The organism is Streptomyces seoulensis (assembly GCF_004328625.1).
In the GTDB taxonomy this organism is placed as follows: domain Bacteria; phylum Actinomycetota; class Actinomycetes; order Streptomycetales; family Streptomycetaceae; genus Streptomyces; species Streptomyces seoulensis.
The window spans coordinates 1,465,858-1,522,811 of the sequence record NZ_CP032229.1; the positions used below are offsets into that span (position 1 = coordinate 1,465,858).

The 56,954-nt window shown below is 72.8% G+C and carries 53 protein-coding genes (2 of these 53 only partly in view); 22 read left to right on the top strand and 31 right to left on the bottom strand.

From position 1 onward, the window contains the following. On the top strand, positions 1 to 131 hold the final stretch of the coding sequence (locus D0Z67_RS06895) for a GNAT family N-acetyltransferase (protein ID WP_051887961.1). The gene continues 364 nt to the left of window position 1, outside the view; only the last 131 of its 495 coding nucleotides appear in the window; its start codon lies off the left edge, out of view; the stop codon is at positions 129 to 131. A gap of 24 nt (positions 132 to 155) precedes the next feature. Here the strand turns inward: D0Z67_RS06895 and pepN are convergent, their stop codons facing one another. After that, a complete protein-coding gene (gene pepN, locus D0Z67_RS06900; protein ID WP_031182884.1) occupies positions 156 to 2,636 on the bottom strand; it encodes an aminopeptidase N in 2,481 nt (826 codons plus the stop codon). A gap of 100 nt (positions 2,637 to 2,736) precedes the next feature. Beyond that, the gene (locus tag D0Z67_RS06905) at positions 2,737 to 3,075 is read right to left on the bottom strand and encodes a chorismate mutase (RefSeq protein WP_031182885.1); all 339 of its coding nucleotides are present in this window, start codon (positions 3,073 to 3,075) and stop codon (positions 2,737 to 2,739) included. A 95-nt stretch (positions 3,076 to 3,170) separates the two neighbouring features. Here D0Z67_RS06905 and D0Z67_RS06910 point away from each other — a divergent pair, with 95 nt between their 5' ends. Next, a complete protein-coding gene (locus D0Z67_RS06910; RefSeq protein ID WP_031182886.1) occupies positions 3,171 to 4,064 on the top strand; it encodes a hypothetical protein in 894 nt (297 codons plus the stop codon). A gap of 14 nt (positions 4,065 to 4,078) precedes the next feature. On the opposite strand, the gene D0Z67_RS06915 is transcribed toward D0Z67_RS06910, so the two are convergent. Beyond that, positions 4,079 to 5,281, bottom strand: coding sequence for an esterase/lipase family protein (locus D0Z67_RS06915; protein ID WP_031182887.1), 1,203 nt, complete (start codon positions 5,279 to 5,281; stop codon positions 4,079 to 4,081). Positions 5,282 to 5,525: 244 nt separating this feature from the next. On the opposite strand from D0Z67_RS06915, the gene D0Z67_RS06920 reads away from it, so the two are divergent. Next, positions 5,526 to 6,443, top strand: a complete 918-nt coding sequence (locus tag D0Z67_RS06920) for a rhomboid family intramembrane serine protease (RefSeq protein WP_031182888.1) — start codon at positions 5,526 to 5,528, stop codon at positions 6,441 to 6,443. A gap of 100 nt (positions 6,444 to 6,543) precedes the next feature. Here the strand turns inward: D0Z67_RS06920 and D0Z67_RS06925 are convergent, their stop codons facing one another. The 3 genes from D0Z67_RS06925 to D0Z67_RS06935 form a co-directional block, all read right to left on the bottom strand. Then, the gene (locus D0Z67_RS06925) at positions 6,544 to 8,007 is read right to left on the bottom strand and encodes a glutamate synthase subunit beta (protein WP_031182889.1); all 1,464 of its coding nucleotides are present in this window, start codon (positions 8,005 to 8,007) and stop codon (positions 6,544 to 6,546) included. Then, positions 8,000 to 12,604, bottom strand: a complete 4,605-nt coding sequence (gltB, locus tag D0Z67_RS06930; protein ID WP_199812227.1) for a glutamate synthase large subunit — start codon at positions 12,602 to 12,604, stop codon at positions 8,000 to 8,002. The genes D0Z67_RS06925 and gltB overlap by 8 nt, the downstream gene beginning before the upstream one ends. 610 nt (positions 12,605 to 13,214) lie before the next feature. Then, positions 13,215 to 13,946, bottom strand: a complete 732-nt coding sequence (locus D0Z67_RS06935; RefSeq protein ID WP_131589621.1) for a VIT1/CCC1 transporter family protein — start codon at positions 13,944 to 13,946, stop codon at positions 13,215 to 13,217. Positions 13,947 to 14,227: 281 nt separating this feature from the next. Between D0Z67_RS06935 and D0Z67_RS06940 the strand changes: the two genes are divergently transcribed. From D0Z67_RS06940 to D0Z67_RS06970, 7 genes are read left to right on the top strand one after another with little or no spacing between them, the layout of a single operon-like run. Then, positions 14,228 to 15,379, top strand: a complete 1,152-nt coding sequence (locus D0Z67_RS06940) for an ADP-ribosylglycohydrolase family protein (RefSeq protein WP_051887964.1) — start codon at positions 14,228 to 14,230, stop codon at positions 15,377 to 15,379. Then, positions 15,376 to 16,488, top strand: coding sequence for an ADP-ribosylglycohydrolase family protein (locus D0Z67_RS06945; protein WP_031182893.1), 1,113 nt, complete (start codon positions 15,376 to 15,378; stop codon positions 16,486 to 16,488). Before D0Z67_RS06940 ends, D0Z67_RS06945 begins: the two co-directional genes overlap by 4 nt. A gap of 7 nt (positions 16,489 to 16,495) precedes the next feature. Further along, the gene (locus D0Z67_RS06950) at positions 16,496 to 17,680 is read left to right on the top strand and encodes an ADP-ribosylglycohydrolase family protein (protein ID WP_031182894.1); all 1,185 of its coding nucleotides are present in this window, start codon (positions 16,496 to 16,498) and stop codon (positions 17,678 to 17,680) included. Then, on the top strand, positions 17,668 to 19,032 hold the full coding sequence (locus tag D0Z67_RS06955; protein ID WP_031182895.1) for an ADP-ribosylglycohydrolase family protein: 1,365 nt from the start codon (positions 17,668 to 17,670) through the stop codon (positions 19,030 to 19,032). The genes D0Z67_RS06950 and D0Z67_RS06955 overlap by 13 nt, the downstream gene beginning before the upstream one ends. After that, positions 19,029 to 19,922, top strand: coding sequence for a ribokinase (gene rbsK / locus D0Z67_RS06960; RefSeq protein ID WP_031182896.1), 894 nt, complete (start codon positions 19,029 to 19,031; stop codon positions 19,920 to 19,922). The genes D0Z67_RS06955 and rbsK overlap by 4 nt, the downstream gene beginning before the upstream one ends. Beyond that, the gene (locus D0Z67_RS06965) at positions 19,919 to 21,133 is read left to right on the top strand and encodes a CaiB/BaiF CoA transferase family protein (RefSeq protein ID WP_199812228.1); all 1,215 of its coding nucleotides are present in this window, start codon (positions 19,919 to 19,921) and stop codon (positions 21,131 to 21,133) included. Before rbsK ends, D0Z67_RS06965 begins: the two co-directional genes overlap by 4 nt. Next, positions 21,130 to 21,936 (top strand): HpcH/HpaI aldolase/citrate lyase family protein, encoded by an 807-nt coding sequence (locus D0Z67_RS06970; RefSeq protein ID WP_031182898.1) that lies wholly within the window; start codon positions 21,130 to 21,132, stop codon positions 21,934 to 21,936. Before D0Z67_RS06965 ends, D0Z67_RS06970 begins: the two co-directional genes overlap by 4 nt. A 62-nt stretch (positions 21,937 to 21,998) precedes the next feature. Here the strand turns inward: D0Z67_RS06970 and lgt are convergent, their stop codons facing one another. The 11 genes from lgt to hisI all read right to left on the bottom strand — a co-directional run bounded on the left by lgt (position 21,999) and on the right by hisI (position 30,862). Further along, positions 21,999 to 23,024, bottom strand: a complete 1,026-nt coding sequence (lgt, locus tag D0Z67_RS06975) for a prolipoprotein diacylglyceryl transferase (protein WP_037775678.1) — start codon at positions 23,022 to 23,024, stop codon at positions 21,999 to 22,001. An 85-nt stretch (positions 23,025 to 23,109) separates the two neighbouring features. Further along, positions 23,110 to 23,886: a DsbA family protein gene (locus D0Z67_RS06980; protein ID WP_031182900.1), complete on the bottom strand. Its 777-nt coding sequence runs from the start codon at positions 23,884 to 23,886 to the stop codon at positions 23,110 to 23,112. Positions 23,887 to 23,977: 91 nt separating this feature from the next. After that, entirely contained in the window at positions 23,978 to 24,796 is an 819-nt protein-coding gene (trpA, locus tag D0Z67_RS06985) for a tryptophan synthase subunit alpha (RefSeq protein WP_031182901.1), read from the bottom strand. After that, positions 24,793 to 26,079, bottom strand: coding sequence for a tryptophan synthase subunit beta (trpB, locus tag D0Z67_RS06990; RefSeq protein ID WP_031182902.1), 1,287 nt, complete (start codon positions 26,077 to 26,079; stop codon positions 24,793 to 24,795). The genes trpA and trpB overlap by 4 nt, the downstream gene beginning before the upstream one ends. A gap of 59 nt (positions 26,080 to 26,138) precedes the next feature. Beyond that, on the bottom strand, positions 26,139 to 26,363 hold the full coding sequence (gene trpM / locus D0Z67_RS30545) for a tryptophan biosynthesis modulator TrpM (RefSeq protein WP_078873533.1): 225 nt from the start codon (positions 26,361 to 26,363) through the stop codon (positions 26,139 to 26,141). 22 nt (positions 26,364 to 26,385) lie between these two features. Further along, positions 26,386 to 27,195, bottom strand: a complete 810-nt coding sequence (trpC, locus tag D0Z67_RS07000) for an indole-3-glycerol phosphate synthase TrpC (RefSeq protein WP_031182903.1) — start codon at positions 27,193 to 27,195, stop codon at positions 26,386 to 26,388. 132 nt (positions 27,196 to 27,327) lie between these two features. Then, positions 27,328 to 27,786 (bottom strand): DUF2752 domain-containing protein, encoded by a 459-nt coding sequence (locus D0Z67_RS07005; RefSeq protein WP_031182904.1) that lies wholly within the window; start codon positions 27,784 to 27,786, stop codon positions 27,328 to 27,330. Positions 27,787 to 27,880: 94 nt separating this feature from the next. Then, positions 27,881 to 28,138, bottom strand: coding sequence for an HGxxPAAW family protein (locus D0Z67_RS07010; RefSeq protein ID WP_031182905.1), 258 nt, complete (start codon positions 28,136 to 28,138; stop codon positions 27,881 to 27,883). A gap of 168 nt (positions 28,139 to 28,306) precedes the next feature. Then, positions 28,307 to 28,945, bottom strand: coding sequence for a TIGR02234 family membrane protein (locus D0Z67_RS07015; RefSeq protein WP_031182906.1), 639 nt, complete (start codon positions 28,943 to 28,945; stop codon positions 28,307 to 28,309). 49 nt (positions 28,946 to 28,994) lie between these two features. Next, on the bottom strand, positions 28,995 to 30,476 hold the full coding sequence (locus D0Z67_RS07020; protein WP_031182907.1) for an anthranilate synthase component I: 1,482 nt from the start codon (positions 30,474 to 30,476) through the stop codon (positions 28,995 to 28,997). 5 nt (positions 30,477 to 30,481) lie between these two features. Beyond that, complete coding sequence (gene hisI / locus D0Z67_RS07025) at positions 30,482 to 30,862, bottom strand: phosphoribosyl-AMP cyclohydrolase (protein WP_031182908.1); 381 nt, start codon at positions 30,860 to 30,862, stop codon at positions 30,482 to 30,484. Positions 30,863 to 30,944: 82 nt separating this feature from the next. Here hisI and D0Z67_RS07030 point away from each other — a divergent pair, with 82 nt between their 5' ends. Then, a complete protein-coding gene (locus D0Z67_RS07030; protein WP_031182909.1) occupies positions 30,945 to 31,580 on the top strand; it encodes a TIGR03085 family metal-binding protein in 636 nt (211 codons plus the stop codon). Positions 31,581 to 31,617: 37 nt separating this feature from the next. Then, positions 31,618 to 32,016 carry a VOC family protein gene (locus D0Z67_RS07035; RefSeq protein ID WP_031182910.1) on the top strand — a complete coding sequence of 133 codons (399 nt, stop codon included), beginning with the start codon at positions 31,618 to 31,620 and terminating at the stop codon, positions 32,014 to 32,016. Positions 32,017 to 32,021: 5 nt separating this feature from the next. On the opposite strand, the gene D0Z67_RS07040 is transcribed toward D0Z67_RS07035, so the two are convergent. Genes D0Z67_RS07040 through hisD form a run of 9 tightly spaced genes read right to left on the bottom strand, consistent with a single transcriptional unit; the run spans position 32,022 to position 39,012 of the window. Further along, positions 32,022 to 33,290, bottom strand: a complete 1,269-nt coding sequence (locus D0Z67_RS07040; RefSeq protein ID WP_031182911.1) for an MFS transporter — start codon at positions 33,288 to 33,290, stop codon at positions 32,022 to 32,024. 1 nt (position 33,291) lies between these two features. Beyond that, entirely contained in the window at positions 33,292 to 34,050 is a 759-nt protein-coding gene (hisF, locus tag D0Z67_RS07045) for an imidazole glycerol phosphate synthase subunit HisF (protein ID WP_031182912.1), read from the bottom strand. Continuing rightward, positions 34,047 to 34,442, bottom strand: coding sequence for a RidA family protein (locus D0Z67_RS07050; RefSeq protein WP_031182913.1), 396 nt, complete (start codon positions 34,440 to 34,442; stop codon positions 34,047 to 34,049). Before D0Z67_RS07050 ends, hisF begins: the two co-directional genes overlap by 4 nt. After that, entirely contained in the window at positions 34,439 to 35,164 is a 726-nt protein-coding gene (gene priA / locus D0Z67_RS07055; protein WP_031182914.1) for a bifunctional 1-(5-phosphoribosyl)-5-((5-phosphoribosylamino)methylideneamino)imidazole-4-carboxamide isomerase/phosphoribosylanthranilate isomerase PriA, read from the bottom strand. The genes D0Z67_RS07050 and priA overlap by 4 nt, the downstream gene beginning before the upstream one ends. Before the next feature lie 4 nt (positions 35,165 to 35,168). Continuing rightward, positions 35,169 to 35,816 (bottom strand): imidazole glycerol phosphate synthase subunit HisH, encoded by a 648-nt coding sequence (gene hisH, locus D0Z67_RS07060; RefSeq protein WP_031182915.1) that lies wholly within the window; start codon positions 35,814 to 35,816, stop codon positions 35,169 to 35,171. Further along, positions 35,807 to 35,971: a hypothetical protein gene (locus D0Z67_RS29630; protein ID WP_031182916.1), complete on the bottom strand. Its 165-nt coding sequence runs from the start codon at positions 35,969 to 35,971 to the stop codon at positions 35,807 to 35,809. The genes hisH and D0Z67_RS29630 overlap by 10 nt, the downstream gene beginning before the upstream one ends. Positions 35,972 to 35,975: 4 nt before the next feature. Further along, positions 35,976 to 36,569 carry an imidazoleglycerol-phosphate dehydratase HisB gene (gene hisB, locus D0Z67_RS07065; protein WP_026248532.1) on the bottom strand — a complete coding sequence of 198 codons (594 nt, stop codon included), beginning with the start codon at positions 36,567 to 36,569 and terminating at the stop codon, positions 35,976 to 35,978. Then, positions 36,566 to 37,690 carry a histidinol-phosphate transaminase gene (locus D0Z67_RS07070; RefSeq protein WP_031182917.1) on the bottom strand — a complete coding sequence of 375 codons (1,125 nt, stop codon included), beginning with the start codon at positions 37,688 to 37,690 and terminating at the stop codon, positions 36,566 to 36,568. Before D0Z67_RS07070 ends, hisB begins: the two co-directional genes overlap by 4 nt. Further along, positions 37,687 to 39,012, bottom strand: coding sequence for a histidinol dehydrogenase (gene hisD / locus D0Z67_RS07075; RefSeq protein WP_031182918.1), 1,326 nt, complete (start codon positions 39,010 to 39,012; stop codon positions 37,687 to 37,689). Before hisD ends, D0Z67_RS07070 begins: the two co-directional genes overlap by 4 nt. Positions 39,013 to 39,244: 232 nt before the next feature. Here hisD and D0Z67_RS07080 point away from each other — a divergent pair, with 232 nt between their 5' ends. The 4 genes from D0Z67_RS07080 to ybaK all read left to right on the top strand — a co-directional run bounded on the left by D0Z67_RS07080 (position 39,245) and on the right by ybaK (position 43,332). Continuing rightward, complete coding sequence (locus tag D0Z67_RS07080) at positions 39,245 to 40,828, top strand: hypothetical protein (RefSeq protein WP_031182919.1); 1,584 nt, start codon at positions 39,245 to 39,247, stop codon at positions 40,826 to 40,828. Between the two features lie 130 nt (positions 40,829 to 40,958). Continuing rightward, entirely contained in the window at positions 40,959 to 41,975 is a 1,017-nt protein-coding gene (locus tag D0Z67_RS07085) for a hypothetical protein (RefSeq protein ID WP_051887965.1), read from the top strand. Positions 41,976 to 42,065: 90 nt separating this feature from the next. Beyond that, entirely contained in the window at positions 42,066 to 42,806 is a 741-nt protein-coding gene (locus D0Z67_RS07090; protein ID WP_031182921.1) for an LON peptidase substrate-binding domain-containing protein, read from the top strand. A gap of 25 nt (positions 42,807 to 42,831) precedes the next feature. Beyond that, the gene (gene ybaK / locus D0Z67_RS07095) at positions 42,832 to 43,332 is read left to right on the top strand and encodes a Cys-tRNA(Pro) deacylase (RefSeq protein WP_031182922.1); all 501 of its coding nucleotides are present in this window, start codon (positions 42,832 to 42,834) and stop codon (positions 43,330 to 43,332) included. Positions 43,333 to 43,345: 13 nt separating this feature from the next. Here ybaK and D0Z67_RS07100 read toward each other — a convergent pair whose 3' ends face one another. The 4 genes from D0Z67_RS07100 to D0Z67_RS07115 all read right to left on the bottom strand — a co-directional run bounded on the left by D0Z67_RS07100 (position 43,346) and on the right by D0Z67_RS07115 (position 47,272). Next, positions 43,346 to 44,023: a hypothetical protein gene (locus tag D0Z67_RS07100; protein WP_051887967.1), complete on the bottom strand. Its 678-nt coding sequence runs from the start codon at positions 44,021 to 44,023 to the stop codon at positions 43,346 to 43,348. 34 nt (positions 44,024 to 44,057) lie between these two features. Next, a complete protein-coding gene (locus tag D0Z67_RS07105; protein WP_031182924.1) occupies positions 44,058 to 44,879 on the bottom strand; it encodes an ABC transporter permease in 822 nt (273 codons plus the stop codon). Positions 44,880 to 44,955: 76 nt separating this feature from the next. Then, positions 44,956 to 45,969 carry an ABC transporter ATP-binding protein gene (locus tag D0Z67_RS07110; protein ID WP_051887969.1) on the bottom strand — a complete coding sequence of 338 codons (1,014 nt, stop codon included), beginning with the start codon at positions 45,967 to 45,969 and terminating at the stop codon, positions 44,956 to 44,958. A gap of 79 nt (positions 45,970 to 46,048) precedes the next feature. After that, a complete protein-coding gene (locus tag D0Z67_RS07115) occupies positions 46,049 to 47,272 on the bottom strand; it encodes an NYN domain-containing protein (protein WP_031182926.1) in 1,224 nt (407 codons plus the stop codon). 225 nt (positions 47,273 to 47,497) lie between these two features. Here D0Z67_RS07115 and D0Z67_RS29635 point away from each other — a divergent pair, with 225 nt between their 5' ends. Further along, complete coding sequence (locus tag D0Z67_RS29635) at positions 47,498 to 47,671, top strand: hypothetical protein (protein ID WP_165507340.1); 174 nt, start codon at positions 47,498 to 47,500, stop codon at positions 47,669 to 47,671. A gap of 109 nt (positions 47,672 to 47,780) precedes the next feature. Here D0Z67_RS29635 and dnaE read toward each other — a convergent pair whose 3' ends face one another. After that, positions 47,781 to 51,320, bottom strand: a complete 3,540-nt coding sequence (dnaE, locus tag D0Z67_RS07120; protein ID WP_031182927.1) for a DNA polymerase III subunit alpha — start codon at positions 51,318 to 51,320, stop codon at positions 47,781 to 47,783. A 232-nt stretch (positions 51,321 to 51,552) separates the two neighbouring features. Between dnaE and D0Z67_RS07125 the strand changes: the two genes are divergently transcribed. The 5 genes from D0Z67_RS07125 to D0Z67_RS07145 all read left to right on the top strand — a co-directional run. Next, complete coding sequence (locus D0Z67_RS07125; protein ID WP_031182928.1) at positions 51,553 to 52,881, top strand: DUF2252 domain-containing protein; 1,329 nt, start codon at positions 51,553 to 51,555, stop codon at positions 52,879 to 52,881. Between the two features lie 58 nt (positions 52,882 to 52,939). Next, positions 52,940 to 53,638 (top strand): hypothetical protein, encoded by a 699-nt coding sequence (locus D0Z67_RS07130; RefSeq protein WP_031182929.1) that lies wholly within the window; start codon positions 52,940 to 52,942, stop codon positions 53,636 to 53,638. Between the two features lie 112 nt (positions 53,639 to 53,750). After that, positions 53,751 to 54,575: a thioredoxin domain-containing protein gene (locus D0Z67_RS07135; protein WP_031182930.1), complete on the top strand. Its 825-nt coding sequence runs from the start codon at positions 53,751 to 53,753 to the stop codon at positions 54,573 to 54,575. Positions 54,576 to 54,667: 92 nt separating this feature from the next. Beyond that, complete coding sequence (locus tag D0Z67_RS07140; protein ID WP_031182931.1) at positions 54,668 to 56,338, top strand: alkaline phosphatase D family protein; 1,671 nt, start codon at positions 54,668 to 54,670, stop codon at positions 56,336 to 56,338. A 164-nt stretch (positions 56,339 to 56,502) separates the two neighbouring features. Further along, positions 56,503 to 56,954: the beginning of an IS481 family transposase gene (locus D0Z67_RS07145; RefSeq protein ID WP_131589622.1), read on the top strand. 505 nt of this gene lie beyond the right edge of the window; the window shows 452 of its 957 coding nt (coding positions 1-452); its start codon is at positions 56,503 to 56,505; the stop codon falls past the right edge of the window.

Here is a 56,954-nt window from a genome sequence, read left to right on the forward strand (position 1 = left end):
GCGCGGCCCGGGTCACGGCGACGGTGCCGGCCGGGTGGAGGGCGGGCGAGCGCTTTCTGGGGGGGTTGGGCTTCGCGCTGGGGGCGCCGGAGGGTGTGCTGCGCCGGGCGGAGTGGCGGCGGGGGGCCTGAGCCACGCCGCCCGGCGCGACGGAGCTACTCTCCGCGCACCCGCAACGCCCGCGCCAGGTCGTCGAGTTCGTCGGCGAGTCGGCGGCGCAGCGCGGGGACCGGGTCGGTGTCGCGCAGGCACGCCTCGCCCAGGGCCAGGTTCTCGGCGTCGACGGCGTGGTGCGGGAAGGCCCAGGCGCCGGCGGCTGCGGCGATGGCGGGCCCGCGCCGGGCGGAGACCGCGACCGCCTGCTCGTAGTAGCGGGGGACGTACTCGCGGACGAGGTCGGCCTGTTCGGGCTGCCAGAAGCCCTGGGCGGTGGCCTTGAACAGGTAGTTGGAGAGGTCGTCGGTGGCGAACATCGCCTCCCAGGCCCGCCGCTTGGCCTCCGGGTCGGGCAGCGCGGCACGGCAACGGGCGGCGCCCTCCTGGCCGTTGGCGGAGGGGTCGCGCTCCAGCTCGGCGGCGATGGCGGCCTCGTCGGTGGCGCCGAGCACGGCGAGCCGGCCGAGGACGCGCCAGCGCAGCTCGGGGTCGAGTTCGGGCCCGCCGGGCACCGTGCCGTCGGCGAGCCAGGCGGCTATGGCGTCGGGCTGCGCGGCGACGTCGATGAAGTGCCGTACGGCGACCAGGCGCAGGCCGGGGTTGTCGCCGTCCTCGGTGCGGCGCAGCAGGTCGCGGCAGAGGGAGCGCAGGGTGGCGAGCGCGGCGGGCCGCTCCTCCAGGGTGAGATAGCGGTTGGCGACGTGGGTGGCGGCGAAGGCCAGGACACCCTCGACGAGGGCGAGGTCGGTCTCCAGCGGCAGGTGCGCGCGGGCGGTGTCCAGGTAGGCACCGGGCGGGAGTTCGCCGTCCCGTACCGCGTCGCGCAGGGCGTTCCAGACGACGGCGCGGGTGAGCGGGTCGGGCAGGCCGGAGAGGCTGGTGCGCAGGGTCGCGAAGGACTCGGGGTCGAAGCGGACCTTGGCGTAGGTGAGGTCGCCGTCGTTGAGCAGGAGCAGCGCGGGCCGCTTGCCGAGCGGCTGGGGCGCGGTCTGCGGGATGTCGAGGCCGACGCGCTCGCGCAGGGTCAGGCGGCCCTCCTCGGTGAGGTCGTGGTCGTACAGGCCGGCGGTGACGCGGTGCGGGCGGCTGCCCTCGTGCTCGACGGTCAGGGTGCGGTTGCCGTCGGTGGTGGTGAGGCGGGGGGTGAGCTTGTCGACGCCGATGGTGCGCAGCCAGGCGTCGGCCCAGGCGGGGACGTCGCGTTCGGTGGCGGAGGCGAGGGAGTCGATGAAGTCGGCGAGGGTGGCGTTGCCGAACCGGTGCCGTTCGAAGTGGACGTTGATGCCGGCCAGGAAGTCCTTCTCGCCGAGCCAGGCGACCAGTTGGCGCAGCGCGGAGGCGCCCTTGGCGTAGGAGATGCCGTCGAAGTTGAGCAGGGCGGCGGCGGTGTCGTCGACGGACCCGGGGGCGACGGGGTGGGTGGAGGGGCGCTGGTCGGCGTCGTAGCCCCAGGACTTGCGGGTGACGCCGAACTCGACCCAGGGCTGGGTGAAGCGGGTGGCCTCCAGGGTGGTCTGGTAGCCCATGTACTCGGCGAAGGACTCGTTCAGCCAGATGTCGTCCCACCACTTGAGGGTGACGAGGTCGCCGAACCACATGTGCGCCATCTCGTGCGCGATGACCATGGCGCGGGTCTGCCGCTCGGTGTCGGTGACGGCGGAGCGGAAGACGAACTCGTCGCGGAAGGTGACGAGGCCCGGGTTCTCCATGGCGCCGGCGTTGAACTCGGGGACGAACGCCTGGTCGTAGGAGTCGAAGGGGTAGGGCTCCTCGAACTTCTCGTGGTAGCGGTCGTACAGGGCGCGGGTGAGGTCCAGGATCTCGTCGGCGTCCGCGTCGAGGTGGGGCGCGAGCGAGCGGCGGCAGTGGATGCCGAAGGGCAGCCCCCGGTGCTCGGTGCGTACGGAGTGCCAGGGGCCGGCGGCGACGGCGACGAGGTAGGTGGAGATCAGCCGGGTGGTGGCGGCGCGCCAGCGGCCCCCGCCGAGGTCCTCGGTGACGCCGTTGGCGAGCACCTGCCAGCCCTCGGGGGCGGTGACGGTCAGGTCGAAGACGGCCTTGAGGTCGGGCTGGTCGAAGGCGGCGAAGACGCGCTGGACGTCGTCCAGGAACAGCTGCGTGTAGACGTAGGTCTCGCCGTCGGTGGGGTCGGTGAAGCGGTGCATGCCCTCGCCGGTGCGGGAGTAGCGCATGACCGCGTCGACGGTGAGCTCGTGCTCGCCCGCGGTGAGGTTCTTCAGCGGCAGCCGGTTGCCGTCCAGGGTGTCGGTGTCCAGGGGCTGTCCGTCGAGGGTGACGGCGCGCAGCTCGGCGGGCTTCAGCTCGACGAAGGTGTCCCCGTCCGTGCGCGCGGTGAACCGGACCGCGGTACGGGAGCCGAAGGTCTCGTCACCGGTGGTGAGGTCGAGACCGACGGTGTAGTGGTGGACGTCGAGGAACTCTGCTCGGGCTTGCGCTTCGTCGCGCGTCAGTACGGACATGGGGGCCATGCTGCCCGATCGCCCCCGGCAGCGGACAGGGGCGGTTCGGTACACGGCATATGTCCGGCCCCGCGCCGGTCCCGCGCCGGGCGTACGCGGGTCAGGGGCGGGTGTGGGCGGAGTCCTCGGCGATGCGCTCGTGGTGCCGGATCACCTCGGCGACGATGAAGTTCAGGAACTTCTCGGCGAAGGCGGGGTCGAGGCGGGCGTCCTCGGCGAGGCTGCGCAGCCGCTCGATCTGGCGGGCCTCCCGGCCGGGGTCGGCGGGCGGCAGGTGATGGCGGGCCTTGAGGCGGCCGACCTGCTGGGTGGCCTTGAAGCGTTCGGCCAGCATGTGGACGACGGCCGCGTCGATGTTGTCGATGCTGGCCCGCAGCCGCTCCAGTTCCTCGCGGGCCTCGGGGTCGACGTCACCGGTGCCGGTGTTGCTGATGGTCATGGGCGTCAACCCTACGGGGCGCGGGGCGGTGGCGTGGCTGGTGGGCGGTTCTACAGTGGGAGGGGGTGTTCCGGGCGACCTTCGGGGGTGCGGGCGTGGTGGCAGGCGGACCGGTGGAACACGGCTTCCCGCACCTCGACACGGTGCGGTCGGCGGTCACGGCGCTGTACCGGCGGCTGTCGGAGGACGGGCTGCGGACCTTCGCGGCGAGCGTGGCCCCGGCCGACGTGGCCTTCGGCGACGGGGACGACCTGCATCTGGGCGCACAGCGGGTGGCGCGGGAGCTGGTGCGGCACTTCCGGCTGCCGGACGCCCGGCTGATCGTCTGCTTCCGGGAGATGACGCACGCGGCCGAGGTGGAACTGGCGGCGGGCCCGGAGTACTTCGTGGAGCTGAACGACCGTTTCCGCGCCCACCGGCGGGACATCGGCGCGGCCCTGGCGCACGAGGTGGCCCATGTGTATCTGCACCGGCTGGGCCTGGAGTTCCCGACGACCGCCGGGAACGAGATCCTCACCGACACGGTGACCACCTACCTCGGCGCGGGCTGGCTGCTGCTGGACGCCTACCGGGAGCACGGCGAGGCGTCGCAGAAGCTGGGCTATCTCACCCCGGAGGAGTTCGGGTACGTCCTGGCGAAGCGGGCGGCGGTGTTCGGGGAGGACCCGGCGGTGTGGTTCACCAGCCCGCAGGCGTACACGGCGTACGTCGCGGGCCGGGACCGGGCGCGGGCGGACGAGCGGCGGGCGCCGCTGGCCGCGGCGGGCTGGGCGGCCCGGCGCCGGTACGCCCACGACCGCCGTGACACCGCCCGGCACGACTCCGGCCGGCCCCGTCCGGACTCCCCCTACGTGTTCACCCCGGACGGCGCGGGGCTGAAGGTGTCCTTCCCGTGCCCGGTGTGCCACCAGCGCATCCGGGTGCCGGTGAAGGGCCGGGTCAAGGTCCGCTGCGGGCTGTGCCGGACGGTGCTGGAGTGCGATACATAGGCGCGGGCCGGATCTCAGCCGAAGAGGCGGTCCAGCAGCCAGGTGGCGAGTTCCTCGGTGACGGCCGTGTGCGGGGTCGTGCTGGAGGACCAGATGAAGTCGTCGGTCTCGCTCTCGTCCGGGGCGAGGTCCCCGACGTTGGCGTAGAGGTCCTTCTGCTGGTCCAGGTCGCGGATGGCGACCGCGCTGACCGTGGGCACGAAGCAGATCTCCTCGTGCCGCAGGTCGACCTGGGCGCCCGCCTTCTTGAGCGCGTCGGCGAGGATGCCGTAGGAGCGCAGGGTGCCGCCGGGGGCGCCGTCCAGCTCGGGGAGGTCGCCGGTGGTGATCGTCTTCTCCGACTCGGGGAAGCGGCGCCTCAGCTCGGCGACGGTGACCTCGCGGCCCTGCGCCTGGGCGTAGAAGGCGGTGCCGGGATAGACCCGCTCGGACTTGAGCACGCTCTCGCCGGGCGGTACGTCGATGCCGGTGCCGTCGCCGCGGCCGTTGGCGAGGGCCAGGACGCGCGGGATGCGCGGCCAGCCGCCGGCCTCGTCCAGCCGCTTCAGGAATTCGCGGCGCTCGGGGGCGATGCCGTTCTGGCCGGTCATCGCGTCGTAGTGGCGCCAGAGCATCTGGCGGGCGGCCGGGCTGTTCATCTGCCGGGCGAAGTCGTTGGGCACCGGGATGAAGTGCGCGAACGCCTGGAGGCCGATGGGGATGTAGGCGCCCCGGTGCGGGGTGTCCCAGGAGAAGTACACACCGACCTGGTGATCCATGCGCTGCATCTCCATGCGGGCCAGCGCGTACCGGGTGACCAGGCCGCCCATGCTGAAGCCGCCGGCCATGAGGCGGGTGCCGCCCAGTCGTTCGGCGATCGTCCGGTGGACGGCGGCGGTCACCGTCTGCGCGTTGTCGAGGAGGGAGGCGCTGCGCTCGTTGAAGCCGACGAGGATGACGTCCCGGCCCCGGCGGCGCAGCTCGGTCAGCATCGGGTAGGTGCTGTCGAGGCCCGCGTAGAGCCAGGTGAGGTCGCTCTTGCCGAGGTTGAAGCCGTCGGCCATGAGCACCGGGCGGACGATGCCCTGGTTGCGCTCGCCGTAGTAGACGTGAGCGAAGCCGCCGGGCAGGGGCCACCTCTCGTCGGGCTCGGGCGCGGTGTACCCGGCCGGCGGCGCGGTGGCCAGCGGGCCGGCGAGGGTGAACTCCCCGACGCTCTGCTCGTTCTGCTCGGACATGGCGTCTCCTTCCAACCACGCGGGCGCGATGGTCGGGACATCATCAGCATGCCCTCTGACCTGCGGGGAGTGTCTCGCCACCGGGTTCATCCACAAGAGTGGGGCGGTGGCGGGGTGGTGACGCGGCGTCGGGAAATCGGTTGATCACAGCCGGAGGCGCGGCGATCCTGCGATGATCCGATATTTTGTTCGCCGCCGTCCCCACCGGCTCACTTCCCACACCCCTTTCCCGAAGGAGCCGGCCGTGACCGCCGAGTCCGCCGTGACCACCTGCTTCCGTCATCCCAAGGTGGAGTCGCACCTCCGCTGCACCCGCTGCGACCGCTACATCTGCCCGGACTGCATGCGCGAGGCGTCGGTCGGCCACCAGTGCGTGGAGTGCGTCCAGGAGGGCGCCCGCTCCACACGCCAGGCGCGGACCGCGTTCGGCGGCCGGATCAGCACGTTTCCGCTGGTCACCTGGGTGCTGGTGGCGCTGAACGTGCTCGCCTACCTCGCCGAGCTGGCCCGGCCTTCCATCACGGACCGGTTCGGGATGCTGGGCGCGGGCCTGGTCGGCCCGGACGGCGGCCACTACCTGTGGCAGTACCCGTACGACTCGGTGCTGACCCCGGAGGGGGTGGCGGGCGGGCAGTGGGAGCGGCTGCTGACCGGCGCGTTCCTGCACCTGCCGCCGGACGACGGGATCGGCGTGGTGCACATCGTGCTGAACATGGTGGCGCTGGTGAACGTCGGCCGGGTGGTGGAGACCCAGCTCGGCCGGGCCCGCTATCTCGCGCTGTACCTGCTCTCGGCGCTCGGCGGCTCGGTGCTCGTGCTGCTGATCGCGCCGGACGTGCCGACGGTGGGCGCCTCGGGCGCGGTGTTCGGCCTGGGCGCCGCGTACTGGGTGATGGGGCGCCGCCTCGGCTACGACATGCGCTCGGTCAACCAGTACATGACCGGCCTGCTGATCTGGCTGGTGATCTCGGCCTTCGCGACCTCCTGGCAGGGCCACCTGGGCGGCCTGCTCGTGGGCGCGGTGGTGACCCTCGCCTTCGCCTACGCCCCGCGCGGCGAGCGCCGCACGCTGGTCCAGTGGGCCGCGTGCGTGGGCCTGCTGGTCCTGCTGCTGGGGCTGGCGGCGGTGAAGGTGGCCACGCTCACCAGTGGCACCTACTGAGAAGGCGGCGGCGCCTGCCCGGGCGTCCGGTCGGGGACTGTCGGGCAGGCGCCGTCTGATGTTCCGTACGCCGTTGTACGGCACACCGGGTGTGCGGGTGTCAGACCGCCAGGGCGCGGTCGGTGGGGCGGATCGGGGCGGGCAGGTCGCTGGCCCCGGTGAGGTGGCGGTCCACGCCACGGGCGGCGGAGCGGCCCTCGGCGATGGCCCACACGATCAGGGACTGGCCCCGGCCCGCGTCACCGGCGACGAAGACACCGGGCACGTTGGTCTGGAAGTCGGCGTCGCGGGCGATGTTGCCCCGCTCGTCCAGCTCCAGGCCGAACTGGTCGACCAGGCCGTTCTCCCGGTCGGTGCCGGTGAAGCCCATGGCCAGGGTGACCAGCTGGGCCGGAATCCTGCGCTCGCTGCCCGGCTTGGGGGTCAGCTTGCCGTCGATGAACTCGACCTCGGCCAGGTGCAGCGCCTGGACGTTGCCGTCCTCGTCGCCCTCGAAGTGGGTGGTGGAGACGGCGTAGACCCGCTCGCCGCCCTCCTCGTGGGCGCTGGTGACCTTGTACAGCATGGGGAAGGTCGGCCAGGGCTGGTTCAGCGGGTGCCGCGCGTCGTTCGGGCGGGGCATGATCTCCAGCTGGGTGACGGAGGCCGCGCCCTGGCGGTGGGCGGTGCCCACGCAGTCGGCGCCGGTGTCGCCGCCGCCGATGACCACGACGTGCTTGCCCTCGGCCGTGATCGGCGGGGACACGAAGTCGCCCTCCTGGACCTTGTTGGACAGCGGCAGGTACTCCATGGCCTGGTGGATACCGGTCAGCTCCCGCCCGGGGACGGGGAGATCGCGGGCGGTGGTGGACCCGGCGGCGATCACGACCGCGTCGTACCGCTTCTTCAGGTCACCGGCCTTGAGGTCGCGGCCGACCTCCACACCGGTGCGGAAGCGGGTGCCCTCCGCGCGCATCTGCTCGATACGGCGGTTGATGTGCCGCTTCTCCATCTTGAACTCGGGGATGCCGTACCGCAGCAGGCCGCCGACGCGGTCGGCGCGCTCGTACACGGCGACCGTGTGGCCGGCGCGGGTGAGCTGCTGGGCGGCGGCGAGACCGGCCGGTCCGGAACCGATGACCGCGACCGTCTTGCCGGACAGCCGCTCGGGGATGCGCGGGGCCACGTCCCCGGTCTCCCACGCCTGGTCGATGATCGAGACCTCGACGTTCTTGATGGTGACCGGCTGCTGGTTGATGCCCAGCACACAGGCCGACTCACAGGGCGCGGGGCACAGCCGCCCGGTGAACTCGGGGAAGTTGTTGGTCGCGTGCAGCCGCTCGGAGGCGGCCGCCCAGTCCTGCCGGTAGGCGTAGTCGTTCCACTCCGGGATCAGGTTCCCGAGCGGACAGCCGTTGTGGCAGAACGGGATGCCGCAGTCCATGCACCGGCTGGCCTGCTTGCCGATGATCGGCAGCAGGGCGCCGGGGACGTAGACCTCGTTCCAGTCCTTGACGCGCTCGTCGACGGGACGGGTCCGGGCGACCTCGCGGCCGTGGTTCAGAAAGCCCTTGGGATCAGCCATTGGTCGCCGCCTCCATCATCTTCTCGGTGATCTCGGTCTCGGAGAGACCGGCTCGCTCGGCGGCGTCCTTGGCGGCGAGCACTGCCTTGTACGTGCTGGGGATGATCCTGCTGAAGCGCTCCACGGACCGGTCCCAGTCCGCGAGGAGCTTCTCCGCGACCGTGGACCCTGTCTCCTCGGCGTGCCGGCGCACCACGTCGTGCAGCCAGGTCCGGTCGGCGTCGTCCAGCGGCTCGACCGCGTCCGCGTTGCCCGCGTTCATGTTGTCCGGGTCGAGGTCGATGACGTACGCGATGCCGCCGGACATGCCCGCCGCGAAGTTGCGGCCGGTCGGGCCGAGGACGACCGCGTGGCCGCCGGTCATGTACTCGCAGCCGTGGTCGCCGACGCCCTCGGAGACCACCAGGGCCCCGGAGTTGCGGACGCAGAACCGCTCGCCGGTACGGCCGCGCAGGAACAGCTCGCCGCCGGTGGCGCCGTAGCCGATGGTGTTGCCCGCGATGGTGGAGTACTCGGCGAGGTGGTCGGCCGCCCGGTCGGGGCGGACCACGATGCGGCCGCCGGAGAGGCCCTTGCCGACGTAGTCGTTGGCGTCGCCCTCCAGGCGGAGGGTGACCCCGCGCGGCAGGAAGGCGCCGAAGGACTGGCCGGCCGAGCCGGTGAAGGTGATGTCGATGGTGTCGTCGGGCAGGCCCGCGCCGCCGAACTTCCGCGTCACCTCGTGGCCGAGCATGGTGCCGACCGTGCGGTTGATGTTGCGGATGGCGACCTGGGCGCGCACCGGGTGCGCCTCGGTGGCGTCGGTGGCGGCCAGCGCGTCGGCGGCGAGTCGGATCAGCTCGTTGTCGAGCGCCTTCTCCAGCCCGTGGTCCTGGGAGACCACCTGGTGGCGGACCGCGCCCTCGGCCAGCTCGGGCACGTGGAACAGCGGCTCCAGGTCCAGGCCCTGGGCCTTCCAGTGGTCGACCGCGCGCTCCACGTCGAGCACCTCGGCGTGGCCGACGGCCTCCTCGATGGTGCGGAAGCCCAGCTCGGCGAGGAGTTCGCGGACCTCTTCGGCGATGAACCGGAAGAAGTTGACGATGTACTCGGCCTTGCCCTCGAAGCGCTCGCGCAGCACCGGATTCTGGGTGGCGATGCCGACCGGGCAGGTGTCCAGGTGGCAGACGCGCATCATCACGCAGCCGGAGACCACCAGGGGCGCGGTGGCGAAGCCGAACTCCTCGGCGCCGAGCAGCGCGGCGATGACCACGTCCCGGCCGGTCTTGAGCTGGCCGTCGGTCTGGACGACGATCCGGTCCCGCAGCCCGTTGAGCAGCAGGGTCTGCTGGGTCTCGGCGAGGCCCAGCTCCCAGGGGCCGCCCGCGTGCTTGAGCGAGGTCAGCGGGGAGGCGCCGGTGCCGCCGTCGTGGCCGGAGACCAGCACCACGTCGGCGTGCGCCTTGGACACACCGGCCGCGACCGTGCCGACGCCGACCTCGGAGACCAGCTTCACGTGGATGCGGGCCGAGGGGTTGGCGTTCTTCAGGTCGTGGATGAGCTGGGCGAGGTCCTCGATGGAGTAGATGTCGTGGTGCGGGGGCGGCGAGATCAGGCCGACGCCGGGCGTGGAGTGCCGGGTCTTGGCGACCCACGGGTAGACCTTGTGGCCGGGGAGCTGGCCGCCCTCGCCGGGCTTGGCGCCCTGGGCCATCTTGATCTGGATGTCGTCGGCGTTGACCAGGTACTCGGAGGTGACGCCGAAGCGGCCGGAGGCGACCTGCTTGATGGCGCTGCGCCGGGCCGGGTCGTACAGCCGCTCCGGGTCCTCGCCGCCCTCACCGGTGTTGGACTTGCCGCCCAGCTGGTTCATGGCGATGGCGAGCGTCTCGTGCGCCTCCTGGGAGATGGAGCCGTACGACATGGCGCCGGTGGAGAAGCGCTTGACGATCTCGGAGACCGGCTCGACCTCGTCCACCGGGATGGGGGCGCGGCCGGAGTCGAAGCCGAACAGGCCGCGCAGCGTCATCAGGCGCTCGGACTGCTCGTTCACCCGGTCGGTGTACTTCTTGAAGATGTCGAAGCTGCCGGAACGGGTGGAGTGCTGGAGGCGGAAGACCGTCTCCGGGTCGAACAGGTGCGGCTCGCCCTCGCGGCGCCACTGGTACTCGCCGCCGATGTCGAGCGTGCGGTGCGCGGGCGCGATGCCGCTGGCCGGGTACGCCTTGGCGTGCCGGGCGGCGACCTCCTTGGCGATGACGTCGATGCCGACGCCGCCGATCTTGGTGGTGGTGCCGTCGAAGTACTTCTCCACGAAGGCGTCGTCCAGGCCGACGGCCTCGAAGACCTGCGCGCCCCGGTAGGAGGCGACGGTGGAGATGCCCATCTTGGACATCACCTTCAGCACGCCCTTGCCGAGGGCGTGGATCAGGTTGCGGATGGCCGCTTCCGGCTCCATGCCGGGCAGGAAGGTGCCCGCGCGGACCAGGTCCTCGACGGACTCCATCGCCAGGTACGGGTTGACCGCGGCGGCGCCGAAGCCGATCAGCAGCGCGACGTGGTGGACCTCGCGCACGTCACCGGCCTCGACCAGCAGGCCGACGTGGGTGCGCTCCTTGGTGCGGATGAGGTGGTGGTGCACGGCCGCGGTGAGCAGCAGCGACGGGATCGGGGCATGCTCGGCGTCGGAGTGCCGGTCGGAGAGCACGATCAGCCGGGCGCCGTTGTCGATGGCGGCGTCCGCCTCGGCGCAGATCTCCTCGATGCGCGCGGCGAGCGAGTCGCCACCGCCGGAGACCCGGTACAGGCCGGAGAGGGTGGCGGCCTTGAAGCCGGGCATGTCGCCGTCGGCGTTGATGTGGATGAGCTTGGCCAGCTCGTCGTTGTCGATCACCGGGAAGGGCAGCACGACGGAACGGCAGGAGGCGGCGGTGGGGTCGAGCAGGTTGCCCTGGGGGCCCAGCGAGGAGCGCAGGGAGGTGACCAGTTCCTCGCGGATGGCGTCCAGCGGGGGGTTGGTGACCTGCGCGAAGAGCTGGGTGAAGTAGTCGAACAGCAGCCGGGGGCGCTCGGAGAGGGCCGCGATGGGGCTGTCGGTGCCCATGGAGCCGATGGGCTCGGCGCCGGCCTTGGCCATCGGGGCGAGGATGACGCGCAGCTCTTCCTCGGTGTAGCCGAAGGTCTGCTGGCGGCGGGTGACGGAGGCGTGCGTGTGCACGATGTGCTCGCGCTCGGGCAGGTCGCCCAGCTCGATCTCGCCGGCCTCCAGCCACTCGGCGTAGGGCTGGTCGGTGGCGAGGGACGCCTTGATCTCGTCGTCCTCGATGATGCGGCGCTCGGCGGTGTCCACCAGGAACATCCGGCCGGGCTGCAGGCGGCCCTTGCGGACGACCCTGGCGGGGTCGATGTCGAGGACGCCGACCTCGGAGCCGAGGACGACCAGGCCGTCGTCGGTGACCCAGTAGCGGCCGGGGCGCAGGCCGTTGCGGTCGAGCACGGCGCCGACCTGGGTGCCGTCGGTGAAGGTGACGCAGGCGGGGCCGTCCCAGGGCTCCATCATCGTGGAGTGGAACTGGTAGAAGGCCCGCCGGTCGGCGTCCTTCACGTTCATGGTGGCGTGGTTCTCCCACGCCTCCGGGATCATCATCAGCACCGCGTGCGGCAGCGAGCGCCCGCCGAGGTGGAGCAGTTCCAGCACTTCGTCGAAGGACGCCGAGTCGGAGGCGTCCGGCGTACAGACCGGGAAGGTGCGCGCGAGGTTGTCGTCGGTGCCGAAGAGGTCCGAGGCGAGCTGGGACTCGCGGGCGCGCATCCAGTTGCGGTTGCCCTTGACGGTGTTGATCTCGCCGTTGTGGGCGACGAAGCGGTACGGGTGCGCCAGCGGCCACGACGGGAAGGTGTTCGTGGAGAAGCGGGAGTGCACCAGCGCGATCGCGGAGGCGAACCGGCGGTCGGACAGGTCCGGGAAGAAGGGTTCGAGCTGGCCGGTGGTCAGCATGCCCTTGTAGACGATCGTCCGGGCGGACAGCGACGGGAAGTAGACCCCGGCCTCGCGCTCGGCGCGCTTGCGGACCACGAACGCCTTGCGGTCCAGCGCGATGCCCTCGCTGACCCCGTCGGCGACGAAGAGCTGGCGGAAGGCCGGCATGGTCGAGCGGGCGGTCGCGCCGAGCAGTTCGGGGGCGACCGGGACCTCGCGCCAGCCGAGGACGTCGAGGCCCTCCTCGGCGGCGATCGTCTCGATACGTGAGACGACCTCGTCGGTGCCGTCCTCGGGCAGGAAGGCGATGCCGACGGCGTAGGAACCGGCGGCCGGGAGCTCGAATCCGGCGACCTCGCGGAAGAACGCGTCGGGCACCTGGGAGAGGATGCCGGCGCCGTCACCCGAGTCGGGCTCGGAGCCGGTCGCGCCGCGGTGTTCGAGATTGCGCAGGACGGTCAGCGCCTGCTCGACCAGCGCGTGGCTCGCCTCACCGGTGAGGGTGGCCACGAAGCCGACGCCGCAGGCGTCGTGCTCGTCGCGGGGGTCGTACATGCCCTGCGCGGCAGGGCGGGCATCCATGAAGGACCAGGCTCGGTCGGTCACGGAATGCGGGGACGGCTGGCGCGTCGTACGCATCGGCTCTCCCGTCGTCGTCAGTGGCGTGTGGCAGGTGCCGAGGGACGACGCTGGCCCTCTGCTGGTGCAAAATTTCGTGCAGGTTACATGATGGAACGCTTGTCGGGAACCGGATACTCCGTTCCACCATGCGGACGCCACAGGAGGCGCGGCGGGGTGCCGTGGGGTACGGCGGGCGCCGCTCCGAGCGGCGGGGAAAGCGGGGTTTCACTGCGGTTTCGAGCGGGGTCCTGCGACTGGACCGGACGGGTGGTGACCGGTCGGGCCCAGGGGGCGGAAGAGGCGTCTTCGCCCGTCCCGCGAGTGCACCGCGGGCGCCGTTGCCCGCAGTGCTTACGGCTCATGCCCGACGGCCAAGCGTGCGAAACCCGCGAGTAACAATTATTTATACGTGCCCCGGCATATGTCCAGGGTCTCAGGGCCTGTCTTCCGGATCTGGTCGGCTCGGGGCGCCGGTGCCACCTGGCTGACCCGAGCGGGGTCTGGTGCGTGCAGCTGCAAGGCGGAGGAGGAAGAGGAGGGAGTCGATGCGGAGCATCGGGGACCGACGACAACGCGGCGAGGTGCGGTGCCAGGCGTCGCGAGCCCGGCGTGATCGACAAGACACCCCCTAGCTCACAGCCGTGTCGAACAACGTGCCGAGCGCGAAGGTGATGCCCGCCGCCGCGCCGCCCAGCGCGAGCTGGCGCAGGCCGCTGAACCACCAGCTGCGGGCCGTCACCCGGGCGACCACCGCGCCGCAGCCGAAGAGTCCGGCGAGCGCCAGCAGGACGGCGGGCCACAGCGCGGTCGCGCCCAGCAGGTAGGGCAGGACGGGGAGCAGGGCGCCCAGCGCGAAGGAGCCGAAGGAGGAGACGGCGGCGGTCAGCGGGGAGGGCAGGTCGTCGGGGTCGACGCCCAGTTCTTCGCGGGCGTGTATCTCCAGCGCCTGCTCGGGGTCCTTGGAGAGCTGCCGGGCCACCTCGCGGGCGAGGCCGGGCTCGACCCCGCGCGAGGCGTACAGCGCGGCCAGCTCGTCCTGCTCGGCCTGCGGGTGCCGACGCAGCTCACGGCGCTCGACGTCCAGCTCGGCCTGGACGAGTTCGGCCTGCGAGGCGACGGAGGTGTACTCGCCGGCCGCCATCGAGAAGGCACCGGCCGCGAGCCCGGCGAGACCGGTGATCACGATGGTCTGGTGGCCCACCGAGCCGCCCGCGACACCCGTCATCAGGGCGAGGTTGGAGACCAGGCCGTCCATCGCGCCGAACACGGCGGGTCGCAGCCAGCCCCCGTTGACGTCGCGGTGCGTGTGGTTGTCGCGGTGCGCCTCGTGCAGCGCGGCCCCGGTCTCGATGACGGCCATGAGGACCCCCGGTAAGCTGAGCCAAAGCTAACTTTGGACTGATTCCACTTTTCGAACGACCTCCAATCTACGGTGATCGACGCCCGGCCGCCAGCAAGGCGAGGCTGCGCTAACCTCCGCTGTCTTCCCAGCTCAGGCACCCACCACGGGGATTTCCCGGTACCGAGCGGGTGACGGCGGCGCCCCGGAGGCTAGGGCTCCGACCCTCGGGTGGGACACATCCACAAAAGGCCACGCGGTCCAGGCGGTCCACGCGGTCCTGGCGAAGGAGGGTCCCGCCCATGGCATCGAACGCACCCGCTTCCCCGCTGCCCGCCCCCGCAGGACCCGGGCTCCGCGAGCGGGCGCGCGGCGCGCTGCTCGGCCTGGCCGTGGGCGACGCGCTGGGCGCCCCCGCCGAGAACCTGAAGCCCTCCGAGATCCGCGCCCGCTGGGGCCGCATCACCGGCTACGTCACCGACCGGCCGTGCGGCACGGACGACACCGAGTACGCGATCTTCTCCGGGCTGCTGCTCGCCCGGCACGGCTCCGCGCTCACCCCGGCCCACGTCGAGGCGGCCTGGCACCAGTGGATCGCCGACCGGGCCGAGGGTCCCTTCCGGGGCGCGGGGTTCAGCGAGCGGGGCACGCTGGAGAACCTGCGGCGGGGGCTGGCGGCGCCCATCTCGGCCCAGCACCGGCACGCCTGGAGCGACGGGCTGGCGATGCGGGCGGCGCCGTTCGGGGTGTTCGCGGCGGGGCGGCCCTCGGAGGCGGCCCGGCTGGTGGCGGTCGACGGCTCGGTCAGCCACGAGGGCGAGGGCATCTACGGCGGCCAGGCGGTCGCGGCCGGGGTGGCCGCCGCGATGGCGGGCGCGGAGCCGGCCGTGGTGATCGCCGCCGCGCTCGCCGTCGTACCGGACGACTCCTGGACCGCCCGCTCGCTGCGCCGGGCGGTCGCCGTCGCGCACCGGGGCGAGCGCGCGGTCCGTACGGCGGTGGTGATCGGCGGCTACCCGTGGACCGATCTGGCCCCCGAGGCGGTCGCGCTGGCCTTCGGCGCGTACGCGGCGGCCGACGGGGACTTCCCGGAAGCGGTGCTGACGGCCGTCAACATGGGCCGGGACGCCGACACCACGGCGGCGGTCGCGGGCGCCCTGGCCGGTGCGACCAACGGGGTGGCCGCCATCCCCGGTGTGTGGGCCGCCGCCATCGGTCCGGCGCGCGGCAGGTGTCTGCCCGCCATGTCGGGCCACCACATCCTGGACGTGGCCGAACTGCTGACCCCGGAGGAGGGCGGCAAGTGGGGCGAGGGGGTGGTGCCCCCGGATCTGGTGCCGGAGGGGCTGCGGCCGGCCGTGGAGCCGCCGCTCACCCTGGTGGGCAACGTCGTGGAGACTTCGTTCCCCCGCGTGGCGGCCGTACGGAACACGGACCCGGAGGACCGGTCGTGAGCCGGCGGATCGAGGGGCTGCTGCTGGGGCTCGCCGCCGGGGACGCGGCGGGGTGGCCCGCCGCCCGGCACCGGGCGGCCCGGATGCCGGAGTGGACCCGGCGGCTCACCCGCGAGCTGGACACCTTCGCCGAGCAGAACGCCACCACCACGCTGCCGGTGCCCATCGCGCTGAACCAGCCCCCGGAGCCGCTGCGCCTCGGCCCCTCCGACGACGCGGAGTGGGCGGCGTTCGCGGCGGAGGCCGTCCTGCGGGCCGGGGACGACGTGCTGGGCGACCTCAGCCGGGACCGCCGGATACGCGCCGCCATCGACCTGACCTGGACCGCCGTGGCCTCCGAGGTCGCGGCGGCGGCCGAACGCGCGCCGGAGATCGAGTCGGCCGTGCTCCCCCTGCGCGCCCGCATCTCGGTGCGCGCCGGGCTCGGCAACCTCGCCGCCGGGCTGCGCCCGCCCGCCACCGGCCACGACAACCCGCACTACTTCGACGACGCGGCCTGCGTACGCGCCTGCGTGCTGGCCGTCGCCCACCCCGGCGACCCGGCCCGCGCCGCCGACCTCGCGGAGTTCGACGCCCGCTACACGCAGGACGGCGACGGGGTGCACGGGGCGCGGGCGATGGCGGCGGCGCTGGCCACCGCCCTGTCCGGCGCGGGCGCGGACGCGTGTGTGGCGGCCGCGCTGGACGAGCTGCCCGAGGGCACCGAGATCGGCCGCAACGCCCGGCACGCGCTGGCCCTGGTGACCGCCACCGACACCGCGTTCGCCCTGGTCCCGCTGCTGGAGCATCAAATCGTGGACCACGTCTACAGCTACGGCATCGCCGCCGCCGAGACCGTGCCGGTGGCCCTGGCGCTGACCCTCGCGGCGGCCGGGCGGATCGCGGAGGCGGTACCGGCCGCCGCCTGCCTCTCCCGCGTCGCGGACTCCGCGCCCGCGCTCGCCGGGGCGCTCTGTGGGGCGCTGGGCGGCGGGGAGTGCGTACCCGAGGCGTGGCGGCACTCCTGCCGGACCCTCTCCGGCTGCGCGCTGCCCCGCCTTACCGGCACCGATCTGGTGGAACTCGCCGGGCTGCTGGAAGCCGCCCAACGGACCCGGCCAGGGGGATGATGCGGGCATGACGCCGAAAAGTGATGAAATCTCAAATTCCGGTGGGATCGGTCTGGACGATCGGATCACCGGCGCCCTGCTCGGCGCCGCCGTGGGCGACGCGCTCGGCGGACCGGTGGAGGGCTACAGCCCCGACCAGATCGTGGAGCGGCACGGCGGCCGGGTGCACGGGATCGTCGGCCCCTGGAACGGCGACGCCTGGCGCACCGCCCGCCCGATCGCGCCGTACCACAAGGGCGACGGGCACGTCACCGACGACACCCTGATGACGCACGCGCTGATCCGGGTCTACGCCCGCGTCCGGGACCACCTCGACGCGTACGCCGTCGCGGAGCACCTGGTGCCGGACCTGATGACCGAGCCGCGCTGGATTCCGGAGCTGGAGGCGGAGGCGCTGCCGCTGCAACGGATCTTCCTCGCGGAGAAGTGGCTGGTGGCCCGGATCGCGTACGGGCACGTGGACCCGCGTGAGGCGGGCACCGGCAACATCGTCAACTGCGGGGCGGCGATGTACATGGCCCCGGTCGGCCTGGTCAACGCGGCCAACCCGGCGGGCGCGTACGCCGAGGCACTGGACGTGGCCGGCGCCCACCAGTCGTCGTACGGCCGGGAGGCGGCCGGGGTGTTCGCGGCCGCCGTGGCCGCGGCGTGCGCGCCGGGAGCGACCCCGGACTCGGTGGTGGCCGCCTGTCTGGCGCTGGCCAAGGACGGCACCCGCGAGGCCATCGAGAAGGTCTGCGAAGTGGCCGCCGGACACCGGGACTTCGAGTCGGCGCTGCTCCCGCTGCGCGAGGCGGTCGCCCCGTACGACACCGTCGGCCCCGACTACCGCGCCCCCTCGCTCGGCGCCCGCCGCCCCTCCCGGCTGCACGCGATCGAGGAACTCCCCGTGGCGCTCGGCATGTTGGTGGTCGCGGGCGGCGATCTGCGGCACGCGGTGCTCGGCGCGGTCAACTACGGCCGGGACTGCGACTCGATCGCCACCATGGCCGGCGCTCTCGCGGGCGCGCTCGGCTCGCCGGTGCCGGAGGACTGGGCGAAGACGGTCGCCGAGGCGAGCCGCCTGGACCTGTGGGCCCCGGCCCGCGAACTGACCGAGGTCGCCCGCGAGGTCTTCGTCCGGGACACCGGGCGGCGCCGGGCGCACGAGCGGGCGTTCGCCGCGCTGGGAGGCCCGGCATGCTGCGACTGACCTGGGTGCAGCCCGAGGACCTGGTCGGCCACGAGCTGCGCCAGGCCCGCCTGGACGGCCGCAACGCCTCCCGGATCGAGGCGCGCTGGCGCGCGGCGGGCGGCGCGGACGCCCCCGAGCGCGCCGGAGCCTCGCCGGAACCGCCCTCCCGGTATCTGCGGCTGCTGGCCGAGGACCTGCTGGACGAACTGGCCGAGCTGCCCAGCGACCTGGCCGAGCTGGAGCCGACCGCGCTGGACCGGATCACCGCCCTGTGCCCGGACTGGCCCGCCTCCCCCGCCGTTCGCACCGCCCCCGAGCCGGACGCGCTGGAGGCCGCCTGGCTGGGCCGGGCCATCGGCTGCCTGCTCGGCAAGCCGGTGGAGAAGCTCCCGCTGGACGGCATCCGCGAGCTGGCCCGCGCCACCGGCAACTGGCCGCTGACCACGTGGTTCACCGCCAAGGGCGTGCCCGAGGACCTGTTGGCCCGGCACCCTTGGAACCGCCGTTCCGCCCCGACCTCGCTGGCCGAGAACATCGACGGCATGCCGGAGGACGACGACCTCAACTACCCCCTGCTGGGCCTGCTCCTGCTCCGCCGGCACGGCCGGGGCTTCACCACCGACGACGTGGCCCGGCTCTGGCTGGACGAACTCCCGCCCGGCCGCGCCTTCACCGCCGAACGCGTCGCCCTGCGCAACCTCCTCGCCGGGGTCGAACCCCCGCACACCGCCCGGTTCCGCAACCCGTTCCGGGAGTGGATCGGCGCGCTGATCCGGGCCGACGTGCACGGCTGGACCAACGCGGGCGACCCGGGGGCGGCGGCGGCTCAGGCGCACCGGGACGCGGTCCTCACCCACACGGCGACCGGTGTGCACGCGGCGATGTTCGCGGCCGCCGTCATCGCCGCCGCGTCCACCGGCACCCAGGACGTGCACGCCTGCCTGCGCACCGGCCTCACGGTGGTCCCGCCCGCCTCCCGGCTGGCCCGTGCCGTCGGGCAAGCCGTCCAACTGGCTGAGCAGCACACAGATTTCGACGACGTGGTGGATGCCCTCCACATGGTGTACGGACCCACCCACCACTGGGTGCACGCCCTGCCCAACACCGCCCTGATCGCCGCCGCCCTCACCCACGCCGACGGCGACTTCACCGGCTCGGTCTGCCGGGCGGTGTCGGGCGGCTGGGACACCGACTCGGGCGGCGCCACGGCCGGCTGCGTCGCGGGCCTCCTCGCGGGCTCCCCCGACGCGCTGCCCGAGCGCTGGCGGGCCCCGCTGAAGAACCGGCTCGCCACCACGGTCGCCGACTTCGACGGCACCGGCTTCGACACCCTCGCCCGACTCACCCACCTGGAGGCGACCCGCCCATGACCCACATCGTCGTGCTCGGCAGCACGAACATGGACCTCGTCACCTACGTCGCACGGGCCCCGCGGCGCGGCGAGACCGTCACCGGCCGGGAGTTCCGCACCATCCCCGGCGGCAAGGGCGCCAACCAGGCGATGGCCGCCGCCCGCGCGGGCGCCACCGTGTCGCTGATCGGCGCGGTCGGCAACGACGCGTACGGCGTACGGCTCCGCGACAACCTCGAACACTCCGGTGTGGACACCGACTTCCTGCGCACCGTCGAGGGCGCGTCCGGCACCGCGCACATCGTGGTGGACGACGAGGGCAACAACGCCATCGTCGTCGTCCCCGGCGCCAACGGCACCGTCGACCACCTCTCCCCCGGCGACGAGGGCCTGATCGCCTCCGCCGACGCCCTGCTGCTCCAGCTGGAGGTACCGCTCCCGGCGGTGATCGCGGGCGCGGAGGCCGCCCGGCGCCACGGCGTGCGTACGGTCCTCACCCCCTCCCCCGCCCAGCCGCTGCCGGAGGAGCTGCTGAGCGTGACCGACGTGCTGGTGCCCAACGAGTACGAGGCCGTCACCCTCACCGGCCGCACCGACCCCCTCGACGCGGCCGTGGGCCTGCTCGACCTGGTGCCGGAGGTGGTCCTCACCCTGGGCGAGGCGGGCGTGCTGTACGTGTCCCGCGACACCGAGCCGCTCGCGGTGCCCGCGCACCAGGTCGCCGCGATCGACTCCACCGGCGCGGGCGACACCTTCGCCGGGGCGTACGCGGTCGCCGTCGCCGAGGAGAAGCCGCTGCGGGAGGCGCTGTCCTGGGCGGCGGCCGCGGCCGCGCTGTCGGTGCAGCGGGAGGGCGCGTCGGCGTCGATGCCGTACCGCCCCGAGATCGAGGCGCAGTACACCGCATGAGCGCCGACCGCCCCGAGAACGCCACCCGCCCGCCGCTGGACGGCCTGCGGGTGCTGGACCTGGCCACCCTGTTCGCCGGTCCGCTGGCCGCCACCATGCTCGGTGACTTCGGCGCCGAGGTGATCAAGGTCGAGCATCCGCTGCGGCCCGACCCGTCCCGCGGGCACGGCCCGGCCAAGGACGGCATCGGGCTGTGGTGGAAGACGCTCGGCCGCAACAAGCGGACCGTCACCCTGGACCTGTCCCGTCCCGGCGGCCGGGACACCCTGCTGCGGCTGGCCGCCACCGCCGACGTGGTGATCGAGAACTTCCGCCCCGGCACCCTGGAGAAGTGGGACCTGGGCTGGCCGGAGCTGTCGGTGGCCAACCCCCGGCTGGTGCTGGCCCGGGTCACCGCCTTCGGCCAGTTCGGCCCGTACGCGCACCGGCCCGGCTTCGGCACGCTGGCCGAGGCGATGAGCGGCTTCGCGGCCCTCACCGGCGAGCCGGAGGCGCCCCCGACCCTGCCGCCCTTCGGGCTCGCGGACTCCGTCACCGCCCTGGCCACCGCGTACGCCGTGCTCACCGCGCTGGCCGCCCGGCAGCGCACCGGCGCCGGGCAGGTGGTGGACATGGCGATCATCGAGCCGATGCTCGCCGTGCTGGGCCCCCAGCCGACCTGGTACGACCAGCTCGGCTACGTCCAGGAGCGCACCGGCAACCGGTCCGCGAACAACGCCCCGCGCAACACCTACCGCACCCTGGACGGCTCCTGGGTCGCGGTCTCCACCTCGGCGCAGTCGGTGGCGGAACGGGTGCTGCGCCTGGTGGGCCGCCCGGAGCTGATCGAGGAGCCCTGGTTCGCCACCGGGGTGCAGCGGGCCGCGCACGCCGACGAGCTGGACGAGGCGGTCGGCAACTGGATCGCCGCCCGCCCCCGCGACGAGGTGCTGGCCGCCTTCGAGAAGGCGGAGGCCGCCATCGCCCCGGTGCAGGACGTCCGGGACGTGTTCGAGGACCCGCAGTACCTGGCGCTGGACACGGTCACCACCGTGGCCGACCCGGACCTCGGCCCGCTGCGCATGCAGAACGTGCTCTTCCGGCTCTCCGCGACCCCCGGCGCGATCCGCTGGACCGGGCGCGGGCACGGCGCCGACACCGACGCGGTCCTCACCGAGCTGGGCCTCGGCCCCGCCGAGATCGGCGCCCTGCGCGAGGAGGGCGCGCTGTGACCCCGCTGACCTGGCTCTACGTCCCCGGCGACCGGCCGCATGTGGTGGACAAGGCGCTCGCGGCGGGCGCCGACGTGGTGGTGATCGACCTGGAGGACGCGGTCGCCCCGGACCGCAAGGAGTACGCCCGCGCGGCCACCGCCGAGCGGCTCGCCGACCCCCAGCCGGTCCCGGTCCACGTCCGCCTCAACGGCCCCGGAGGCCCCTGGGCGGCGGCCGACCTCGCAGCCCTGGCCGGCCTGCCGGGCGCCTCCGGGCTGCGGCTGCCCAAGGTGGCAGGGCCCGAGCAGATCCGCCGTACCGCCGAGGCGACCGCGCTTCCGCTGTACGCGCTGCTGGAGTCCGCCCTCGCCATCGAGCACGCCTACGCCATCGCCACCGCCCACCCCGCGCTGCGGGGCCTCTCCCTCGGCGAGGCCGACCTCCGCTCCGACCTGGGGGTACGGGCCGACGCGGGCCTGGACTGGTGCCGCTCCCGGGTGGTGGTGGCCGCCCGCGCGGCCGGCCTCGCCCCGCCGCCCCAGTCGGTGCATCCCGACGTACGGGACCTGGACGGGCTCGCCGCGTCCTGCGCCCACGGCCGCGCGCTGGGCTTCATGGGCCGCGCGGCGATCCATCCCCGCCAGCTCCCGGTGATCGCGCGGGCCTACCTCCCCACCCCGGAGGAGGTCGCGGAGGCGGAGACGGTGCTGAAGGCCGCGGCCGCCGAGCAGGGCGCCCTCGCGCTCCCCGACGGCCGCTTCATCGACGCGGCGGCGGTGGCGCAGGCGCAGCGCATCCTGTCGATGGCGGGCGGGGCCTGAGACACGCCGAAGGGCGCCCGGTGGAGTTCCGGGCGCCCTTCGGGATGCGTAGGGGGCCGGGGTCAGCCCTTCTTGCCGGAGTCGGCGGTGGCGGTGGCGGTGTCCTTGATCCCGGCCTCGGCCTCCGGTCCGGACTCGGGGTCCGGATCGGCCTTCCCGGCCTCTTCCGGCTCGGGCACATCGGCCTTCGCGTCGTCCTTGCCCTCGGCCTTCGCCCCGGTCTGGCCCTCACCGGAATCCGCCCCGGTCCCGCCGGTGTCCGGGTCGTCGGAGGCACCCCGCTCGACCACCGCTTCCCGGCCCGGCCGGCGCCGCGCGGAGAGCACCAGGTAGGTCACCGCGAGCAGGAACACCAGCACGGCGGTCCAGACGTTCAGCCGGACGCCCAGGATGTGGTGGGCGTCGTCGACCCGCATGTACTCGATCCACGCGCGGCCCGTGCAGTACGCGGCGACGTACAGCGCGAAGGCGCGGCCGTGGCCCAGCTTGAAGCGGCGGTCGGCCCAGATGACCAGGAAGCCGACGCCCACGCACCACAGCGACTCGTAGAGGAAGGTCGGGTGGTAGTAGCCCGGCACCCGGCCGCCCTCGGAGGAGGTGATGTGCAGGGCCCAGGGCAGGTGGGTCTCGTGGCCGTACAGCTCCTGGTTGAACCAGTTGCCCCAGCGGCCGATGGCCTGGGCGAAGGCGATGCCGGGGGCGACGGCGTCGGCGTAGGCGGGCAGGGCCACGCCCATGCGCCGGGCGCCGATCCAGGCGCCGACCGCGCCGAGCGCGATGGCGCCCCAGATGCCCAGGCCGCCCTCCCACACCTTGAAGGCGTCCACCCAGTCGCGGCCCGGACTGAAGTACAGCTCGTAGTCCGTGATCACGTGGTAGAGCCGGCCGCCGACGAGGCCGAAGGGCACGGCCCACACCGCGATGTCGGCGACCGTGCCGGGACGGCCGCCCCGCGCGACCCAGCGCTTGTTGCCGAGCCAGACGGCGACGAAGACACCGATGATGATGCAGAAGGCGTAACCGCGCAGCGGGATGGGGCCGAGGTACAGCACCCCGCGCGACGGACTGGGAATGTAGGCAAGTTCCATGGCAGGACCGACGCTACCGTGCCGGGCCGTGCGGTCGCCGCGCGGCCGGGCTACGGGTGCATAACGGGGAGGTGAGAAAACCCCCTCATCCGCGGTCGGCGCTCTCCACCATCTCCTTGAGCTTCTCGGGGGTCATGGACTGGTCCTGGTAGATGTTCTTGCCGCCGAACAGCACGGTCGGCGTGCCGCCGTAGCCTCCGGCGGCGAACGCCTGCTGGGAGCGGTCGACCCAGGTGTTGTGGGTGCCGTCGTTCACACATTTACGGAAGGTGGGCGTGTCGAGGCCCTTGACCTTGCCCGCGAGGCCGATCAGCTTGCCGTTGTCCGCGAAGGCGTCGTCGGTCTCCGGGGGCTGGTTCTCGTACAGCACGTCGTGGAAGTCGCGGAACCTGCCGGCGTCCTGGGCGCAGGCCGCCGCGTTGGCCGAGTGCAGCGAGCCGGTGCCGCCCATGTTGCCGTCGATCAGGCGGACCAGGTGGTACTCGACCCGGAGCTTGCCGGCGTCGGTCAGCTCGTGCAGCGTGGAGCGGTAACGCGTCTCGAAGGACTGGCAGGCGGGGCAGCGGAAGTCCTCCCAGACCGTGAGCGTGGACTTGGCGCCCTCCTTGCCGACCGGGATCGCCAGGCTGTCCTTGCCCTGGGCGCCGGAGGGGGCCACGACCGGGCCCGCGTTCCTGCTGCCCTTGTCCTTGCCCGCGTTGGCCGCGATGACACCGATCACCGCGGCGAGGCCCAGCACGCCGACGACACTGACGCCGACGATCAGCGCGCGCCGGCGCTTCTCCGCGGACTTCTGCTTCTCGCGCTCGGCGGCCAGGCGCTGGCGGGCGTTGCGCTTTCCGTCACGGTTCTTCTCGCTCACACCCCCTGAACGAACCGGGGAGACGCATTGCGCCTCCCCGGCCGGAGGTCCACCCGTTCGAGTGACGGGGTGTGACGTGGAGCGAGGGGGCTCAGACGCCCCGGCGGACGCCCTTCGCCAGGTCGGCGGCGAGCGCGCGCACCGCCTCGACACCGGCGGTGTCGTCGGGGGCGTCCAGCATGCGCTTGACGAAGGCCGAGCCGACGATGACGCCGTCGGCGAAGGCGGCCACCTCGGCGGCCTGGGCCGCGTCGGAGACCCCGAGGCCGACACAGACGGGCAGGTCGGAGCGAGTGGCGCGGGTCCGCGTCACCAGATCCTCGGCCTGCGCGCCCACGGACTCACGGGTGCCGGTGACGCCCATCAGCGAAGCCGCGTAGACGAAGCCGCTGCCCGCCGCGGTGATCTCGGCGAGCCGGGCGTCCCGGCTGCTGGGGGCGACGACGAAGACGGTGGCCAGCCCGTGCTTCTCGGCGTGCTCGCGCCACAGCGCGGCCTCCTGCACGGGCAGGTCGGGCAGGATGCAGCCCGCGCCGCCCGCGTCGGCCAGTTCGGCGGTGAACCGCTCGACGCCGTAGCGGTCGATGGGGTTCCAGTAGGTCATCACGAGCACCGGCTTGCCGGTGGCCGTGTGGGCCTCGCGGACCGTGCGCATGACGTCCGCGATCCGCACCCCGCCGCGCAGGGCGATGTCGTCGGCGGTCTGGATGACCGGGCCGTCCAGCACCGGGTCGCTGTGCGGCAGGCCGACCTCGACGACGTCGGCGCCGCCGTCGAACGCGGCCTTGATCGCCTCGATGCCGCCGTCCACGGTCGGGAACCCGGCCGGAAGGTAGGCGATCAGCGCGGCACGGTCCTCGGCCTTGGCGGCGGCGAGGGTGTCCGACAGCAGGTTGATGTTGCCGCTCACTTGGCGTCCCCCTCGATCTCGGCGGTGTGGGCCTCGTCGGCCGCGACCTCGGCGTCGGTGTCGTAGAGCCCGAAGTACCGGGCGGCGGTGTCCATGTCCTTGTCGCCGCGTCCGGAGAGATTGACGACGATCAGCCCGTCCGGGCCCAGCTCCTTGCCGACCTCCAGGGCGCCGGCCAGCGCGTGCGCGCTCTCGATGGCCGGGATGATGCCCTCGGTGCGCGACAGCAGGCGCAGCGCCTGCATGGCGGCGTCGTCGGTGACCGCGCGGTACTCGCCCCGCCCGGAGTCCTTGAGGTAGGAGTGCTCGGGGCCGATGCCGGGGTAGTCCAGGCCGGCCGAGATCGAGTACGGCTCGGTGATCTGGCCCTCGTCGTCCTGGAGGACGTAGGAGCGGGAGCCGTGCAGGACGCCGGGCTCGCCCGCGGTCAGGGTGGCCGCGTGCTCGCCGGTGTCGATGCCGTGCCCGGCGGGCTCGCAGCCGATCAGGCGGACGTCCGTGTCGGGGATGAAGGCGTGGAAGAGGCCGATGGCGTTGGAGCCGCCGCCCACGCAGGCGATGGCGGCGTCCGGCAGGCGTCCGGCGCGCTCCAGGATCTGGCGGCGGGTCTCCACGCCGATGACGCGGTGGAAGTCGCGGACCATCGCCGGGAAGGGGTGGGGTCCGGCGACGGTGCCGAAGAGGTAGTGGGTGCTGTCGACGTTGGCGACCCAGTCGCGGAACGCCTCGTTGATGGCGTCCTTCAGGGTGCGGCTGCCGGACTTCACGGCCACGACCTCGGCGCCGAGCATGCGCATCCGGGCCACGTTGAGTGCCTGGCGCTCGGTGTCGATCTCGCCCATGTAGATGGTGCAGTCGAGGCCGAACAGGGCGCAGGCGGTGGCGGTGGCGACGCCGTGCTGGCCGGCGCCGGTCTCCGCGATGACGCGGGTCTTGCCCATGCGCTTGGTCAGCAGGGCCTGGCCGAGCACGTTGTTGATCTTGTGCGAGCCGGTGTGGTTGAGGTCCTCGCGCTTGAGGAACACCCGGGCGCCACCGGCGTGTTCGGCGAACCTGGGGACCTCGGTGAGCGAACTCGGGCGGCCGGTGTAGTTGACCATGAGGTCGTTCAGTTCGCGGGCGAACTCCGGGTCCGCCTTGGCCTTGTCGTACTCGACGGCGACCTCGTCCACGGCGGCGACGAGGGCCTCCGGGATGAACTTGCCGCCGAAGGCGCCGAAGTAGCCCCCGGTGGTGGGAACCTGTCCCTCCGGGTCGGGGAAGAAGTAGTTGTTGCTGGGCATGCCAGTACCTCACGGTGAGTGCGTGTGAAAGACACTATTCGCCGTGGGGGCGGGGATGGTTATGCGACTGCGGGCCGTTCGTGGCTGGTCGCGCAGTTCCCCGCGCCCCCGAAGGTCGGCTGCTGCCATCGTCTGCCGTTCACTTGCCCCGGCTCCGCGCCGATGTGGTACCTCACCCTGCGGCCGTGGACCCGGCGGGCCGGGGCGCGGCAGCCACGGGGACGGCAGCCGCGCGCGAGGCGGGCGTGGCGGTCCACGGTGGCGGTCAGGGTGAGGGTGTTCATCGGGGTCAAGCCTACCGGGGGATCAGCCGCGGCCGTGCCGCAGCGCGGGGTGCTCGCCGGCCGCCACCAGGTCGGCCACCGCGGTCTTGGGGTCGCGGCCGGTGACCAGGGACTCGCCGACCAGGACGGCGTCGGCGCCCGCGTTGGCGTAGGCGATCAGGTCGTGCGGGCCGCGTACGCCGGACTCCGCGATCTTGACCAGTTCGTCGGGGATCTCCGGGGCGATCCGCTCGAAGGTGCCCCGGTCGACCTCCAGGGTCTTCAGGTTGCGGGCGTTCACCCCGATGATCCTGGCGCCCGCGTCCACGGCGCGCTCGATCTCGTCCTCGTCGTGCACCTCGACCAGCGGGGTCAGCCCGATGGAGACGGCGCGCTCGATCAGCGACTCCAGCGCGGGCTGCTCCAGCGCGGCCACGATGAGCAGCGCCAGGTCGGCGCCGTACGCGCGGGCCTCCCAGAGCTGGTACGAGGTGACGATGAAGTCCTTGCGCAGCACCGGGATGTCGACCCGGGCGCGGACGGCCTCCAGGTCGGCCAGCGAGCCGCCGAAGCGGCGCTGCTCGGTGAGGACGGAGATGACGGCGGCGCCGCCCGCCTCGTAGTCGGCGGCCAGGGCGGCGGGGTCGGCGATGGCGGCCAGCGCGCCCTTGGACGGGCTGGAGCGCTTGACCTCACAGATGACCTTGACGCCGTCGCCCTTGAGGGCGGCCACGCCGTCCTTGGCGGCCGGGGCCTGCGCCGCGCGCTCCTTGAGCTCGTCGAGGCTCACGCGGGCCTGCCGCTCCGCGAGGTCGGCCCGGACTCCGTCGATGATCTCGTCGAGCACGCTCACGCGAGCGGCCCCCTTTCAGCTGCTGGTCTGGGGCGGGTTCGAAAACCCAGGTCACTGCGATGGTATCCGCAGGAACCGCCTGGGCTCGCATCCGGCGGATCGCGGTCCCATTACCTGGACATTCCTTGTTGATCAAGGACGGATCGCGCCACCGAACGGCAGGTTCCGGACGACGGTGAAGACCAGCAGCACGGAGCCGAGCAGCCACAGCGGGGTGCGGCCGAGGACGAGGCGCACCGGCAGGCCCCGGGCGGCGCGCACCGTCCACAGGGTCCACAGCACGGCGAAGGCGAGGTAGGCGGCGACTCCGGCCGCGTTGTCGTGCAGGGCACCGAGGAGGTCGCCGTGCGCGAAGGCGTGCGCGCTGCGCAGTCCGCCGCAGCCGGGACAGTACAGGCCGGTCAGCGCGTAGAGCGGGCAGACCGGGTAGTGGCCGGGCTGGTTGGGGTCGACGGTGCCGACATAGGCGAAGGCTCCGGCCACGGCCGCGAGGACCCCGGCGGGGGTGGCCACCCGCCGCCACGGCGGGGGCTGTTCGGGCGGGAGCTGCGCGGGCGGGGCGAGAGGCGGGGCACCGCTGTCGGCGTTCACCCTGGCATTCTGCCGTGGCGCCGGCACCAACGCGCGAAGGGGCGCCCCCGAGCCGTCCGTACGGCCTGGGGGCGCCCCTTCGCGGGTGCTTCGCTCAGCTCTCCGCGGCGACCGGCTCACGGGTGGCCGCGGGGGTGACGCGGACCGGGGCGGCGCTCTCCTTCGGCATGCCGAGGCCCATGGAGCGCATGATCCAGCCGACGACGCCACCGAGGGCCACGACGACCATGCCGGCCCAGAAGCCGACGGGCTCGGCCATCACGATGAAGGCGCCCGCGACGCAGAAACCGATGAAGGCGATGATGACACCGGTCCAGGCGGCCGGGGTGTGACCGTGGCTGCTGCCCGCCATGACTTGCTCCTCGTTGCTGTGTACGTGTCGAGTACCTGCCGTACAGGTCGTACGGTCCGAGCCCGCCCGTCACTCTCCGAGCCGGGTCGCTCGCGGTCTATTGTCCCGTACGCCCATGGGCGATCGACGCGGGGGTGGGAGTCTCGTTGCCCACACTTGGGCGGCGGTTCAGGCGCCGGTGGGGTCCTCGCCCCGGTCCAGGGCCTTCCAGATCTCCTCGGGGCGCTCCGGGTCGACCGGGCGGGCGCTGCGCCGGGGGCGCTCCGTGCCGCGCTCGTAGCGGCCGGACATGGCGGGCCAGCGGGGGCCGTAGCGCAGCGCGAGCAGCCCGGCGAGCAGGATCAGCACCCCGCCGGCGGCGGCCGCGTAGGGCCAGGCGGTGTGGGTGAGGGCCTGCACGGTGGCCGAGGTGTCGCCGGTGGTGGCGGCCGCCTTGTCGTCCAGCGCGGAGCCGTCGGCGACCCCGGCGAGCGCGGCGGCGACGATGCCCGCGCCGGAGAGCGCGAGCAGCGCGGCGACGGCGAACCGGCCCGCCCGGCGCACCGCGAACACGGCGACCAGCGCGGCGAGGCCCACGACGGCCAGGGCGGCCGGGACGCCGGTGACGTCGCTGCCGGTGGCGGTCAGCGGGAAGTGTCCGCCGGCGACGGTCGCGGTCCCCTCGGCCCAGCGCTGCCGGGTCGCCAGCAGCGCCACGGCCGCGCCGAGCGCGCCGGACAGCAGGGCGACGGCGAGGCTGCGCCGGCCGGAGCGGGCGGGGGCGGCGGCTTCGGAACGGGGGTGCGGTACGGCAGTCACGTACTCCACTATCGCCTGAACCCCGGACGAAGCGTCATCCGGGGTTCCGACGAACGGGTCACACGGTGCCCAGCCGGTTGGCGGTGTGGACGGCGCGCAGCACGGCCGCCGCCTTGTTGCGGCACTCCTGGTCCTCGGCGACCGGGTCGGAGTCCGCGACGATCCCGGCTCCGGCCTGCACGTATGCCGTGCCGTCGCGCAGCAGGGCGGTGCGGATGGCGATGGCGGTGTCGGAGTCGCCCGCGAAGTCGAGGTAGCCGACGCAGCCGCCGTACAGGCCGCGCCGGGAGGGTTCGAGTTCGTCGATGATCTGCATCGCGCGGGGCTTGGGGGCGCCGGAGAGGGTGCCGGCCGGGAAGCAGGCGGTCAGCACGTCGAAGGCGGTGCGGCCGCCGGCCACCTCGCCGGTGACGGTGGACACGATGTGCATCACGTGCGAGTAGCGCTCGATCGACATGAAGTCGACGACCTCCACCGAGCCGGGCTCGCAGACCCGGCCGAGGTCGTTGCGGCCGAGGTCGACCAGCATCAGGTGCTCGGCGCGCTCCTTGGGGTCGGCCATCAGCTCGTCGGCGAGCGCCTGGTCCTCCTGCGGGGTGGCGCCCCGGTGCCGGGTGCCCGCGATGGGGTGCACCATGGCGCGCCCGTCCTCGACCTTGACCAGCGCCTCGGGCGAGGAGCCGACCACGTCGAACCCCTCGAACCGGAACAGGTACATGTACGGGGACGGGTTGGTGGCCCGCAGCACCCGGTACACGTCCAGCGCGCTCGCGGTGCAGGGCGTCTCGAAGCGCTGGGAGGGGACGACCTGGAACGCCTCGCCCGCGCGGATGCGCTCCTTGACGTCCTCCACGGCCTCCCGGAAGTCGGGGCCGCCCCACAGCGCGGTGTACTCGGGCAGCTCCGAGGGCGGCAGCACGGCCGGGGGCTGGGCGACCGGGCGGGCCAGGTCGGCCTCCATGGCGTCGAGCCGGGCGACCGCGTCGGCGTACGCCTCGTCCACGCCGGTGTCGAGGTCGTTGTGGTTGATCGCGTTGGCGATCAGCAGGACCGAGCCCTCCCAGTGGTCCATCACCGCGAGGTCGCTGGTCAGAAGCATGGTCAGCTCGGGCAGGTTCAGGTCGTCGCGCTCGCCGGGGCCGATCTTCTCCAGGCGGCGGACGATGTCGTAGCCGAGGTAGCCGACCATGCCGCCGGTGAAGGGCGGCAGGCCCTCCTGGTGCGGGGTGTGCAGGGCCTGGAGGGTGGCGCGCAGCGCGGCCAGCGGGTCGCCGTCGGTGGGGACGCCGACCGGCGGGGTGCCGAGCCAGTGGGCCTCGCCGTCGCGGGTCGTGAGGGTGCCCGTCGAGTGGACGCCGACGAAGGAGTAGCGGGACCAGGAACGGCCGTTCTCGGCGGACTCCAGCAGGAAGGTGCCGGGGCGTTCGGCGGCCAGCTTGCGGTAGAGGGCGACGGGGGTGTCGCCGTCGGCGAGGAGCTTGCGGGTGACCGGGACGACCCGCCGGTCGGCGGCGAGCTTGCGGAAGGTGTCGAGGTCCATGGCGGTCACTGGTCCTCTCCCTTGAGCAGCACGTCGGCGTCGAAGCAGGTCCGGTCACCGGTGTGGCAGGCGGCGCCGGTCTGGTCGACCTTGACCAGCACGGTGTCGGCGTCGCAGTCCAGCGCGACCGACTTCACGGCCTGGACGTGCCCGGAGGTGTCGCCCTTGACCCAGTACTCCTGGCGGCTGCGGGACCAGTACGTGCAGCGGCCGGTGGTCAGCGTGCGGTGCAGCGCCTCGTCGTCCATCCAGCCGAGCATCAGCACCTCGCCGGTGTCGTACTGCTGGGCCACGGCGGGGACGAGGCCGTCCGGGTCGCGCTTGAGGCGGGCGGCGATCTCGGGGTCGAGGCCGCTGGGACGGGGGCTGCCGGTCGTACGGGTCATGGGTGCCATTGTGCCGTGCGGTGCCCGGGGTCACGTTCCGTGTCCGCTGCGTGGTCCTCGGGGGTGGCCGTAGGCTGAAGCCATGTCGACCTTCGCCAAGCGTGAACGGCTCCTGCTCGCAGACCTCTTGGAAACCGCCGGCCCGGACGCACCGACCCTGTGCGAGGGCTGGACGACCCGTGATCTGGCCGCGCACGTGGTGGTGCGCGAACGGCGCCCCGACGCGGTGGCCGGGATGTTCGCCAAGCCGCTGGCCTCCCGGCTGGACCGGGTCATGGACGAGTACGCGGCCAAGCCCTACGACGAACTGGTCCAGCTGATCCGCACCGGCCCGCCGAAGTTCTCCCCGTTCCGGATCAAGCAGGTGGACGAGGCCGCCAACATCGTCGAGTTCTACATCCACGCCGAGGACGTGCGCCGCGCCCAGCCCGACTGGAGCCCGCGCGAGCTGGACCCGGTCTTCCAGGACCTGCTCTGGTCGCGGCTGGAGCGCACGGCCCGGATGACCGGGCGGCACGCCCCGACCGGTCTGGTGCTGCGCCGCCCGGACGGCCGTACGGCGGTGGCGCACCGGGGCACCCCGGTGGTCACGGCGACCGGTGAGCCCTCGGAGCTGCTGATGTTCGCCTACGGGCGGCAGGACGCGGCCAAGGTGGCGCTGGAGGGCGACGCGGACGCGATCACCTCCCTGCACGACTGCCGTCAGCTCGGTCTCTGACCCGCCTCCGACCCGCCTCGAACGGCTGGGAGCCGCCATGATCAAGGTCGCCATGACCGGGGTGTACGTGGACGACGTGGCGCGGGCGCACGCCTTCTACACGGAGGTGCTGGGGTTCGAGACCCGGCTCCACATGGACCTCGGCGACGGCCTGCTGTTCGTGACGGTGGGCGCCCCCCAGGGCGTCCAGCCGGACCTCCAGCTCCTGCTGGAGCCCGGCGGCGGCCCCATCGCCGAGCCGTACCGCACCGCGCTGTACGAGGCGGGCCTGCCGACCATCGTGTTCGAGGTGGACGACATGCGCGTGGAGTACGAGCGGCTGCGCGCCGCCGATGTCCGGTTCACCCATCCCCCGCAGGAGCAGGGGCCGGTCCTGGCGGCCGTGCTGGACGACACGGTGGGCAATCTGGTCCAGCTCACCCAGCGGCTGCGCTGAACGCCTCAGGCGGGCAGCTCGGCCCGCCTGAGGTGGGGGAAGCACAGCACGACGACCCCGCCGAGACCGCACACCGCCGCGCTGGCCACGAACACCGGCCCGAGTCCCCACAGACCGATCGCGGCGGCCGCGAACGGCATGCTCAGCGGGGCGAGCCCCAGGCTGACCAGACTGGCGACGGCGGTGATCCGGCCCAGGTAGGCGGGGTCGGCCTGGGTCTGGAGGAGCGCCCCGCACATCGCGCCGCTGAGCCCGGCGAGCAGCCCGACCAGCAGGGCCACCCCGACCGCCGCCGGGAGTACCGGCACATAGGCGAGGGCGCCGATGGCGACGGACCCGGCGAGGATCGACCAGGCCGCGGTCAGTCCGGCGCGCGGGACCCGGCCGCGTACCGCGAGCAGCAGGGAGACGGCGCCCGCGCCGACGCCGAACCCGGCGAGCACCCAGCCCATGCCGGGCGCACCCCAGCCGCGCCGGTCGGCGAGCAGGGTGAGGCCGACGTTGAGCGGGCCGACGAAGCCGAAGTCGCCGAGGGCGATGGCGAGCATCAGCGGGCCGAGGACGCGGTGGCGCCGGACGTGGCGCAGGCCGTCCACCAGTCCGGCCCAGGCGGTGCCCGCCTCGCGGGCGGTCTCCTCGACGGGCAGCGGTCTGATCCGGACGGTGATCAGCAGGGGCAGCGAGAGCGCGATGAGCAGTCCGGCCAGCCCGAACGCGGTGGCCGCGCCGCCGAGCGCGACGCCGAGCCCACCGAGCGGGGCGCCGACGACACCGGCGATCCGGATGGCGAGCCCGCGCAGGCCCTGCACCCGGGCCAGCTGGCCGGGCGCGGTGATCCGGGCCGGGAGCGCGCCGACGGCCGGCATGAAGACGGCGTCCACGGTGCCGAAGACCAGCGCCAGCGCGGCCAGCGGCCACAGTCCGGGCGTGGTGACGGACAGCAGCGCGGCCACCGCGAGCACGGCCGCGCACCGCACGGCGTCACTGCCGACGACCACCCGGCGCGGTCCGAACCGGTCCGCGATCACCCCGCCGCCCAGCAGCAGCAAGGCCCTGGGCACGGCGCCGGCCGCCATCACCAGCCCGGCCTGCGAGGGGCTCCCGGCGCGGACGGCGGCCCAGGACAGGGCGATGTAGTAGACGTTGTCGCCGAGCATGGACGCGGTGTAGGCGCCCAGCCAGCGCAGCACGTTGGGGTCACGGTGAGCCGCCCGGTCGCCTGTCGGGGCGGCCGGGCGGGTCTCGGTGTCGGCGAGGGGGCTCGGTTCGGACAGCTCAGACACGGACCGGGTGGCCCGCTTCTCGCAGGGTGTCCTTGACCTGGCCGATGCGCAGATCGCCGAAGTGGAAGACGGAGGCGGCCAGTACCGCGTCCGCGCCCGCGTCGACGGCCGGCGGGAAGTGCGCGAGGGCGCCCGCGCCGCCGGAGGCGATCACCGGGACCGAGACGTGCGCCCGGACAGCCGCCAGCATGTCGAGGTCGTAGCCGTCCTTGGTGCCGTCTGCGTCCATCGAGTTGAGCAGGATCTCGCCCGCGCCCAGCTCGGCGGCCCGGTGCGCCCACTCGACCGCGTCGATGCCGGTGCCCGTGCGGCCGCCGTGGGTGGTGACCTCGAAGGAGCCGGACGGGGTGCGGCGGGCGTCCACCGAGAGGACCAGCACCTGGCGGCCGAACCGCTCGGCGATCTCGCGGATGAGGTCGGGCCGGGCGATGGCGGCCGTGTTGACGCCCACCTTGTCGGCGCCGGCCCGCAGCAGCTTGTCCACGTCCTCGGCGGTGCGGACGCCGCCGCCGACGGTGAGCGGGATGAAGACCTGCTCGGCGGTGCGGCGCACCACGTCGTAGGTGGTCTCCCGGTCGCCGGAGGAGGCGGTGATGTCCAGGAAGGTCAGCTCGTCGGCGCCCTCGGCGTCGTAGACCTTGGCCATCTCCACCGGGTCGCCCGCGTCGCGCAGGTTCTGGAAGTTGACGCCCTTGACGACCCGGCCGTTGTCCACGTCCAGGCAGGGGATCACGCGTACGGCCAGGGTCATGCGGACACTCCTCGGAACGCCTCCACCTCGATCTCGACGACCAGGCTGGGGTCCACGAAACCGGAGACGATGATCATGGATGCGGCGGGCCGGACGGTGTCGAACAGCTCCTTGTGTGCGCGTCCGACCTCCTCCACGTCCCGGGCATGGGTGAGGTACATACGGGTGCGCACCACATCGTCGCGGCCGAGGCCCACCTGCTCCAGCGCGCTCAGCGCGACGGCGAAGGCGTTGACGGCCTGCTCGTACGGACCGCCTCCGGCGATCTGCCCGTCCACGATGGAGGTGCAGCCGGAGACCAGCACCAGACCGTTCGGCAGCTCCACGGCGCGCGAGTAGCCGAACTGGTCCTCCCAGGGCGCGCCGGTGCTGATCCGGCGTACGTCGCTCACCGGGACACCGCCGCGAGGGCCTCTTCCAGGGTGAACGCCTCGGCGTACAGCGCCTTGCCGACGATGGAGCCCTCGACGCCGAGCGGCACGAGGTCGGCGATGGCGCGCAGGTCGTCCAGCGAGGAGACGCCGCCGGAGGCGACGACCGGGCGGTCGGTGACCGCGCAGACGTTCCTCAGCAGCTCCAGGTTGGGGCCCTGGAGGGTGCCGTCCTTGGCGATGTCGGTGACCACGTAGCGGGCGCAGCCCTCGCGGTCCAGGCGGGCGAGCGTCTCGTAGAGGTCGCCGCCGTCGCGGGTCCAGCCGCGGCCGCGCAGGGTGGTGCCGCGTACGTCGAGGCCGACGGCGATCTTGTCGCCGTGCTCGGCGATGACCTTGGCGACCCACTCGGGGGTCTCCAGGGCTGCGGTGCCGAGGTTGACGCGGGTGCAGCCGGTGGCGAGGGCGGCGGCGAGGGTGTCGTCGTCGCGGATGCCGCCGGACAGCTCCACCTTGATGTCCATGGCCTTCGCGACCTCGGCGATCAGGTCCCGGTTGTCCCCGGTGCCGAACGCGGCGTCCAGGTCGACCAGATGCAGCCACTCGGCGCCCGCGCGCTGCCAGGCGAGGGCCGCCTCCAGCGGGGAGCCGTAGGAGGTCTCGGAGCCGGACTCGCCGTGCACGAGGCGTACGGCCTGGCCGTCGCGGACGTCGACGGCGGGGAGCAGTTCGAGCTTGGCCATGGTATTAGAGGGTTCCGATCCAGTTGGTGAGGAGCTGGGCTCCGGCGTCGCCGGACTTCTCGGGGTGGAACTGGGTGGCGGACAGCGCGCCGTTCTCCACGGCGGCCACGAACGGCCCACCGTAGGTCGACCAGGTCACCGCGGGCGGGGTCATGGCCGCGTTGAGCTGCTCGAAGTCCCAGTCCTGCACGGCGTAGGAGTGCACGAAGTAGAAGCGGCTCTCCGGGTCGATCCCCGCGAAGAGGCGCGAGCCGGCCGGGGCGTCGACGGTGTTCCAGCCCATGTGGGGCACCACGTCGGCCTTGAGCGGGCCGACCGTGCCGGGCCACTCGTCCAGGCCGTCGGTCTCCACCCCGTGCTCGATCCCGCGCGCGAACAGGATCTGCATGCCGACGCAGATGCCGAGCACCGGGCGGCCGCCGGCCAGGCGCCGGTCGACGACCCAGTCGCCGCGGGCCTCGCGCAGGCCGGTCATGCAGGCGGCGAAGGCGCCGACGCCGGGCACCAGCAGGCCGTCGGCGTTCATCGCCTTGTCGAAGTCGCGGGTGATCTCCACCTCGGCGCCCACCCGGGCCAGCGCCCGCTCGGCGGAACGGACGTTGCCGAAGCCGTAGTCGAAGACCACGACCTTCTTCACGTCGGTCAACTCCACACCCCCAGCCGCATGACGCCCGCGACCAGGCACATGGCCGCGCCGATGGAGACCAGCACGATCAGGCTGGCGGGCATCTTCTGCTTGACGAAGGAGATGATGCCGCCGACCAGGAAGAGGCCGACGACGATCAGGATGGTGGACAGTCCGGTCATGGGGTTACAGCGCGCCCTTCGTGGAGGGGAGGATGCCGGCCGCGCGCGGGTCGCGCTCGCTGGCGTAGCGCAGGGCGCGGGCGAGGGCCTTGAACTGGCACTCCACGATGTGGTGCGCGTTGCGTCCGTAGGGCACGTGCACGTGCAGCGCGATCTGGGCCTGGGCGACGAAGGACTCCAGGATGTGCCGGGTCATCGTGGTGTCGTACTCGCCGATCATCGGCGCCATCTTCTCGGGCTCGGTGTGCACGAGGTAGGGGCGGCCGGAGAGGTCGACGGTGACCTGGGCGAGGGACTCGTCCAGCGGGACCGTGCAGTTGCCGAAGCGGTAGATGCCCACCTTGTCGCCGAGCGCCTGCTTGAAGGCGGCGCCGAGCGCGAGGGCGGTGTCCTCGATGGTGTGGTGGGTGTCGATGTGCAGGTCGCCGTCGGTCTTCACGGTGAGGTCGAACAGACCGTGCCGGCCGAGCTGGTCGAGCATGTGGTCGTAGAAGCCGACGCCGGTGGCGATGTCGGTCTTGCCGGTGCCGTCGAGGTCGATCTCGACGAGGACCGAGGTCTCCTTGGTGGTGCGCTGCACGCGTCCTGTGCGGCTCATGCGTCAAGCTCCTTCTTCAGGTCCCGTACCGCGTCGAGGAACGCGTCGTTCTCTTCGGGGGTTCCGGCGGTCACCCGCAGCCATCCGGGCACGCCGTTGTCCCGGACCAGCACCCCCTTGTCGAGGATGCGGCGCCACGCGCCCTGGGTGTCCTCGAAGCGGCCGAACTGCACGAAGTTGGCGTCGGACTCGGTCACCTCGTAACCGATGGCCCGCAGTTCGGCGACGAGCCGGTCCCGCTCGGTCTTGAGCTGCTCGACATAGCCGAGCAGCGTGTCGGTGTGCTCCAGCGCGGCCAGCGCGGTCGCCTGGGTGACGGCGCTCAGGTGGTAGGGCAGCCGGACCAGCTGGACGGCGTCCACCACGGCCGGGTCGGCGGCCAGGTAGCCGAGGCGCAGTCCGGCGGCGCCGAACGCCTTGGACATGGTCCGCGAGACCACCAGATGCGGGCGGCCCCGGAGCAGGGGCAGCAGCGAGTCGCCGTGGCTGAACTCGATGTACGCCTCGTCCACGATCACCATGGACGGCTTCGCCGCCTGCGCGGCCTCGTACAGCGCGAGGACGGTCTCGGGCGGGACGGCGTTGCCGGTGGGGTTGTTGGGGGTGGTGACGAACACGACGTCGGGCCGGTGCTCGGCAATGGCGCGCTCGGCGGCGGGCAGGTCGATGGTGAAGTCCGCGCCGCGCGGCCCGGAGATCCACCCGGTCCCGGTGCCGCGCGCGATCAGCGCGTGCATCGAGTACGACGGCTCGAAGCCGAGCGCGGTACGGCCGGGCCCGCCGAAGGTCTGGAGGAGCTGCTGGATGACCTCGTTGGAGCCGTTGGCCGCCCAGACGTTCTCGGCGGTGAGGGGGTGGTGGCCGGTCGTGGTGAGGTACTTGGCGAGTTCGGTGCGGAGCTGGACGGCGTCCCGGTCGGGGTAGCGGTTCAGGTTCCGGGCGGCCTCGCGCACCCGCTCCGCGATCCGCTCGACCAGCGGCTCGGGCAGCGGGTAGGGGTTCTCGTTGGTGTTCAGCCGGACGGGGACGTCCAACTGGGGCGCGCCGTAGGGGGACTTGCCGCGCAGCTCGTCACGGATGGGGAGTTCGTCCCAGGGGGACTGGGCACTGTTGCCGGTCACTTGGTCCCCGGTACCTTCCAGCCGAAGCGGGCCTTGACCGCCGCGCCGTGCGCGGGCAGGTCCTCCGCCTCCGCGAGCGTCACCACGTGGTGGGCGACCTCGGCGAGGGCGTCCTCGGTGTAGTCCACGATGTGGATGCCGCGCAGGAAGGACTGCACGGACAGGCCCGAGGAGTGGCAGGCGCAGCCGCCGGTGGGCAGCACGTGGTTGGAGCCGGCCGCGTAGTCCCCGAGGGAGACCGGCGCCCAGGGGCCGATGAAGACGGCGCCAGCGTTGCGCACCCGGTCGGCGACGGCGGCCGCGTCCCGGGTCTGGATCTCCAGGTGCTCGGCGCCGTACGCGTCGACCACCCGCAGGCCCTCCTCGACGCCGTCCACGAGGACGATCGCGGACTGCTGCCCGTTCAGCGCGGGCACGATCCGGTCGTCGATGTGCTTGGTGGCGGCGACCTGGGTCTTCAGCTCCTCGTCCACAGCGTCGGCCAGCGCGACCGAGTCGGTGACCAGGACGGCGGCGGCCAGCGGGTCGTGCTCGGCCTGGCTGATCAGGTCGGAGGCGACGTGCACCGGGTCGGCGGTGTCGTCGGCGAGGACCGCGATCTCGGTGGGGCCGGCCTCGGCGTCGATGCCGATCTTGCCGGTGAAGAAGCGCTTGGCGGCGGCGACCCAGATGTTGCCGGGGCCGGCGACCATGTTGGCGGGCGGGCAGGACTCGGTGCCGTAGGCGAACATCGCCACGGCGGTGGCGCCGCCGGCCGCGTACACCTCGTCCACGCCGAGCAGGGCGCAGGCGGCGAGGATGGTCGGGTGCGGAAGGCCGCCGAACTCGGCCTGCGGCGGCGAGGCGAGCGCGACGGAGCCGACGCCGGCCTCCTGCGCGGGCACCACGTTCATGATCACGGAGGAGGGGTAGACCGAGCGGCCGCCGGGCGCGTACAGCCCGACCCGGTCGACGGGGACCCACTTCTCGGTGACGGTGCCGCCGGGGACGACCTGGGTGCTGTGGGGGCTGCGGCGCTGGGCGCGGTGGACCAGGCGGGCCCGGCGGATGGACTCCTCCAGGGCGGCGCGCACGGCCGGGTCGAGGTCCGCCAGGGCGTCGGTGAGCGCCTGGGCCGGGACACGGACGGATTCCAGCCGTACTCCGTCGAACTTCTCCGCGAAGTCGATCAGTGCCGCGTCGCCACGATGATGCACGGCCTCGCAGATCGGACGCACCTTCTCCAGGGCGGCCGAGACGTCGAAGTCGGCTCGGGGCAGCAGGTCGCGCAGGGCGGGGCCCTCGGGGAGGGCGTCGCCGCGCAGATCGATTCGGGAGATCACAGTCCCAATTCTCTCAGACCGGCGCCGGACCCCGTCCGCGCGTATCAATGGCTGATACAGAACGTGGGACAACCGGTGGCACAGAGCGTGGCCAAATCCCGCGAGTTCACCCTCACTTTGTGTGTCGAACCCGTCACTCGGCGGGCATGAGCCGGGGAACGACGTGTGGGACGGACGTGGGCGGCGGGCCGGGCGGTGACGCCCGTGGCCGGCTCGCGGGAGAGGAGCCGCGGTGACCGAGGCACTGGCGGCCGGTCCGGGCGCCCAGGAGCTGCCGGACGATCTGACCCCGGCCGAGGCGGGCATGTGGCAGGCGTTCCGCAACGGCAGCGTGTACGACCTGACCAGCGGCGATCCGGCCGTGGACGATCCGCACGGCGGCATCCCCTGGGGCCCGGAGCGCAGTGTGCGGGCGCGGGTGGTGTGCTGGCTGCTGCTGGACGGGCCGCCCGCGCTCGCGGGCCGGGTCTCCTCGCTGAAGCTGACCGGGGTGCGGATCACCGGCACGGTGGACCTGGCGGGCGGCACGGTCACGCCGTACGTGGAGCTGCGGTGCTGCCGGTTCGACGACGAGGTCCGGGTGCCGGAGGCGCACTTCACCACGGTGCGGCTGGTGGACTGCGCGGTGCCCCGCCTGGAGGCGGCGCGGGTGCGCACCGAGGGCGATCTGCACCTGGCGCGCTGCCGCTTCCGAACCGGCGTCCGGCTGACCGACGCCCGGATAGGCACCGACCTGATGCTGAACCAGGCGGTCGCGCACCGTGACCGCAGCGGGCGGTCCATCGCGGCGGACGGTATGACGGTCGGCCAGGACCTCCAGGCGGAGATGCTGGAGTCGTACGGCGAACTCCGGCTGCGCGGCGCCCAGGTGGGCGTGTCGCTGAGCCTGCGCGGGGCCCGGCTGTCCAACCCGTACGCCCGACTGGCGCTGAACGCCCCGCAGCTGACGGTGGAGCGGACCCTGTATCTGACCCCGGCCGCGGTGGGCAGCCCGCTGCTGAGCGGGACGACACCGGCGCGTGGGACCCGGGTGCAGCGGTTCGAGTGCCGGGGCGGGATGCGGCTGGACGACGGCCGGTTCGGGGACGCGGTGGACCTGGAGGGGGCGCGGTTCGTGCTCACCGACGACCAGGAGCTGTCGCTGCGCCGGGTGCAGACGCCCGAGTTGCGCTTCCTCGGGGACCGGCCGCCGTCGGGCCGGGTGGTGCTGTCGGGCGCCCGGATCGTCAACCTGGTGGACCAGGCAGGCAGTTGGCCGGAGCCGGGGAACCTCCAGATGAGCGGTTTCACCTACGAGAACCTCGTACCGCGCGGCCCCTTCCCGCTGGCCCACAGGCTGGACTGGGTGGCGGCGGCGACCGCCGAGTACCACCCGGAGCCGTACGAGCGGCTGGCCGCGGTGCTGCGGGCGGCCGGGGAGGACGAGGACGCCCGCGACGTCCTGCTGGCCAAGCACCGCAGACGCCGCGAGACCCTGCCGCTGGCGGCCAAGCTGTGGGGGTACCTCCAGGACTGGACGGTCGCCTACGGATACCGTCCTGGCCGGGCCGCGCTGTGGCTGACGGTGCTGTGGGCGGCGGGCACGCTGGCGTTCGCGCAGGCCGATCCGCCCCCGGCGCACTCCGAGGACCATCCGGCGTGGAGCCCGGCGCTGCTCACCCTGGACCTGCTGCTGCCGGTGATCGACCTGGGCCAGCTCGACCAGTGGCAGCTGCGCGGGGCGTGGCCGTGGCTGGCGGCGGCGCTGATCATCCTGGGCTGGGTGCTGGCGACGTCGGTGGCGGCGGGCGCGACGCGGCTGCTGCGGCGGAGCTGACACGGCTTATGGTGGCAGGGGCCTGACAATAGAGGAAAAGCCACCTTTTTGCGGTTCCTTGACCCCCGGCGGCACAACCTTCCATCACTTGTCCCAACCCTCTGGCGCGGGCCCGACCTGCGGACTTTCAATGGTCGGCACCATGGTTCTGCTGCCGGCGTTCCTCCGCCCCACCCGGAAGACACGACGCGCCTCGCGCCCGGACTCCCCCGCACCGGCCGACGACGTCATCCTCGACGCGCCCGACGACCGCCTCTCCCCCGCCCTGGTCTCGGCCGGGCAGGGCGGGTTCACGGTCGCCGCCGCCCTGCTCGCGGCCACCCGCGCGGCGGCCCAGTGGGAGGAGCGCGACGCCTACGCCACCCGGCTCGCCGCCTTCGCCCGCTCCCGCCCCGAGTGGTTCGAGGCATGGCGCGCGGCCGACCCCGGCGACCCCGGCGTGCTGCTGGTCGGCGCCCAGCTGGCCGTGGACCGCGCCTGGCCCTCGCCGGGCCGGGCCGAGCTGCTGCGCGAGGCCAGCCCGCTGATCACGGCCGCCGCCCGCGCCGACGACCGCGACCCGGTGCCCTGGCGGATCGCGCTGGACCACGCGCGCGGCTCCCGCGCGGGCCACCGCTACTTCGAGGAGCTGTGGGAGGCGGCCGTACGCCGCTCCCCGCACCACTACGGCTGCCATGTGGCCGCGCTGCGCTATCTGGCCACCTTCTGGCACGGCTCGCACGGCGAGTGCTTCGACTTCGCCGAGCCGGCCGCCCAGGACGCCCCGCCCGGCTCGCTGGTGCAGGCGCTCCCGCTGCGGGCCGCCTTCGGCTACCTCACCGACGCCTGCGGCCCCGAGGTGCCCCGCGAGCGGCTGCTCGCCGCCGCCGACCGCGCGGTGGCCCTCTCCGCCCGCTTCCCGGCCGCCGACCCCCGCCCGGCCGAGGTCCGCAACACGCTGCTGTACGTCCTGCTGCGCCTGGAGCGCTGGGAGGAGGCCCGCACCCAGCTCGCGCTGACCGGCCCGTACGCCACCTCGTTGCCGTGGAGCCGGGTGTCCGAGGACCCGCTCGGGCACTTCCTGCGGCTGCGCGACGCCCTGCTGGCCGACGCCCCGCCCGGCGCCCTGGCCGCCCTGCTCCCGACCCCGCCGCGCGCCCGCGTCTGAGTCCGGCGGGGGCCGGGCGGGCCCGGATCGGTGAGACTGCCGCTGGCGCCGCGGACGCTCCCGCGGGCGGGACCATTAGGCTGGGGCGTCGTGACCACCGCCCGCCTGCCTCTCTTCCCGCTGAACACGGCGCTGTTCCCGGGACTCGTGCTGCCGCTGTCCGTCTTCGAGGAGCGGTATCGCGCCATCATGCGCGAGCTGCTGAAGACCCCGGAGGACGAGCCGCGCCGGTTCGTCGTCGTGGCGATCCGCGACGGCCATCAGCTGGCGCGCAGCGCCACGGGCCTGCCGGACCCCGACGCCGGCACCGAGGAGCCCCCGGCGGGCGGCTTCGGCCCCGACCCGCTCAAGGCCCTGCACCGGGTGGCCTGTGTGGCGGACGCCGCGACCATCCGGGAGCGTCCCGACGGCACGTTCGAAGTGCTGTGCACGGGCACCACCCGCGTCAAGCTGCTCTCGGTGGACGACTCCGGGTCGTTCCTCACCGCCGAGGTGGAGGAGCTGCCGGAGGAGCCCGGGGACGAGGCGGGCGCGCTCGCCGAAGGGGTGCTCCACTCCTTCCAGCAGTACCAGAAGCGGCTGGCGGGCGCCCATGAGCGCTCCATCTCCGCCGACTCCGAGCTGCCGGACGACCCCAGTGTGATCTCCTACCTGGTGGCGGCGGCGATGGTGCTGGACACCCCGACCAAGCAGCGGCTCCTCCAGGCCCCGGACACCGCGTCCCGGCTGCGGGACGAGCTGAAACTGCTTCGCGCGGAGACGGCGATCATCCGTAGTCTGCCGTCCCTGCCCGCGTTCGAGCTGACGCGGGCGCGCACCAGTCTGAACTGAGGGAAACAGAGGGCCGGCACCCGCGATGGCGAAGAAGTCCAAGAAGCAGCAGGCGGGCGGCACGCCCGCCACGGTGGCCCTCGGCGCGGCGGGCGTGGACCACACGGTCCACGCCTACGAGCACGACCCGGCCCACCCCTCCTACGGCGAGGAGGCGGCCGAGGCGATGGGCGTCTCCCCCGACCGCGTCTTCAAGACCCTGGTGGCCGAGGTGGACGGCGCCCTCACGGTGGCCGTGGTCCCGGTCTCCGGCACGCTGGACCTGAAGGCGCTGGCGGCGGCCGTCGGCGGCAAGCGGGCGGCGATGGCCGACCCCGCACTCGCCGAGCGCACCACCGGTTACGTACGCGGCGGCATCTCCCCGCTCGGCCAGCGCAAGAAGCTCCCCACCGTGCTGGACGAGTCGGCCGGCGCCCACCCGACGATCTGCGTCTCGGCGGGCCGGCGCGGTCTGGAGGTCGAACTCGCCCCCGCCGATCTGGCCACCCTGACGAAGGCCGTCCTGGCACCCATCGGCCGGGGCTGACCCCATACGCGGGTTACGCGGGCGGCGTCCCGTACGGGCCCTGCGGCTCGTGGTCGTAGGGGCCCTGCTCGTACGGGTCGGGGTCGCGCGGGCCGAAGAGGGCCGTCAGGCCCAGGTGGACCAGGAGCGCGCCCAGCGGCCAGGCCAGCAGGGCGCCCTTGGCGCCGAGCCGGAGCGGGGCCGGGAAGGTGACGCCCGCGCCGACCGCCTTGGCGTGCGCGATCACGTCCGAGGTCGGGCCCAGCCAGACCCCGAGCCGCCAGGCCAGCAGCGAGGCGAGCAGCCCGCCGACGCCGAGGCCCACCACCAGCGGCACGCCTCCGCGCCGCCGCAGCAGGAACACCACGACCGCGCTGATCAGGCCGAACGCCAGGCCCAGCAGGGTGAAGGTGCCGTCCACCCCGGCCGCCTGCTCGCCCTCGGTGTCCTTGAGGTAGACCACCCAGCTCCGGTCGGTCGTCTCACCCACCAGCGGCACGTGCGGGGCCAGCCACCACCACAGCAGCCCGAGCAGCACCCCGGAGAGCGCCACCGCCACGGCCACGACGACGGCTTCGCGTACTTCGGTCTTCATACCGGGGCCGTCCTGTCCGTACGGGTCCGCGACCGGTGTCCCGCCCGAGGGGCCCCCTCCGTGCTGATGCGCGAAGTCGTCGTGCGGCGGCGGGGGCGGAGTCAGCGGTGCGGTCACCCTGACATCGTGCCAGGTCGTGTCGCGCGCCGCGTCACCGGACGGCGGCCCTGCGGTAGGCGCGGGTCGCCACCGCCAGCGAGATCACCCCGACGCCCGCGCACACGCCCAGGTCAGCGAGGACCACCGCCCAGTCGGGGTCCGGGCCGAAGGTGCGCGCGTACGCCTCCACCCCGTAGGTCGAGGGCAGCAGGTCGCGGGCGAGGCGCACGATGCCGGGCATCCGGTCGGCGGGCAGCACGCCGAGCAGCAGCGCCGCCGACATGCCGAGCTGGCCGAGCAGCGTGGCGAGTTCGGGGCGCGGGGCGAGCAGCCCGCAGGCGGCACCGAGCCCGGACAGCGCGGCCCCGGCCAGCGGGATCACCGCCAGCAGCACCCACAGGTTGGACAGCGGCAGCCCGAACAGCGCGCAGCCCACGACCGCGGTGACCAGCGTCCCCGGCACGGTGAAGGAGGCGTACGCGGCCGCCGCGCCCAGCACCACGGCGGCCGGCGGCACCGGCAGCGTGGCGTAGTGGTCGAGCCCGCCGCTGGCCCGCAACTGGCCGAAGTACTGCGAGAGCAGGTTCAGCGCCACATAGGCGACGACCAGCACCGAGGACCCGGCGACCACGGCCTGCGCCTCGGGCCCGCTGTCCACCACGCCCCGCATCATCACGGCGATGCCGACCGACTGGAAGGTCGCCACGAACAGCAGCGGGATGCGCGCCACCCGGGCCCGTGACAGCTGGGCCCGGTAGACGGCGGCCAGCGAAGGCCACAGCCGCACGGGCGGCCCCAGCTCGGCCGCGCGCCGCGCCTGTCCCGGCACGCTCCTCGCGCCGCCCGGCAGGACCTCGGCGGGTACGACACTCACGACGCGCTGCTCCTCTTGACGACGGCGGCCGGACAGACGTCCCCCAGGAACCGTACGGATGCGATCAGGACCGTGCTCACGCCTTGACCAGTCCCTGCCGGGCCTCCCCGCCGAGGGCGAGGTAGACGTCCTCCAGGCTCGGCGTGGCGAGGGTGAAGTCGTCCAGCGCGGCGAAGGCGGCCCCGCCGGTGACGGTGGCGACGGCGGCCCGCGCCTCCTCGGGGGCGAGCCGGAGCGTCCAGCGGCGTCCGGCCTCCACGGCCCGCTCACGCAGGACGGCGACTTCGGGCACGTCAAGGGGCGCCCGTTCCCGCCAGACCAGCTCGACCCGGACCTCGCCGGAGACCCGCTCCTTGAGCCCGGCCGGGGTGTCGCAGGCGATCACCCGGCCCTCGTCGAGCACGGCGACCCGGTCGAGCACGGTCTCGGCCTCGATGACGTTGTGGGTGACCAGCAGCACGGTCGCGCCCTGCTCGGCGCGGCGCCGGTCGACGGCGGCCCAGACCGCGCGCCGGGCCACCGGGTCCATGCCGGTGGTCGGCTCGTCCAGCACCAGCAGCGGGCGCGCGCCGACGAGGGCGGCGGCCAGGCAGGCGAGCCGCCGCTGGCCGCCGGACAGCTTCTTCAGCGGGCGCCCGGCCAGCGGGGCGAGTCCCAGCTCGTCCAGGACGGCGTCCCGCTCGGCGCGGGCGGCGCGTGCCTCAAGGCCGCGCAGCCGGCCGGTGGTCTCGACGGCGAGGGCGACCGTCAGCTCGTCCAGCGCGGAGGACTCCTGGCCGAGGTAGGCGAGGATGCGGGCGGCCCGCTCGGGGTGGCGCACGATGTCGTGGCCGAGGATCTCGACGCTGCCGGAGTCGGGGCGCAGCAGCCCGGTGAGCTGGCGGACCAGGGTGGACTTGCCGGCGCCGTTGGGGCCGAGCAGCCCGAAGATCTCGCCGTGCCGCACGTCCAGGGTCACCTGGTCGGTGGCCCGCACCGCGGGCGCGCCGACCGCGCCGCGCCGCCCTTTGACGGGCGGATAGGTCTTGCTGAGCGCGCGCACGCGTACGACGTCGTCGTACCTGAGTGGCTCTCCCGCGCGCGTGGTCACGAGGGACGAGACTACGCGGTGCGGACCCTTTACTCGCCTTTGGGGCACCTCATCTCGGCATCCGCCGGTCAGGGCGCGTTCACTCCCCGGCGGTCGCGCTCTCCGCCGCGGCCGGGACGTCGAACTCCCGCCAGAACCCCGCCCGGATGGCGTAGCGGTCGTGCTCGTCGATCTGGTCGTCCTTGTGGGCGAGCAGGCCGAAGCGGGCCGCGTAGCGCAGCAGCTCGCCGTCGATGCGGTGCGGGATGCGGGGGTACATCGCGGACAGCCGCTGGAGGTGGCCCTGGTCTCCGAGCCGGGCCATCCAGCGGCGGGCGAAGACCTGGCCGACCTCGTAGGGGTCGCCGCCGACCGTGGTGATGTCCTCCTCGCGGTCCGCCCAGCGCTGCTCGGCGGTGGTGAGCTGGGCCAGCGTCGGCATGGCGGCGACCTCCGGCGGCTCGGCGGGGGTGCCCGGCCGGTCCACCCAGCCCTTGTCGGAGGACCAGCGCAGGGTGGCGCTCGCGGGGTTCTGGGCAGGCGGGGCGCCGGGGGTGGGGTTGCGCAGCGCGGCGAGGTCCTTGGGGGTGGGGACGCCCTTGTGGGCGGCGCTCCGGTCCTGGCCGCCGTTCTCCGGTGCGGTGGCGGCCGGGCGGTGGGTGTCGTCCTCGGCGGTGCGCTCCTGGCCGGAGGGCGCGGACTCGGGCAGCGGGGCGGAGAGGATCGCGGCGATCTCGGGGCGGGGCACCGGGGGCGGGGCGCAGACGCCGGTGAGTTCCTTGGCGCGGACGGCCTTGATGATCCAGGCGCGGTCCAGCACGCGCCGTTCGTCGGCCTCGGCGACCAGGTCCTCGGACTGGTTGTAGTCGCCGTCGGCGGCCTGCACGGCCCACAGGTGGACGGCGACGCCGTGCTCCTTGGCCGCCATCATGCCGGGCAGCAGATCGCCGTCGCCGGTGACGAGGACGATGTCGGAGCAGGCGCGGTTACGGGCCAGCTCGGTCAGCTCGGCGTGCATGGCCGCATCGACGCCCTTCTGCGCCCAGCGGCCGTCGCTCCTGGTCAGGGCGCCGAGCCGGACGGTCACCCGGGGCATCACCCGGAGTCTGCGGTGTTCCGGCTGGGGGACCCGGTCGGGGGCGCCGTCGAACCAGTAGATGCGCAGCAGCGGGCGGCCGGTCTCCGACTCGGCGCGTTCGCGCAGCGCCTGGATGAGCGCGGTGTGGTCGACGATGATCCGGGACCGCGAGGGCTCACCGGCGAGGAGGCTCGCGGCGGCTCCCAGCAGATACCCGGCGTCCACCAGGACGATGCAGCGGTCCACGCGACTCACCCTCTTTCCGGGAGGTATTGCTTCGGCGTTCCTTCGAGTCTGCCCGACCGCGCGGGGGTTAACGGCCGGAACTCGATCTTCGGCGTGGCGTTTCGGGAGCCGGTGTCCCCACCAGCCCTGTCACACACGGTAATTATCCGACATGCGCTTGATGTCAGCGTATGTGAATCTAATTTCGGCCCTGGCCCCTAGACCCCCTTCAGGAGGCAGATCCCCATGGCCAAGAACAAGAACCGCAAGCAGACCGGTCCGAAGAACCGTGCTTCCCAGGCCGAGCAGTCCCAGCGCTCCGCCGAGCAGGCCCCCGAGGCGCAGGAGGCCACCGTCCAGATCGCGGGCGGCCAGCAGGACCACACCCGCAAGCAGAGCAAGCGCTTCGGCCACAACTGAGTCTCGCTACAGGGCATTTGACCCGCAGCAGGCATACGAAAAGGGGCGCACCTCCGCGGGGTGCGCCCCTTTTGCTCTGCGTATCGCGTCGCCCGGTGTACCGCCGGGCTCAGCCGGTCAGGCAGGACGGGCCGAGCAGGACCTTGAGGTCGCCGTAGAGCGCGGGGTCGGGCTTGACCCGGTGCCGGTCCAGGCGCAGCACGGTGGTCTTGCGCGGGCCCTGGAGCTTGATGCGGACCTCGCTGTCGCCCTTGTGGTGGCTGAGGATCTCGCCGAGGCGGCTGATCATCGGCGGGGTGACCCGGACCGCCGGGATGGTCAGCACCACGGGGGCGTTGGTGCCCGCGTGGGACAGGTCGGGCACCTGGAGCTCCATGGCGACCAGCCGGGGCACGTCCTCCCGCTTGTCGAGCCGGCCCTTGACGAACACCACGGCATCCTCGACGAGTTGGGTCGAGACGAGCTGGTAGGTCGCCGGGAAGAACATGCACTCGATGGAGCCCGCGAGGTCCTCCACGGTGGCGATGGCCCAGGCGTTGCCCTGCTTGGTCATCTTGCGCTGGAGGCCGGAGATGATGCCGCCGATGGTCACCACCGCGCCGTCGGAGTGCTCACCGCCGGTCAGCTGGGAGATGCCCGCGTCGGCCTTGTCGGAGAGCACGTGCTCCAGGCCGAAGAGCGGGTGGTCGGAGACGTAGAGACCGAGCATCTCCCGCTCCTGGGCGAGGAGATAGGTCTTCTCCCACTCCTCGTCGGTGAACTGGACGTCGAGTCCGAAGCCGGGTTCGTCGCCCGCGTCCTCGCCCATGCCGCCGAAGAGGTCGAACTGGCCCTCGGCCTCCTTGCGCTTGACCGCGACCACGTTGTCGATCATCGGCTCGTACTGCGCGGTGAGGCCCTTGCGGGTGTGGTTCATCGAGTCGAAGGCGCCGGCCTTGATCAGCGACTCGGTGGTGCGCTTGTTGCAGGCGACCGCCTCGACCTTGTCGAGGTAGTCAGGGAAGGACAGGTACTTCCCCTTGGTCTTGCGGCCCCGGATGATCGCCTCGACCACGTTGGTGCCCACGTTGCGCACCGCGGAGAGGCCGAAGAGGATCACGTCGTCGCCCTGGGCGGCGAAGTTGGACTCCGACTCGTTGACGTTCGGCGGGAGCACCTTGATGCCCATGCGCCGGCACTCGTTGAGGTAGACGGCCGACTTGTCCTTGTCGTCCTTGACCGAGGTCAGCAGTCCGGCCATGTACTCGGCCGGGTAGTTGGCCTTGAGGTAGGCGGTCCAGTAGGACACCAGGCCGTACGCGGCGGAGTGCGCCTTGTTGAACGCGTATCCGGCGAACGGGACCAGCACGTCCCACAGCGCCTGGATGGCCTCGTCGCTGAAGCCCTTGTCGCGGGCGCCCTTCTGGAACAGGACGAAGTTCTTCGCCAGCTCCTCGGGCTTCTTCTTGCCCATCACGCGGCGGAGGATGTCGGCCTCGCCGAGCGAGTAGCCCGCGATGATCTGGGCGGCCTTCTGCACCTGCTCCTGGTACACGATCAGGCCGTGGGTGACGTCCAGGACCTCCCGGAGCGGCTCCTCCAGCTCCGGGTGGATCGGCGTGATCTCCTGCTGCCCGTTCTTGCGCAGGGCGTAGTTGGTGTGGGAGTTCATGCCCATCGGGCCCGGCCGGTACAGGGCCGAGACGGCGGAGATGTCTTCGAAGTTGTCCGGCTTCATCAGGCGCAGCAGCGAGCGCATGGGTCCGCCGTCGAACTGGAAGACGCCGAGGGTGTCGCCGCGCTGGAGCAGTTCGAAGGTCTTGGGGTCGTCGAGCGGGAGGCTCAGGAGATCGATGTCGATCCCCTTGTTGGCCTTCACCATCTTGACGGCGTCGTCCATGATCGTGAGGTTGCGCAGGCCCAGGAAGTCCATCTTCAGCAGGCCGAGCGACTCACAGCTCGGGTAGTCCCACTGGGTGATGGTCACGCCGTCGGTGTGCCTCACCCACACCGGGACGTGCTCGGTGATGGTCTCGCTGGACATGATGACGCCGGCGGCGTGCACGCCCATCTGCCGGACCAGGCCCTCCACACCGCGCGCGGTGTCGATGACCTTCTTCACGTCCGGTTCGTTCTCGTACATCGACCGGACCTCGCCCGCCTCCGAGTACCGGGGGTGCTCGGGGTTGGTGATGCCGTCGATGTTGATGCCCTTGCCGAGGACGTCGGCGGGCATGGCCTTGGTGATCCGGTCGCCCATCGCGTACGGGTAGCCCAGCACGCGCGCGGAGTCCTTGATCGCGTTCTTGGCCTTGATGGTGCCGTAGGTGCCGATCATGGCGACCTTGTCGGCGCCGTACTTCTCGGTCACGTACCGGATCACCTCGACGCGCCTGCGCTCGTCGAAGTCGATGTCGACATCGGGCATCGAGATGCGCTCGGGGTTGAGGAACCGCTCGAAGATCAGGCCGTGCGGGATCGGGTCGAGGTCGGTGATGCCCATGGCGTAGGCGACGATCGAGCCGGCCGCGGAGCCTCGGCCGGGGCCGACCGCGATGCCGTTGTTCTTGGCCCACATGATGAAGTCGGCGACCACGAGGAAGTAGCCGGGGAAGCCCATCGAGATGATGACGTCCATCTCGTACTCGGCCTGCTTCTGGCGGTCGTCGGGGATGCCGCCCGGGAAGCGGCGCTCCATGCCGCGGCGCACCTCCTCCTTGAACCAGGTGACTTCGGTGTAGCCGTCCGGGATGTCGAACTTGGGCATGAGGTTCTTGGCCTCGAACATGCCCGTGGTGTCGACCATCTCCGCCACCAGGAGGGTGTTGGCGCACCCCTCCTGCCAGGCGTCGGAGGAGTCGATGGCGTACATCTCGTCCGTGGACTTCAGGTAGTAGCCGGTGCCGTCGAACTTGAAGCGGCCGGGCTCGGAGAGGTTCTTGCCGGTCTGGATGCACAGCAGGGCGTCGTGGGCGGCCGCCTCGTGCGCGTACGTGTAGTGCGAGTCGTTGGTGACCAGCGGGGGGATGCCGAGCTTCTTGCCGATCTCCAGCAGGCCGTCGCGGACCCGGTGCTCGATGTCGATGCCGTGGTCCATCAGCTCCAGGAAGTACCGGTCCTTGCCGAAGATGTCCTGGTAGTCGGAGGCGGCCTTGATGGCCTCGTCGAACTGGCCGAGCCGGAGGCGGGTCTGCACCTCGCCGGAGGGGCAGCCGGTGGAGGCCACGATCCCCTCGGACCACTTGGAGATGGTCTCCTTGTCCATCCGGGGCCACTTCTGCAGCCAGCCCTCGGCGTACGCGTCGGAGGACAGCCGGAAGATGTTGTGCAGGCCGGTCCGGTTCACCGCCCACATCGTCTTGTGGGTGTAACCGCCGGAGCCGGAGACGTCGTCCCGCTTCTGGTGCGGCTGGCCCCACTGGATCTTGCGCTTGTTGCGCCGGGACTCGGGGGCGACATACGCCTCGATCCCGATGATCGGGGTGATCCCGGCCTTCTTCGCGGTGTGGAAGAAGTCGTACGCCCCGTGCAGGTTGCCGTGGTCGGACATGGCGATGTGCGTCATGCCCATCTCGTTGCACGCGTTGAACATGTCCTTGAGCCGCGCGGCACCGTCCAGCAGCGAGTACTGGGTGTGGACGTGCAGGTGCGTGAAGGGCGGCTTCGACACGGTTTCGGCCTCCGGGTGAACAAGAAGGGGACAGCTCGGAAGTCTATGCCCCGGCACTGACACAGCCGGGCCCGGTCCACGTACCTTCGGGCGGGAACCGGGCACTCCGGCGCGGCGTCGCCCGTTGTGGACGGGAGGGGGCGCGGCGGTACGGCTCCCCCGTGTTCCCGCGCACATCCTTCGTTCGATCCCGCACGATCCCGCACGATCCCGCACCAGGAGGCACCCCGCGATGTCGGTTCCCCAGCTCAGCGACGAGCAGCGCGGCGAGGAGATCCTCGCCGTCTTCGACACCGCCTTCGGCCGGCTGCTGGCCGCGGACCCGGCCGCGTTCCGGGTCAAGTTCCGCAAGATGGCCGCGAGCGCCTTCGCCTTCTACCGTGGCACCGCGAGCCTCTTCTACCACGACCTGGACGCCGAGAAGCGGGGCGGCCCGTACCTGGACGAGCGCACCTCGCGGGTGTGGGTGCACGGCGACCTGCACGCCGAGAACTTCGGCACCTACATGGACTCCAACGGGCGCCTGGTCTTCAACGTCAACGACTTCGACGAGGCGTACGTCGGCCCCTTCACCTGGGACCTCAAGCGCTTCGCCGCCTCCATCGCGCTGATCGGGTACGCGAAGGCGCTCAGCGACGAGCAGATCACCGAGCTGGTGACCGTCTACGCGGTCGCCTACCGCGAGCGCATCCGCGCCCTGGCCACCGGCGCCAAGGACGACGAGGTGCCGCCCTTCACCCTGGACACCGCCCAGGGCCCGCTGCTGGACGCGCTGCGCGACGCCCGCTCGCTGACCCGTTTCGGGCTGCTGGAGTCGATGACGGAGATCCGCGACTTCGAGCGCCGGTTCGCGCCGGGCGGCGGCTCGGTCGAACTGGACGCGGCCACCCGGTACAAGGTGCTGGCCGCCTTCGACGGCTACCTGGAGACGCTCCCGGACACCTCGCTGGCCCGCCCGGAGTCGTACCGGGTCAAGGACGTGGTGGGGCGGCGGGGCATCGGCATCGGCTCGGCCGGGCTGCCCTCGTACAACATCCTGCTGGAGGGGGCGACGGACGCCCTGGAGAACGATGTGGTGATCTACATCAAGCAGGCGCAGACCCCGGCCGTCTCCCGGCACATCACGGACCCGGCCATCGCCGGCTACTTCCAGCACGAGGGCCACCGCACGGTGATCTCCCAGCGCGCCCTGCAGGCGCACGCCGACCCGTGGCTGGGCTGGACCGAGCTGGACGGCGCGGGCCAGCTGGTCGCCGAGATCTCGCCGTACGCGGTCGACCTGGACTGGGGCGACATCGACGACCCGGAGGAGATCGCGGCGGTCGTCGCCGACCTCGGCCGGGCCACGGCCACCATGCACGCGGCGGCGGACGAGACCACCTCGGGCGAGTCCCTGGTGCCGTTCTCCACCGAGCGGGCCATCGACGCGGCGCTCGCGGGTGACGAGGAGGGGTTCGCGCCCCTGCTGGTGGACTTCGCGCACAGCTACGGCGCCCGGGCCCGCGCCGACCACCAGACCTTCCTGGACCTGTTCCGCAACGGCCGGATTCCGGGGCTGTAGCCGCCGCACACCCTTTACGGGTGTCTCACAGCGGTCCGTGACACACTCTCCTCTCGCTATGGACATATCCGGGACCCAGCTCAGAGCCGTGCGCGCGGCGCTGTTCACGGCCTTCACCGTGACGCTCAGCACCGCGTCGCACGTGCTGCTGTCCCGGTCCCCGCTGCCGGTGGCGACCGTGCTCGCGGTCGCCGCCGGGGTGTTCACCGCCGCGTACGCGCTGGCGGGCCGGGAGCGCGGCTTCGGCCCGATCGCGGCCCTGCTGGTCCCGCTGGAGCTGGCCGCCGACACCGTCTTCACCACCGGCCAGCACGCCTGCTACGGCCGGGCCGGCGGCCCGGTCGCCGGCCCGCTGCACGCGGTGGGCCTGGACCTGCTGTGCCGGGGCGGCGCGGTGGGCGGCCCGCTGGCCCATGTCTCCGGTGTCCCCGGCTCCCCCGGCCGCGCGGGCGCGCTGCTCGCGCACACCGACCCGGCCGCCGCCTGGCTGCTGCTCGCCGCGCATGTCGGGGTGGGGCTGCTGGCCGCCGCCTGGCTGCGCCGGGGCGAGCGGGCCCTGACCGAGCTGGTGCGGGCGGTCGCCGCGACCACGTTCCGGCCGCTGCTGCTGGCGGTCGCCGCCGGTACGGTACGGCCGGCCCCGGCCCGCACCACGCCCCGCCCGGCGCCGCGTCCGGCCGCCGCGCGGGTCCTGCTCCTCGCGCACTCCCTGGGACGGCGCGGACCGCCGTGCTCCCCCGCGTTCGCCCGCCCCTGAGCGACACCGGGCGACCCCGGGCGGCACAGAGCACGACCCAGTTCCCCACACGTATCCCGCGCACACGTACCCCGCGTACGGCATGTGCGCGTCCTCTATGGAGATCACCAACATGAGCAAGCGGAACACCCAGGCGGCGAAGACGGCGGCGCGTGAGCGGCTGCGCGTGGAGCGCGAGCGCCAGGCCAAGCGGGACAAGGTGAAGCGGCAGGCGATCGTCGGCCTGTCGGTGGTGGCGGTGCTCGCCGCCGCGGGCGGCATAGGTTACGCGGTCGTCCAGAACAACAAGCCGAGCGGCTGGGAGGCGGCGAAGAAGGCCACCCTGGTCAAGCCCGCCCACACCACGGGCAAGGACGGCACCACGGTCGTCATCGGCAAGGACACCGCGAAGAAGACCCTCGTGATGTACGAGGACCCGCGCTGCCCGGTCTGCGCCCAGTTCGAGCAGGCGTCCGGCGCCACGGTGGACAAGGACGTCGAGGACGGCAAGTACAAGATCCAGTACGTCGGCGCCACCTTCATCGACGACAACATCCCGGGCGAGGGCTCCAAGAACGCGCTCAGCGCGCTCGGCGCGGCCCTCAACGTCGACCCGGACGCGTTCCTCAAGTACAAGTCGGCGCTGTACTCGGCGAAGTACCACCCCGACGAGCAGGAGGACAAGTTCAAGGACGACGACTACCTGATCAAGGTGGCCGACACCGTGCCCGCGCTCAAGGGCAACGCGGCCTTCCAGAAGGCCGTGAAGGACGGCACCTACGACAAGTGGGCGCTGGTGATGAGCGAGAAGTTCAACACGGACGGCAAGAAGTACAAGTTCCAGGGCACGCCGACGCTGCTCATGGACGGCAAGAAGGTCACCGGCTCCGACGGCCAGAACGCCCCGATGACGCAGGGCGAGTACGTCACCGCGATCACCAAGGCCCTCAAGGGCTGAGCCCCGTGCGCTGACGGGTACCGCGTGAAGAGCGGGCGAACTTTCGGGGTTCGCCCGCTCTTCGGGCATACCGATCAGTAACCTGATCGGCCGTGACCACTCCCCACAGATCCGTCGAGGCCGTACCGGCCCGCAACACCCTTGCGCCCAGCCGTCGTACGGTCGTCAAGGCCGCGGCGGCCGGCGCCGTCCTGGCCGGGCCGCTCGCCGCCGCGCTTCCGGCCCGCGCCGCCACCGCCGCCCCCGTCTTCGGGCACGGCGTCGCCTCCGGCGACCCGCTGCCCGACGGCGTCCTGCTCTGGACCCGGGTGACCCCCGTGCCCGAGGCGCTGCCCGGCTCCGGGATCGGCCCGGACACCGAGGTCGGCTGGACCGTCGCCCGCGACAAGGGGTTCACCGACGTCGTCGCCACCGGCTCCACCACCGCCACGGCGGCCACCGACCACACCGTGAAGGCCGACATCCGGGGCCTCAAGCCGGGCACCGACTACTGGTTCCGCTTCACCAGCGGCGGCACCGGGTCCCCCGTGGCCCGCACCCGCACCGCGCCCGCCGCCGACGCCGCCGTCACCGGTCTGCGCTTCGGCGTGGTCTCCTGCGCCAACTGGGAGGCGGGCTACTTCAGCCCCTACCGCCATCTCGCGGCCCGCGGCGACCTGGACGCCTGGCTGCACCTGGGCGACTACATCTACGAGTACGGCACCGGCGAGTACGGCACCCGGGGCACCGTGGTGCGCCCGCACTCCCCCACGCACGAGATCCTCACCCTGGCCGACTACCGGACACGGCACGCCACCTACAAGACCGACCCCGACCTCCAGGCGCTGCACCTGGCCGCGCCGGTCATCGCCATCTGGGACGACCACGAGTTCGCGGACAACGCCTGGTCCGGCGGCGCCGCCAACCACACCGAGGGCGCCGAGGGAGCGTGGACGGACCGTCAGGCGGCGGCGAAGCAGGCGTACTTCGAGTGGATGCCGGTCCGCCCGGCCGTCGCGGGCACCACCTACCGCAGGCTGCGCTTCGGCAAGCTCGCCGACCTGTCCCTGCTGGACCTGCGCTCGTTCCGCTCCCAGCAGGCGGCGAACGCCTCCGGCTCGGTCGACGACCCGGACCGCACGCTCACCGGGCGGGCCCAACTGGACTGGCTCAAGGCCGGGTTGAAGGCGTCGGACACCAAGTGGCGGCTGGTCGGCAACTCGGTGATGATCTCGCCGTTCGCGGTGGGCGCGCTCTCCGCCGACCTGCTCCGGCCGCTGGCGAAGCTGCTCGGGCTGCCGCGGGAGGGGATCGCCGTCAACACCGACCAGTGGGACGGCTACACCGACGACCGGCGCGAACTGCTGGCCCACCTCAAGGCCAACGCCATCGGCAACACCGTCTTCCTCACCGGTGACATCCACATGGCGTGGGCCAACGACGTGCCCTACGACGCGGGCACCTACCCGCTGTCGGCGTCGGCGGCCACCGAGTTCGTGGTCACCTCGCTCACCTCGGACAACCTCGACGACATCGTCAAGGTCCCCCAGGGCACCGTCTCGGCCGTCGCCGCGCCGGTCATCCAGGCCGCCAACCGGCACGTCCACTGGGTCGACACCGACCGCCACGGCTACGGCGTGCTCGACATCACCGCCGAGCGCGCGCAGATGGACTTCTACGTGACCTCCGACCGTACGAACCCGCAGGCCACGTCGGCCTGGGCCCGTTCGTACCGCACCCGCAGCGGCACCCAGAAGATGGAGCGGACCTACACACCGGTCTAGGGCCTGTCTCCCGGATCTTGCCAGGGCCCGCGACCCCGGCAAGATCCGGAAGACAGGCCCTAGCTGTATTGATCACGAGCGTTGTTAACGCAGGCAGGGCTTGATCATGGCGAAGGCCCCCGTGTGTGGTGGAGGTGTCGAATCTTCACCGCACGGAGGCCTTCGTGTCCCACCGTAATGCCCGGCTGACCGTTCACGGCAGGCGACTGCTCGTCGAACGTGTCCGCTCCGGCCGTCCCGTCGCGCATGTCGCCGCCGAGATGGGCATCTCCCGTCCCACAGCCCACAAGTGGATCCGGCGCTGGCACTCAGAGGGCGAGAGCGGACTCCTCGACCGCTCCAGCCGTCCCCGCACGACACCGCACCGGACCGCAGCCGCCACCGAGGCGCAGGTCTGCAGGCTGCGACAAGAGCGCAAGCTGGGCCCGGCACGCATCGGGCCGGTCCTGGGCCTGCCCGCCTCCACCGTGCACCGCATCCTGCTCCGGCACGGCCTGAACCGCCTGGCGTTCATCGACCGCCCCACCGGGCAGGTCATCCGCCGCTACGAACGCGCCCGTCCCGGCGAGCTGGTCCACGTCGACGTCAAGAAGCTCGGCCGCATCCCCGACGGCGG

Coding starts and splice junctions, on each gene's coding strand:
- rbsK (WP_031182896.1), top strand. CDS start 19,029: ATGACCCACATCGTCGTGCTCGGCAGCACGAACATGGACCTCGTCACC.
- pepN (WP_031182884.1), bottom strand. CDS start 2,636: ATGTCCGTACTGACGCGCGACGAAGCGCAAGCCCGAGCAGAGTTCCTC.
- gltB (WP_199812227.1), bottom strand. CDS start 12,604: ATGCGTACGACGCGCCAGCCGTCCCCGCATTCCGTGACCGACCGAGCC.
- D0Z67_RS07085 (WP_051887965.1), top strand. CDS start 40,959: ATGGTCGGCACCATGGTTCTGCTGCCGGCGTTCCTCCGCCCCACCCGG.
- D0Z67_RS06955 (WP_031182895.1), top strand. CDS start 17,668: ATGCTGCGACTGACCTGGGTGCAGCCCGAGGACCTGGTCGGCCACGAG.
- hisI (WP_031182908.1), bottom strand. CDS start 30,862: ATGACCCGTACGACCGGCAGCCCCCGTCCCAGCGGCCTCGACCCCGAG.
- hisF (WP_031182912.1), bottom strand. CDS start 34,050: ATGACCCTGGCCGTACGCGTGATCCCCTGCCTGGACGTGGACAACGGC.
- trpM (WP_078873533.1), bottom strand. CDS start 26,363: ATGAACACCCTCACCCTGACCGCCACCGTGGACCGCCACGCCCGCCTC.
- D0Z67_RS07035 (WP_031182910.1), top strand. CDS start 31,618: ATGATCAAGGTCGCCATGACCGGGGTGTACGTGGACGACGTGGCGCGG.
- D0Z67_RS07020 (WP_031182907.1), bottom strand. CDS start 30,476: ATGGACCTCGACACCTTCCGCAAGCTCGCCGCCGACCGGCGGGTCGTC.
- D0Z67_RS06935 (WP_131589621.1), bottom strand. CDS start 13,946: ATGGCCGTCATCGAGACCGGGGCCGCGCTGCACGAGGCGCACCGCGAC.
- D0Z67_RS07010 (WP_031182905.1), bottom strand. CDS start 28,138: ATGGCGGGCAGCAGCCACGGTCACACCCCGGCCGCCTGGACCGGTGTC.
- D0Z67_RS06915 (WP_031182887.1), bottom strand. CDS start 5,281: ATGTCCGAGCAGAACGAGCAGAGCGTCGGGGAGTTCACCCTCGCCGGC.
- D0Z67_RS06950 (WP_031182894.1), top strand. CDS start 16,496: ATGACGCCGAAAAGTGATGAAATCTCAAATTCCGGTGGGATCGGTCTG.
- ybaK (WP_031182922.1), top strand. CDS start 42,832: ATGGCGAAGAAGTCCAAGAAGCAGCAGGCGGGCGGCACGCCCGCCACG.
- D0Z67_RS07130 (WP_031182929.1), top strand. CDS start 52,940: ATGGACATATCCGGGACCCAGCTCAGAGCCGTGCGCGCGGCGCTGTTC.
- D0Z67_RS29630 (WP_031182916.1), bottom strand. CDS start 35,971: ATGACCGGACTGTCCACCATCCTGATCGTCGTCGGCCTCTTCCTGGTC.
- hisB (WP_026248532.1), bottom strand. CDS start 36,569: ATGAGCCGCACAGGACGCGTGCAGCGCACCACCAAGGAGACCTCGGTC.
- D0Z67_RS07030 (WP_031182909.1), top strand. CDS start 30,945: ATGTCGACCTTCGCCAAGCGTGAACGGCTCCTGCTCGCAGACCTCTTG.
- D0Z67_RS06940 (WP_051887964.1), top strand. CDS start 14,228: ATGGCATCGAACGCACCCGCTTCCCCGCTGCCCGCCCCCGCAGGACCC.
- D0Z67_RS06905 (WP_031182885.1), bottom strand. CDS start 3,075: ATGACCATCAGCAACACCGGCACCGGTGACGTCGACCCCGAGGCCCGC.
- D0Z67_RS07135 (WP_031182930.1), top strand. CDS start 53,751: ATGAGCAAGCGGAACACCCAGGCGGCGAAGACGGCGGCGCGTGAGCGG.
- D0Z67_RS06925 (WP_031182889.1), bottom strand. CDS start 8,007: ATGGCTGATCCCAAGGGCTTTCTGAACCACGGCCGCGAGGTCGCCCGG.
- D0Z67_RS29635 (WP_165507340.1), top strand. CDS start 47,498: ATGGCCAAGAACAAGAACCGCAAGCAGACCGGTCCGAAGAACCGTGCT.
- trpB (WP_031182902.1), bottom strand. CDS start 26,079: ATGCCCAGCAACAACTACTTCTTCCCCGACCCGGAGGGACAGGTTCCC.
- D0Z67_RS07125 (WP_031182928.1), top strand. CDS start 51,553: ATGTCGGTTCCCCAGCTCAGCGACGAGCAGCGCGGCGAGGAGATCCTC.
- priA (WP_031182914.1), bottom strand. CDS start 35,164: ATGGCCAAGCTCGAACTGCTCCCCGCCGTCGACGTCCGCGACGGCCAG.
- D0Z67_RS06965 (WP_199812228.1), top strand. CDS start 19,919: ATGAGCGCCGACCGCCCCGAGAACGCCACCCGCCCGCCGCTGGACGGC.
- lgt (WP_037775678.1), bottom strand. CDS start 23,024: ATGGAACTTGCCTACATTCCCAGTCCGTCGCGCGGGGTGCTGTACCTC.